Here is a 41,997-nt window from a genome sequence, read left to right on the forward strand (position 1 = left end):
TTTTTTGTGGTGATGAAGGTGCAATTGAGACTGACAATCGAGGATTCTTTCAAGAATACGAGAAAAATAAGCGAGCCTCCTCAGACAAAGGAGCGGTTTAACGGAAGATATGAGAGGCCTGGCAGAAGATACGAGTGGTTACAAAGGTATTCGAGAGGTTACTGGAATAAACGAGCGGTTTGGAAGCACAATCGAGCGGTCACAGCGATATGCGAGTGGTTCGGGCCAATAAACGAGAGGTCACGAATTCGTGTTATCCCTGGACCTCATGATATGCCTGCCATTCCAAAGGCTTTATTCACAAGCAGGTATGCTCGTTACGGCAAAAATAAAAAACCGGCACATGCCGGTTTTCCATTTTAAGCTTCCAAATGCGCTAATGCTCTCGCTACTTGTACTGTTCGTTTGGCTTGATGTTTGACTGCCGCTTGAACATCTTCGATCATTTTGCCATCTTGGCCGACCGTGACGCTTGTTCCATATGGATTGCCCCCCGCACCGAAAATGACTGGATCTGTATATCCCGGTGCTACTACAATGGCACCCCAGTGATACATGGTTGTATAAAGAGAAAGGATAGTCGCTTCCTGGCCGCCATGAGGATTTTGAGCGGATGACATGGCACTGACCGCTTTGTTGGCCAGTTTTCCCTTTGCCCAGAGACCGCCTGTCGTATCCAAGAAATTCTTCATCTGGCCTGGCATATTGCCGAAACGTGTGGGAACGCTGAAAATAATGGCATCTGCCCATTCAAGGTCATCCGGCTTTACTTCCGGTACATCCTTCGTTGCTTCCACATTCGCTTTCCATGCCGGATTTGATTCGATGGCTGCTTGTGGAGCTGTTTCGGCCGCCTTTAGAATCCGAACTTCCGAACCGGCTTCCTTCGCCGCTTCTGCCGCCCATTTTGCCAGTTGATAATTCGTACCGCCTGAACTGTAATACACGATTGCTGTTTTCACCATTTCACAACACCTCTATATTATATTTTTTTCATACCATTTTGCCGCTGCCGCTACTTCCGTCTGCGTCAGCGAATGTCCGTTCATTTCCCAATGAACCTCTGTTTGGGCGCCAGCTTCAGTGAGCAAGCTGTCCAAGTCCATCGTTTCTTGCGCAGGACAGATGGGGTCATTTTTTCCAGCTGTAATGAATACCGGAACACCCGTTAAATCAGGCAATCCGATGCCACGCCGGGGGACCATTGGATGATGCAATATCGCACCTTTCAATGACTTGGCATAATGAAACAACAAGCTTGCAGCGATGTTCGCACCATTCGAATAACCAATCGCTACGATATTTGATCTGTCAAAATGATATTCCGCCGCTGCCTCATCTAAAAAAGCATCAAGTTCCTTTGTCCGGAAAATCAAATCTTCTTCATCAAACACACCTTCTGCAAGCCGTTTGAAAAAACGCGGCATTCCGTTTTCCAACACATTTCCTCTGACACTTAACACCGAGGCTTCCTCGTCAATCATTCGCCCAAGTGGCAACAAGTCCTGTTCCGTTCCGCCAGTGCCATGCAATAACAATAGCGTCGGATGCTGCGGATTCCCCGCTTGAAAAATATGCTTCATTCATTTCCCCGCCTTTCACGGACTGTAAAGGGGATTAAGGCTGAGTTGAGCCGATCCCGGTATTGCTCATATTGTGGTGGCAGCATTAATGACGATCCCATAGTTCCAAGTGACTCATCGACAGCAAAGCCCGGGGGATCCGTTGCAATTTCAAATAAAATCTCACCCGACTCCTGAAAATAAATGGAATTAAAATAGTTCCGATCTTGAACAGGTGTCACATGGAAACCTTTCTGCCGTAATAGCTTGCTCCATTCTTGCTGATCATAATCATCGATGGCACGAAAAGCAATATGATGGACAACCCCAACTCCCATACTGCCGCGCCCTGTTGGTTTTAATTTCAGATCGACTTGATTCCCAATAGAGGCTTCGGATTGAAAACGGACCATATCATCCTCCTTGCCAATTTGCTCGAATCCCATTTCCAAAAGAAGTCCTGCTGTTTCCTCCGGGTTGGATGAAAGCAGAGTCGCGACCGCAAATCCATTGATCGCCTCTTTTGGAGATATGCCAGAGAATGACCATGAATTCACGGGGACATTTCCCCGTTCTACAAGCTCCAGTTGCAAGCCGTGCGGATCTGAAAATGACAAATACCGTTCGTTAAAGCGGCTCTTAATGGTAAACGGGATGTTTAAACTCTGTAATCGCTCTTCCCAAAATGAAAAGGATCCCTTTGGTATGGCGAATGCGGTTACTCCGACCTGCCCATCCCCGATTTTCCCTTGATACGCGCCCGCCCAGTTGAAGAACGTCATAATCGTACCGGGTTCACCGGCTTCATTGCCAAAATATAAATGGTACGTTCCTGGATCATCAAAGTTCACCGTCTTTTTCACAAGTCGCAGGCCTAACACGCCCGCATAAAAATCAGTGTTTTCCTGAGGATGGCCGACGATTGCCGTTATATGATGAATTCCTGCTGTTTTCTTCATGCTTTACACCTCGGATTTATCTCGAAATAAAATATCTTGAATTCGAGATAATAGTATCAAATTGAAAACTTCCTGTCAAAAAAGAAGTTTTCAATCATCCGCTCACTCAAAGTTCGAGCAACGCCAATAATGATAAGCGATAATATCGGACATGAAGGCAAGCCCTTTACTTTCCACTTGCAAAACCGGCTCCCATTCTCCATCGTGCCCACGGGATAAGTAAATCTCATGTTCTGGCGCAGGATCAAAATAGCCGGATATGTCAAACGTGCCATGGCGCCGTAGGACAGCCTTCACTTCATAATCGATGTTCGGGGCGGTCGTTAAAGGATTGCCGACCGAGTGCTCCAAAAGGAAACCAGATTCCTCCTTCTGATGATCTAACCTTTTTAATGTAATGCCGTCTGGTGAGGCGGTCTTCTTTTCCTTAAATTGTTTCAAGTAATCGTATGCAATCGAAGGGCCGACTTCCTTCGTAAACGTCATTGGATGTTTTTCCAGATCATAAGCCAGTTCGATATCAACCCGTGTACGAAACGATTCTCCTTGCGGATCAAAACCACGTCCGTCCCCATGAAAATAATGATTTGGCGACAGCATATTCGGATTTTTTATCCATTCCTCCCGCAGGAAAGTAGTGTAACGGAATTTCCAATGGTTAACCGGCTTCAACATTCGTTCTCTTTGATTAACGGGAAGAAGCAAGTCGTTCGGCTTTCCAATCCATTTAATCATCGTAAACGTTTCGGATGCTGTCTCCTTCTGGCTTGTCGACGGGTTCAATGCCCCATAAATCGTGGAAAACATGGATTTCACCGTAGTCAATTTTTCTTCAGATTCTACCAATGGCCGTTTTGCCCGAATGGCATATGCGTAAGACTGATCCAACGAAATATTCCGGTCGATATATCGGTTGGATTTGACCGTGTCCACCAGCTCGCCGTTTCTGAATACCTCGTATTCTTCTATATTCTTGATTCGTTCCCACGAAAGGGCGATTTGTGTTTTAGCCACAATGGTTGTCATGACTAGCGATTGTAACGGATTCTCGATATTTTTCTTTTCTGCGAAAGCAGAAGTTTGCATCGCAATAACATCTACAACTCCATTATTGACAACTCGTTCAATCGTATAATGATACAGTTTTCCATGTTTGAAGTCGCCGTCCTGAAATTCCGGCACGTTTCCTTCATATAAATGTTCGCCATCTTTGTATACATTGTAGAAGCCCCCGACATCATTCCATGTGAAGGAAATCAAATCATGTTCATGTTTTACATGCTTAACCTCAAAATTCATGGCTCATCCCTCCTTCTTACCATTGTGTTGTACTTTTCATGCCATTAAACATGAGAGCCGATCTAGTACGTCAATCCCCTTCTTCCCACCCTGCCAAACGTTATAACAGAGCCCCACAATGGGGTTACGCGTCCGATTTTCATATCCAAATGGACAAAGTACAGGCGCATGACATCTACATCATGCGCCAAAAATCATCTATTCAATTCTCTTAATTTCCTGCTCACCTCATGAAAGGCCGCATCCAATTCCTTATAGCGGTCACTTCCTGGCATCTCCATGCTTAATTGTCCTAAAACGGCTTGCAGCTCGGTTTCAAGACGCAGTCGATCCTCCGGTGTCTTCCTTTCCTCGGGAGCGTCTTTCCGATCCACCCATTCTTGAAACGTCACGGGCCGTTTCTGTACCGTGCCCTTCTCAAATAGCAGAAGGCCCTTCGCCAGTTTTTCGATGAAATACCGGTCATGGGAGGCAATAAGCAACGTGCCGGGAAAGGCTTCCAAAGTCTTTTCCAACTGCTCTCGTGAGGGCAAATCGAGATGATTTGTCGGCTCATCCAGCAACAACACATCGGTCCCTTGCAAGATAAACTGCATCAGCTTCACTTTAACCCGTTCGCCTTGGCTTAATTCGCCTAACTTCAACCCCCAATGGATCTCTGTCAAACCGAGATTTGCCAGCTGTGTCCGCAGCTTCCCCTGTTCTGCAAATGAATTCCGATGAAAATGCTCCGCCATCGTAATATCCTGCGGCAAATCTAGGACGGCCTGGCTCATATACCCGATAGATAATCCGTTAGATAGCCAGACCTCACCTTCACATACAGCGTTCCCGGTCAAAATGGAAAAAAGGGTAGATTTCCCGCTTCCATTTGGTCCAATCAGTGCCAGTCTCTCGCCCGCTTGCACAGTGAAGGAGACATTCGAAAAGAGCTGTTGATTACCGTAAGATTTTTGGACATTTTGCAGCTCCATGACGCGGTGCCCTTTTTTACGCTCTCCTTTGACATCAAACCATACGGTCGTCTCTTCGGCCGGTTTCTCCACCCGCTCTTTTGCAAGTTTCGCCCCCAGTCTTTTTTGCATCGATCGAATTTGGACATCTTTCTTCTTCGCTTTTACTCGATAATATTCTTTCGCTCCGCCCTTTTTGGTCGATTCGGCATGCGCCTTGGCGGACCATTCTTTCAGCTGGGCGATTTGTTCCTGCACTTGTTTAATTTCCCGTTGCTGTTTTTCATAGTGATGTACCTGAATGGCGTGCGCCTGCTCTTTTTTCTCACGGTAGCTCGTATAGTTCCCTGTATATACGGTCATCTTTCCATCTTCCAGCTCCAGCACATAATCCGCTGTCTGGTCAATGAAGTGGCGGTCATGGGACACAATGAGATAGGTCGCCTGCTTTTGATTGATCACACGAACGAGCTCCTCCAAACTTTCCGCATCCATATGATTTGTCGGTTCATCGAGCAATACGAGCTGGCTGTTTCGCGATAGAGCGGCCGACAAACGAATTTTCATCCGTTCGCCCCCACTTGCGGTCGCGTAGCGGACATGATCCGGAAGATGCCACTTGGAACGGTAAACATACATTTCCCCGGTGTTTTCCTGATCTCCTTCCTCCCGTTGCTCCTGTTTAAAATAAGTCAGGCTTGGGCGCGGCCCAACCCAATGCAGGGAACCGGAAGTAGGAGCCAGTTCCCCTGCCAAAATAGACAGCAGCGTAGATTTACCGGCTCCATTTGCCCCGACAATCGCAACGCATGCGTCTTGCGGAATCTCGGCTGAAACAGCATCCAATATCGTTGTTTCACCAATTTTATAGCTTATTTCTTTAATCTTTCCCAGTAGCATACACATTCCTCCTATTTGGAGGGACAAAAAAATCCCTCCGTATTGGAACGGAAGGATTAGTCAGGAAAAACACAAAGAAACCCCGTACAATAGGGCTGCTTTACGTATAAGTAAAAATGGACAGACTAATCCCGTTTTCCGTTCGGATTCAAATAAAATTTCGTCGGAAATTGAGATTAGTTAATCACTGTCCACCCTCAGCCCTTTCAATAAATAGTCTACATAGTTTACCATACTGGACGTGTAAAGTCATTATAATTTTCAGATATCAAAAACGAATGAGCTTACTTGTCCGCCGTACGGAAAAGCACTAGAGGACAACCAATTTTTTGGTACAGCATCCGTTCGATAGGCTTATATTGCATCATCCTGCCGGCTTCTCCTTGTATTAACTATAAAAAGTTGATAGGATAGCTTGCATCGGTGACCATACGAATAGGTAACCTACATCAGCCTGCACGGAACGCGACATGGAAGCCTGCGTTTTGGAATGCCATCGATGCATTCCACTCAGCAAAGGTTCCTTCTGGCTGAAACAAGTTAAGCCTTCGGTCGATGTTGTGACTCTAGTACATCGATGCGATACACTAAATAACCACGTTATTTCTAATGACGCCTCCCCTGTGACATAGAAATGGAACGGACTTTTCGTATTCTCACCGATGCAGAGCCTCTTTTTCAAGGGAGGCTCTTTTTAATTGGACTCCTCTGTCCAAATTCGCTTCATCTCTACTTGTCCATCTTTCTGCGTGACCTGATAGACATCCGGATTCGTTAACGCCTGCCATTCCTTAAACCCGATCCTTTCATCAAAGCAGCGAAGCAGTAATGTCATCAAGTTTCCATGTGTCACGATTACACTATGGGAACCATCCGGCAATTCGTCGACAACATCACATACCCGGCTCATCGCTTCGTTAGAAGACTCCCCTCCTTCATACGTAAGATTCAAATCAAGGAAAGTGTCCTCCAGTTTGATAAGCCAGTCTTCAAAATCATGTTCACTCAATGTTCTTTCCGCCAAACGGCTATCTTCTTCGTAATAAATTCCTTTTTGATCGGACAATGGCTGGGCAGTCATTCTGGCACGAAGAAAGGGACTCGTAATAATCCGATCCACTAGTTTATCTTCAAAAAAATCAGCCAGTTTGCTAGCTTGCATTACGCCATTTGCGGTCAGGTCAGCATGTGCAGACTGACCTTCCGCCTCGCAATGCCGTACAATATATATCGTTTTCTCCATGAGAAACGCCTCCTTTCTCATTATTTTCCCTTCTCTATTTCAGTAGAAACCTGTCAGGCTAATCTCGCGTGAATCAAGCTTAGACAAATACATTGCATAGACCTTTCTGTTCCAACCATCCTACGGAAAAGGAGGTTGGCTAAATCCATGGATAACGAAACGAATCGAACGGTTGCCGGCACGGATATTAACGAGGTCAAACGGCAAAATGCCAATTCCGGCCTGACCTATAACGAAGTGAAAGCATTGATTGCTAAAACCGGAGGAAAAGGGACGGGCGTCTACAGTGACACAAGCCCAGAGATGGTCAAAAAGCAAATCGAGCGAGATCAGTCATGAAAAAAGGGTTTCCAATATGACTTGGAAACCCTACTTATTATTTAGAAACCCTATCCTTATCCGTCACATACCGGTTGAGGAACTGGTTCATCTTTTGCTTGTAAGCATCCCCTGCAAGAGCAAACGACTCGCCATGATTCGCTTTCGCCACTAGGAAAATATCCTTTTCACTTGCCGTATTGCGATAAAGATCCTCTGCCATTTCAGTTGGCACGAACGTATCGCTTTTACCGTGGATATATAGGATCGGAATGCGCGTCCGTTTCACTTCCTTTAAGGCACTCGCCTCTCGGAATGAATAGCCGGCTCTGAATTTCGTTACCATGCTCGTTCCATCCAGCAACGGAAATGCAGGAAGATGGAACATCCTGTTCATTTGGTAAGTAAATAACGAATAGACCGACTCATACGGGCTATCCGCGATGATCGCCTTTACTTGGCGGGGAAGCTCTTCCTCTCCACTAGCCATTAATACCGTCGCGGCTCCCATCGAAAGCCCATGATAGGCAACTTCCGTGTCGGGCCCTAATTTCTTGACCAACTGATCCGTCCAATCTATTAAATCCAACCGGTCCGGCCAGCCAAAACCGTAATAATCTCCTTCGCTTTTGCCATGCCCTCTCGCATCCGGCATGAAGATGTTATACCCTAATTCATTATGATAATACTGTCCGAACAGCCCCATCTGTTTCGCATTGCCAAGATACCCATGTGTCAAAATGACCAGCTTTTTGGTAGGCTTGGCAGCTGGCAAATAGTATCCGGACAGTTGTAATCCATCACGCGACGTCAGGCTCATGCGTTCAAATTTCTGATCAGCGACCCACTGTCTCCAGTCACCTTTCAAATAAAGCTCAAGTGTTTGATCCGCTACTTCCAAGTCCGCATTTTTCTCTAAATACTCTTTCGGACCTCGCTTGATTGCCAGATCATAGAAGAAAAAACTACCTGCCACTTGAACTGCAAGAAACCCGATTGCCAATAGAATCAATATCTTTCTCCAATTGATTCGTATCGTACTCATTCCCCTTCACTCTGTCTTGTGACATTCTCGATGTCTAGCATTAATATACAATAAAAGTCAGCCGGAATAAATAAGATATTTGAAAATACACAAATTTGCCATGGAGAATTCAGGCGTATAAGATTCGTAACCACACGAACACTAAGGCAAGTAAAGGAGGAATCTGAGGATGGAGTATATATGGAAAACGCTTCTCATCTTTATTGTCGCTACTGTGCTTTTACGAATTAGCGGCAGAAAATCCATTTCCGAAATGACAGTCCCTCAAGTCGTCGTCTTGTTTTCACTTGGTACGTTAATCATCCAACCTGTCACAGGCCATGGTCTCTGGACTACATTCGGGCTTGCTGCCATACTCATCGCCTGCCTAATTATCACTGAATGGCTACAATTAAAGTTCGATAAATCAGAATCAATCATAACCTCTAAAGGCAAACCTATTATCATCAACGGTAAACTGCAAACAAAAAATATGAAAAAAATGAGATTGACGGTGGATCAGCTAGAAGCCCGACTACGCCAAGTCGGCATATCCGCCACTCAAGATGTCAAACATGCAACGCTTGAACCAAACGGACAACTGGGATATGAATTACAGGATGCCAAAAAACCCGCCACAAAAGAAGACATTCAAACGCTCATTCATTTAATACAGACCGGGGAACTCAAGCTACCGAGCGAAACACCATCAAACAATATCTTCGTTGAAACAATAACCAAACAATCCAGTAATGAGAGTGATTTCTTAAAATAAAAGTGAGCTCGTAGTATCTAACCGGCCAAAGATCGAACGCCAGGCAACGGCGTTCGATCTTGGATGCTAGATGACTGAATATCGGGTTGAACGCCAGTAAATCCAGATGAACGCCAGATTATTGAGCTCAACGCCAGTAATTCCAGATGAACGCCAGATTATTGAGCTGAACGCCAGTAAGTCCGGGTGAACGCCAGATTATTGAGCTGAACGCCAGTAAATCCGGGTGAACGCCAGATTATTGAGATGAACGCCAGTAAATCCAGACGAACGCCAGATTATTGAGATGAACGCCAGTAATTCCGGGTGAACGCCAGATTATTGAGCTGAACGCCAGTAATTCCGGACGAACGCCAGATTATCGAGCCGAACGCCAGTAAATCCAGATGAACGCCAGATTATTGAGCTGAACGCCAGTAATTCCGGGTGAACGCCAGTAATTCCGGGTGAACGCCAGATTATCGAGCTGAACGCCAGTAATTCCGGGTGAACGCCAGATAACTAGGACAAACGCCGTTGTCAGTTCTCTTGAAGCTACAGTATGGTTCGAGACGCCATATGATTACTGTCTTGCCCAAATTAATGGATACAAGAGCCATATTGGCAGCGGCTAGTGCCAGCTATTTTATCCGGCGCCTGAGCTGCTGCCTCTTCTCCAAATATATCCCTAACTATAGTTGCCTGCGCAACCGCCACTTTAACAATGCGGTGTGCAAAATGCACGCCATCCCAACCATTCATCACTCATTCTCTAATTCCTTTTTCCATTTTTCTTGCCATGCTTGCACGGCATCGTCAATTTCTTTCATTGCTTTTTCTGCTTCTTCGCCCTTTTGGTCTTTCAAGCCCACAAAATGTGCATCGCGCAGTTCACCCATCTGTTTTGCCAGTTCAATTACTTTACTTCCTTCTTCTTCATCGATTAACTTTTGATTCTTCAAGTAGTAAGCAGCATCCACAATCCGAATCCTTTCGCGGGTTGATAAATTAGAGAGTGGATCGTAGATGGCGTACAAATCTTCCCATTGGTGAACCATTTCATGCAGTTTCACGCCTTGTTGACTCAGGACTTGCATCATGCTTGGTTTCCATTTTTTAATTAACACGCCTTCGAATTCTGATTGGTTCCGAACAGTTGCATATTGCCCGCCGCCTGCTTCCGCAACTTGCTTCAATTGGGCTTGCCCTTCGTCGTCGACATCGAATCCAATAATATTTACTTTTGCTTCAATATCACTTACGTTCAATTGCTTTGCGGCTTCGACGGGATCTCCGCCGCACGTTTCTATCCCATCGCTGACAATGTAGACAATATTTCGGTATTCCTCCCTGTCGTAAGATGCCAGATAGACGGCCGCTTTTTCAATTGCACCGGCCAGTGGCGTCCAGCCGCTTGCTCCAAACGATTCCATTGCGTCATGAAACGAGTTTTTGTCATATGAGGAAAGCGGGTACACTTCATCTATAGCTCCGCAAGATAACCCCTTGTCCGCTTGCGTGCCTGCTCCTTTATGTCCATACGCAAAGAGCGCCACGTTCACTTCATTATCGAGCTGGCTCGTGAAGTTCTCGATAGCCTCCTTGGCCAGGTCCATCTTCACCCGGCCATCGACCTCTCCCTTCATGCTGCCGCTCGCATCCATAAGGATGACAACATTTGTCTTTTGCCTCTTGGCAATTTCGATTTCATCTTCGCCATCCGGCAGCTCCGGCATGACGTATCCGTGCTCATAAGAAGCCAGCTGTTCATAAAGTCCTTTATATTGCCCTGACCCGAGTTGAAAAACTAGGTAGTCATAAATTTCATCCGCCTCTGCCTCTGGATGGTCCTTGAAGTAAGAAGACAATTGTTCTTTCATCATGTCGCTAAACTCATCCTCGTAATACCGGAAATATTTCACATAATCTACCGTTCGGGCCGCCTCGATTTTCGGATCCATATTTTCCTCAATCAGTTTCCCTGCTGGTTGCTCGATCATTTCTTCAACTGTTCGAGCTGCTGTTGGGATCACTTCCTCCGCCACTTCAGCCACAGTGGATTCTGGCGCCGCTTCCACCTTTTTCGTTTCCTTCTGATCCGAACAAGCAATCAATCCTAAACAGCATATAATAAGCCACCCAACATGCCATTTCTTTGATTTCATGTAAACTCCTCCCCTATGAACATCTACACTTCACTACGGTTTATTGAAGAGATAAGTTCCTATGAGCAAGGACCCGAATTTACTAGTGGGCATTTCCGCCTCCCCTCAAAACCAAGTCTTCCACCTAACCTTTCTACAAAGAAATGTGAGAAAATAAGCCTGTTACCACATTACCAAACTGGGAGGGTATGTATATGACCAATCATTTGCAAGGAACTACAACATTGCATAACGGAGTGGAAATGCCTTGGTTAGGGCTTGGCGTGTTTAAAGTGCAAGAGGGACCGGAAGTAGTCGATGCAGTAAAAACGGCTATTCGCCATGGATATCGGAGCATCGATACGGCAGCCGTTTATAAGAATGAAGAAGGGGTGGGCCAGGCAATCCGCGAGGCCATTGAAGAAAACGGCTTGAAGCGCGAGGATTTGTTCATCACTTCTAAGGTCTGGAATTCGGATCAAGGGTACGACTCGACAGTTGAGGCTTATGAGATCAGTTTACAGAAACTCGGTTTGGATTATTTGGATTTGTATCTTGTTCATTGGCCTGTTAAAGGGAAATATAAAGAAACGTGGCGCGCGTTGGAAACACTCTACAAAGAAGAGAAAGTTCGCACGATTGGCGTCAGCAATTTCAAAGTTCATCATCTTGAAGATTTACTAGAAGATGCGACAATCATTCCGATGGTCAATCAAGTGGAATATCATCCGCAATTGACGCAAACGGAAGTGAAAGCATTTTGTGAAACGCATAATATCCGGCTTGAAGCGTGGTCACCGCTCGCTCAGGGTCAATTGCTCGACAATCCGGTCCTATCGGAGATTGCCAATACCTATAGCAAATCGGTCGCACAAATCATTATCCGCTGGGACTTGCAGAACGGCGTGGTGACGATTCCAAAATCGATTAACGAAAGCCGAATTGTAGAGAATGCCAATGTATTTGATTTCCAATTGACAGACGAAGAAATGGAACGGATCAACCAGTTGAACGAGGACAAGCGCGTTGGTCCCGACCCAGATCATATCGACTTTTAAGTATGGAAGACACCTTTGACGAGGTGTCTTTTTTCGTCTCACATTGAAATCCTTGTCATATGGCACGTCCTAAAATGATACGATGAAAGGCAAGGGGGAATGGCAATGAAACGCAAAATTGGCATCGCGATCGGGAGTCTGGCTGCTATCCTAGTGGTTGTCCTGGTCATTGCGGGCAATTATTTTTACAATCAAGGCGTGAAGCGCGGTACGGAAGTGGAGCTGCATACTGAGTCTGAGGCTGTGAATGCGGTGGCAAGTGATGCGGATCAACAGCTACTGCTTGAAGCAAAAGAGTGGTTTGATTCACAGGAACGCCTGCCGATAGAGATGAAATCATTTGATGGACTGCGGTTGCATGCGCAGTATATCCAACATGGGGATCGCTCAGATAAAGCGGTCATCCTGGCACATGGTTTCCGTAACTCAGGGGATAATATGGGCAAATTAGCGAAGATGTATTACGACCTCGGTTTCGACGTGTTACTGCCCGATGCACGGGGACACGGAAATAGTGAAGGCGAGTATATTGGCTATGGCTGGCACGACCGGCTTGATTATAAAGACTGGATCGATAACCTGATGGAAGAGCATGGAACGAAACAAATCATTTTGCATGGCAATTCCATGGGAGCCGCCACAGTACTGATGACGAGTGGCGAAAAGCTTCCTCCCGAAGTGAAAGGGATTGTCGCGGACAGTGCGTATAGCACCGTGAAAGAGGAACTGACCCATCAACTGAAATCCATTTACAATCTTCCATCGTTTCCGTTGCTGCAAGTGACAAGCATTGTAACCAAAATACGCGCCGGCTACACGTTTGAAGAGGCGTCTGCTCTTGACCAGGTGAAGAAGAATCAAGTTCCACTCCTGCTCATTCATGGCGACTCGGACGATTTGGTGCCGACAGAAATGGCCTATGAGCTGTACGACGCAGCAGGTGGCGAAAAGGAATTATGGATTGTGCCGAACGCCGGCCATACGAAGGCATTCGATAATGGAACAGCGGAATATGCTGAACGGATCCAAAGGTTTGTCGAGCATGTGTTAGCGCAATAAAAACCTAGACCTCTTCTGTACATTATATAAAAAGGAAAGCCACAAATCGACCGAGCCTGGTCCATTTGTGGCTTTTCCAAATCACTTCTTCTCGTTTTTCTTCAGTGCGTTATCTGCACGTTTAAAATCCTTGGCATATAGCACTTCCTGGGTGTCTCTCAATCCATTGTTCTTTTCGGTTAACCGTTCGTGAGGCTGCTTCTTTTCGTTCATGGCAAACCCTCCTTTCTGGCGACCTTCTTTATCGTTTTTCCGTTTTACCGCATGGCTAAACTTGTCCAGCTTCATCCTTTTAATGGAACAACCCGGACTCTCTTGATTTCCGCAGCAATTGATGCGTCTTCCGGTTAATCATTTCCTTTAAGAAGTAGCCGATGAAAAAGATGGCCATGCCTGTTAGAAGCAAGAAGGTAAAATCGGTCAACACCCGTTTCCAAACAATCCCGCCGACTGCTTCCCGCATCAGGTCGATGGCATAGGTGAAGGGCAGTCCCGGATTGATCCATTGGAAGAATTCCGGCAGCAGCATGACGGGATACGTGCCGCCCGAGCCGGCAATTTGAAGGACGAGCAAAATGATGGCAAGCGCCTTCCCGACATCGCCGAACAACGTGACGAGCGTGTATACGAGCGTCATGAAAATGACACTGATAAAGAGACCGAAGACAATAAACCATGCCGGGTTATTCGCTTTTACCCCTAACAGCGTCAGGTCTCCGACGGTGACAATTATCGTTTGAAGAAATCCGATTGTTAGGAAGGTCATCAGCTTGCCGACATAGACTTGGCGTGCACTCATTTCCTCGTGATTTTCCGCGTCCGTCGATAAGAGGGAAATTAATAATAGGCAGCCGACCCAGATGGAAAGCACCGTATAAAACGGCGTCATCCCGGTGCCGTAATTCTTGATTGGAAATAGCTTATTCTCATTCAATACGATGGGCTCTTCGAAAAAGCTCCTTTCTGCCTGTGGGTCATTTTGCAGCAGCTGAATGATTTCATTAATATCCGTTTCGCCTTTTAATTCCCTGATCCTGTTCGCCAAGCTTTTCACCTTTTCCGAGACATAGGGATATTCCGCCATCACTTGATCAAGCATGCCCTGTCCGTCCTTTAGATGGGTAGATGTGCTGGCTAGGACGCGTTCCACTACCGGAATCGTCGTTTGAATTTCAACGAGCATGGACCGTCCTTGCTGCAATGTGGCTTTCGCCCGTTTCACTTCGCTTCGTACGGTCGGTTCAATCGTCTGCTCATATTCGGCAATGAACTGATCGAGGCTAACGGAAACACGGCCTGAGATGTCTTGCAGGTCAGCAAGCGTTTGTTTCATTTGTTGCTCCTTGCCTTCCACGAGCCCATTCAATGTGCGTGCGTTCGTTTGGGCTTCTGTCATGAGAGCTTTAATTTCCCCTGTCCGGTCAATGGCATCCTGCAATCGTTTATCGCGTTCTGGATTTGCCGGAACGCTCTCCCCTTCCTCAGTTGGTTTTGACTCAGCCGCCATATCACGGAGCCATATAAGATCTGCCTGAATGGCATCTACTTTCCCAATAGCATTTGTCATTCGGGTGTCCACTCGTTCTTTTGCTTGGTCTAATTCGGTGAAATCGATTTGGGCATTCCCGACTTTTGTCAGAAAATCATTTGTTTCCTTCGATATTCGGGATGCTGTATTTAAATCTTGTTGAATAGTCGGGGCCATCTCGTTTAGTCTGGCTTCTGCTTGATTTAAAAAACCGAGAGTCCGGTCGATGGTGCCCAGCCCTTCTGAAACTGTCTGCTTCGCAACGGGCACTTTATTTTGCGCCTGGCGAATCAACTGGCGTGCCGACTTTGCATCATTCCGTGTGCCGACCAGTGTTTCATGAATGGCGGGCAGCTTCTGCTCTATATCAAAAATGTAATTTTCAAATCGCTCGATGTCCGGCAAGTCTTTCTGAATTTCGACTCCGAGTTGATTAAACAGGTCAAAAATAACCTCGTTCACTGTGGCAATAAACTGGCTGCTCACCTTCTCCACAATGACGCTGGCCCCTTTTTCTGTAATTTTCGGGGCAATGGAGTTCAATTTCTCATTTACGTAATAGTCGATTTGAGATTTTTCAGGCTCACCGGAAATAACCGTTCCAAGACGTTCCGAAAAATCTTCCGGTATGATTAAAACCGCAAAATAATCACCATATTCAATTCCATCCATTGCCTGCTCACGTGTCGTGAAGTTCCAGTCCATATCCCGATTGTGCTTCAAGGTGTCGACGAGCTGTCCTCCCACATCAATCGGTTCATCCCGTATGGTCGCCCCTTTGTCTTCATTGACAACCGCTACCGGCAACTGGTCTGTGTTCGCATACGGATCCCACGAAGCATATATATTCAGCCACGCATACAAAGAAGGGAGAATGATCAGCCCCCCGATAATGACCGCAGCGACCCAGTTGCGGCTCAAATTTTTTAAATCCGACATATAGATGGACCAGCTTTTGCGCACGTTGCCACCCTCCCCGTTTCCACTTTTCGCCCAAAGTATACCCTTCCTCCAGGCTGCCGAATCATGCACTGTTCCATGCCTGCAATTTGTATGGTACAATCGTCTAGTTGAATAAATAGTTGAAAGAGTCATAGAAACCTATGTGAATGGGGAATCCGGTTAAAATCCGGAACTGTTTCCGCAACTGTACGTGTGGACGAAGTGAGAATATGCCACTGTTCGTAAAGAATGGGAAGGCTCTCGCCGAGAATGAAGCACAAGTCAGGATACCCGCTTTTTCAATGTGTATTTTGCTCCTTCGGAAAAAAGGGAAGATACGACATATTGGATTAGTAGGCATTTGTTGCTATAGATCTGTTTGTCGCCACCCATCTCCCTGGGTGGTTTTTTTCATTGGCGCCAGAAGCGGAATACATCATTTATTCGAAAGAAAAGGAGGAAGAGATATCTTGAAACAGGACAAACGGTACATCTGTTACCCGTTCATGCGGGAATCGGCTTCGACCGTCGATTTTGAAATCCGGACCGATTCGTTGACGACACGGATCGGCGAAGCGCTGGCACTGACAGAAGATGTGGAGAAAGTCCATGCAGATCTTCGTTATTTACAGCCGCTCGCCTACCATTTGAATGGATCTGTGCGCGGAAAACTGGCGATTACAGAGGAGGATTTAAAGCGTCTGAGCGATCTGTATGATTCCTATGTGGAAGAGGTCGGGGAGTTGATCGAGCAGTTCGTTTTGCCACAAGGGTCGCATGCGGCCTGTGTGCTGCATGTTTGCCGAAGTGAAGCGAAGAAATCAGTTCGGGCTCTGCACAAAGTCTCTTTGGAGCGTGAAGTGCCGGTTATTTTATTCGACTATGCGAATTTGCTGGCGAACGTCTTATTTGTGATGGCTGTCTATACGAACAAAGTGAGCGGCGTTGATGAAATTCCTTTCATCAGCAAGTCGTATCCCGTCCGAAAGATGAAAAAACAAGTGGAGGTCAATTGAGATGAATAAACGGATTTGGTTAAATGGACTTCTTGCCCTTCTAGTCGTTCTAATGCTGGGTGCATGCGGATCGGACAAGAAGAATGAGGGAGCAGATCCAGGTAAGAAAGAAACACCGCAAGAAGAAGTTACTTCCTACACGGTAACAGATGATCGTGGAAAAGACATCACCTTTGAGAAGGCACCAAAAACCATCGTCTCCTTGCAGCCAAGCAACACAGAAATTCTTTTCGCATTGGGCGTCGGTGACCAAATTATTGGGGCTACGGATTATGATACATATCCGGAGGAAGCATTGGACATTGAACGGGTTTCCGATTCTGTTAAATTTAACGGTGAACGGATCATTGAAATGAAACCCGACGTTGTAATCGCCTATACGACGGGCGGAGAAGTAGAAGGACTCAACACATTGGAGGAAGCCGGCATTCCGGTGTTCGTTATTCAATCCGCAAGCTCTTTTGATGATGTATACGGTGATATAGCACAAATTGCAGACGTCTTGAAGCTTCAAGAAAAGGGAGATTCCGTTATCGAGGACATCAAAACCACAATCAGCTCTGTTACAGATAAACTGGGCGATTTAGACAATCCGAAACAGATGTATTTTGAAATCAGCCCGGCTCCGGATATTTACACGACCGGTAAAGGCACATTCCAACAGGAAATCTTTAATCATGCAAACGTGACAAATGTTTTCGGCGAACAGGAAGGCTGGATTAAAGTATCCGAGGAAGATATCCTTACGAAACAGCCTGATGTCATTGTCACAACCGTGTCCTACATTCCGGATCCTGTCAGCGAAATCAAAAGCCGTGAAGGTTGGGATACGTTACAGGCGGTAAAAGAAGACCGCGTCATCCAATTGGACAGCGATATTATGTCACGGCCTGGGCCACGTATCGGAGAAGCAGTTGAACTTCTAGCGAAAGCAATCTATCCTGAGAAATTTGAATGAAACAGACAAGCCAGGCGCGAGTGAGGGCCTGGCTTTCTTATGGCTTTATTAGAAAAAATCATACAATCCATCCGCAAAGTACACATACTCTTCCCTGCTGATGCGAGACCCATACCCCTCAAAGAAAAATTCACGGTCCTCTGCTTTTTCAAACATCCCTGGTTTCGGACGAATCGCGAGAGCCATATCATAGCGGGGATCGCCGAATCCCCCTCCACTCCAATCGATCAAGCCTGTCACTTTACCGTTTGCAACCAGTACATTGTCAACCGTGCAATCGCCATGAATTAATGTCTGTTCCACCGCTTGGGGCCTGGATGCCTTTAACTGTTCCAGCAACTCAGCCGTTCCATCGGTTTGATAATGAAGTAAATTGTACGCACTTGTTTCAAGCTGCCGTTCCAGCCAATCCCCATCTTCTTTAAGACCCCTTGGACATGGAGTCGCATGCAAACGCGCAAGCAGCTGGCCGAACTGAACCAACAAGGAACGGCGCTGCATGTCATCCGTCTCCCGAGAGAGCGCTGAACGGATCGGTTCTCCCTCCAACACTTCTAGTACGAGCCATTGCCCGTCGGGTGTCGTCGTGCTTCCAAAGACTATAGGCACAGGCAGCCCCGAACCCATTAAGTTTCGCAGCACATACTCCTCCCGCAAGAGCCAAAACCGAAACAGCTCCTCTTTTGCCCGCTTTATAATATATGGACCTTTCTCTCCATCGACAATCCCTACATCGGAAGTATGTCCTTGTTTGGGAAACCGAATTTCGTCAATTGCTCCTGTTAAGTAAATTAATTCTTGTGGTATCTCCTCTATGGTTAACGGCGTTGTCATGTAGTTCCTCCTACTGGCTGTTTGTTTTACTGGCGTTTGGATGAGGGTTCTGGGGTTCATTTTATTTTTCTGGTGTTCATTTTGTTTTTCTGGCGTTCATTTTATTTTTCTGGCGTTCAGACCGGGGTTCTGGCGTTCATTTCGTTTTTCTGGCGTTCAAACCGGGGTTCTGGCGTTCATTTCATTTTTCTGGCGTTCGGACCGGGATTCTGGCGTTCATTTTGTTTTACTGGCGTTCGAACCGGGGTTCTGGCGTTCATTTCATTTTTCTGGCGTTCGGACCGCGATTCTGGCGTTCATTTTATTTTTCTGGCGTTCAGACCGGGGTTCTGGCGTTCATTTTATTTTTCTGGCGTTCGGACCGCGATTCTGGCGTTCATTTTATTTTTCTGGCGTTCAGACCGGGGTTCTGGCGTTCATTTTGTTTTTCTGGCGTTCAGACCGGGGTTCTGGCGTTCATTTCATTTTTCTGGCGTTCGGACCGCGATTCTGGCGTTCATTTCGTTTTTCTGGCGTTCAGACCGGGGTTCTGGCGTTCATTTTGTTTTTCTGGCGTTTGTCCCGATATTCTGGCGTTCAAACCGATATACCGATTCCTTTCAAGCCGCCCGCTATCCCTTGGTGCATGTGAAGCAAGTCCTTTTAAATGCTCCTCTCTTCTTCTCTATGCGCCTTCCTTTTTCCTTCTAGGTGACGTGACAAGGGACTGTTGAATTCCAGTACTGCCGAAATTTAAATGGACATACACTTGCCATAGGAATAAGAGGAGGTTTTGTATGGCTTCGTTGCCGATCATCAGTATTTTCATTTCATCATTCTGCACACTGCTCGGAGCCCTGCCGACCTTATTTATTGCCAACCTATCGCACGGAAAAAAGGACAATCTGCTCGCTTTTACGGCTGGCGTCATGGTCGCCGCCTCTACTTATAGCCTCATACCTTCTGCTCTCAAGCTTTCCAATATGATGGTGCTTTGTGTGGGCATTCTGTTAGGGGCGCTCGTCCTAACCTTACTTGAACAAACCTTGCCGCATAGCGACTTGGAGCATTCCGACTCGATGCCTGCGGGTGCGTTTCTGCTTTTTATCACCATGGCGCTGCATAATGTACCGGAAGGATTGTCTGTCGGCGTGAGCTTTGCCAGTCAGGTGGACGACTTGGGGCCACTGGTCGCTTTGGCGATTGGCTTGCAAAATATTCCTGAAGGCTTCTTGCTCGCCCTCTTTCTCATCACACAAGGGACCGGCCGGTGGAAGGCTTTTAGCTATACTTTTTTAGCAGGGTTTACCGAATTCGCTTCCGCATGGGCCGGCCTGCTTTTCGGGGAACAGCTTTTTATAATAGTGCCGTATGGACTGGCTTTTGCTGCTGGCGCCATGCTGTTCATTGTCTATAAAGAATTAATTCCGGAGAGCCACGGGCATGGTCATGAACGTTCTGCGACCTTCTCCTTCATTTTCGGTTTGCTGATGATGGTTATTTTGACGGGTTATCTAGGTGAATAAAAGAAAAAAGGACCTTCTCTTAACCACGGGAAGGTCCTTGCATTTACTGGTCATTTGAATATTGTTGGTGGCGTTTTACTTCGTCCTGCGCTTCTTTGCGTATCTCGTCAACGCGTTGCTCCGCCTTTTTAGCCGCATCATTCGCAACGGAGGAAGAATCTCCTTGATTGACAGTCGGATTGTGATCTTTATCTCCTGCATAGCTCTTTGTCAATCCAATCACTCCTTGTCTCGTTTCCCACTAGCATTCCCGATTGGACTCATTTGAAACATAAGACTGTGGAATTTTAAAATTAAAATATAGTTTCTTCTCCTCTTATAAAAGACGTCTATTTACCGATATATTCGGTATCATCCTAATCTAGAGGTGTTATTGTGGATCAGTCAATCACTTCCATGTCGGAACATCATCATATTCCTTACCTTGTTGTGCTGTCTTATTTAATTGCGACGATGTCCGCATACGCCTCCATTGTCTTGGCCCGGCGTGTAACATTCACTCGCCAATCAGCCAAGCGCATTTGGCTTATACTCGGAGCGGGAACGCTGGGCATTGGCATCTGGTCGATGCATTTCATCGCCATGCTCTCCTATCAGTTCCCTGTCGCTGTCTATTACAACACCCTGCTTGTCGCAATCTCAGTAGTAATTGCGATTGTCGGATGTTATTTCGGCTATTTCATCATATCCGTGAATCATAAAAGCAAAACCCGTTTTTTTCTATCTGGAATTATTATGGGCTCCGGTATTGCTTCCATGCATTACGTCGGCATGGCAGCACTTGAGGCAGTCGTCATCGTCTACAATCCAGTTCTATTTGCGATTTCCCTAGTGATCGCTATTGCGGCGTCTTGGGTTGCCATCTGGATCGGCTTCCTCTCCCCTTATGCCCGCCGAGCCATGTCATGGAAATTAAAAATAATTTTTTCCCTCATTATGGCTGTCGCAATCACTGGCATGCATTATACCGGCATGGCAGCGGCGACATTTTCCAGCATAACAAACTCCGGCCCGTTTCAAGATGGTTTGGATACGACACGTCTTGCCTGGTTCGTGGCTGGCGTGACGCTGTTCATTTTTGCCCTCTTTTTCGGTTCCATCATTTTGGATCGTCTTTGGCAGAAACGGGAACTGGTCCAAAATACGTTATTAGATTCTATAGCAGACGGCATTGTCATTACGGATCAAACAGGTACTATTTTGCACGCCAATCCTTCATTCCGTCAATTAATGGGAGAGGTAGATTCCGGCCAACGATTCGAGAAATTGCAGCATTACCACCCGGAATTAACGGAACAGATTAGGAGTAATCAAAACTTTCATGTGGCGATTCATTCATTGATTCTAGAAGTGAAGCGGCGACCGATTCAGGAAGAAGCCCTTCACCATTCCCTCTGGTTCCTGAGGGATATGACTGAACAAATCGAAAACGAAAAACAAATTACTTATATGGCGTATCATGATTCGCTCACTAGGCTACCGAACCGCCACAAACTTGATGCCACACTGGCCAATTGGTTTGAAACCAAGAAAACGATCGGTTGCATTTTCTTAAACGTTGATCGGATGAAATTTGCGAACGACACACTTGGCCACCAAGCAGGAGATCAGCTTCTCCGCCAGATTGCCGGCCGGCTGGAAACGATCATTTCAGACAAAGGCTTTCTGGCTCGGGTCGGCGGAGATGAATTTGTCGTCCTGTTAGCGGATGGCCATGCGGCAGATTGTTATCACCTGGCAGAGGCTTGTGTATCTGCGATGAATGAACCTCTTGCCATTCATGGTTCCCAGCTGGCCGTCTCCATCAGTGCCGGCACTTGTGTCTTCCCGGAAGACGCTGCCAATCCAAATGAATTGCTTCAGTTTGCAGATTTGGCTATGTCCGAGTCTAAACGGAATGGGAAAAACCAAGTGACCGCCTTCACTTTGGAGCTAAACGACCAATATCGCAGAACGCTTCAAATTGAAGAGGCCTTGTCCATAGCGATCGACCAAGATGAACTTCACCTCGTATATCAGCCAAAAGTGGCAGTGGGCACGGGGAAGGTGAAAGGCGTCGAAGCATTGTTGCGATGGATTCATCCGGTGCATGGCTTCATCTCGCCTGCAGAGTTCATTCCCATAGCGGAGGAGAAGGGGTTAATTCATAAAATCGGAGACTGGGTCTTGCGGGAAGCCTGCCTGCAATGGGGCAAGTGGCAGCGAGAATTGGAGGAGCCGCCGATGATGGCGGTAAACATTTCACCTCTCCAACTCGCAAGGGAGGACTTTCTTCCAGGTTTGCTACGTATTTTAGAGGAAACGAAGATGGATCCGAGCTTTTTAGAGTTGGAGCTGACGGAATCCGCCTCGCTCGGCCTTGCTGAAAAGACGAATGGCCGCCTTAGTCACTTGCATGATTTGGGCATCCAAATCTCACTTGACGACTTCGGCACCGGTTACTCCTCCTTTAGCAATTTAAAGGAACTGCCGATTGATGTGCTGAAAATCGACCGCTCCTTTTTGCATAATCTGATTGGCAATCCTGGACAGGAAGCCATCGTTCGCTCCATCATCCAGCTTGGCCATAACTTAAACTTGCAAGTGCTCATGGAAGGCGTGGAGGAGAAGGAACAAGCGGAATGGCTTGAAAAAGAGGGATGCAATCTGATTCAAGGCTATTATTTCGCCAAACCGCAAGTGGCTGCGGACCTCGAGAGGATGCTGCAAGGAAACGCCATTTAACATTTAAACCCGGCATGCGTCATGCGCATTCGGGTTTTTTCTATTATTTTTTGAATCTGCTGCAAGTTGCATGCTACAGTGTGAATAACAAAAGATTACGGGAGGATTTATGGATAACAGAATACAAGCAATCGCAGATCAAGCCCAAGCTGAATTCGGCCTTGAAACCTATCGGCTGGGTCGCCATGCGATTTTTCAAAAACAGAACGTCTTAGGAGAACCGTATTGTCAGCTTTCCATGGAGTGGTTTCCGCTTTCCGCAGGCGAAGTAAAAGAAGATGAGAATCCTGAAGGTACTGCTGTCATTGATTATCATCTTCAGGAGGAACGTTTTGAAGGTGTTATTTTTGTGATGGAGCAAACTGATTCGACACACCGGCCATTCGAGAAAAGAACTGTGGAGGAAATGGCTTCCTTTGTGGAACGAATGACAGGATTCCAATTCGGCCGTGACTTCTTTGTCCAGGATTTCTATGGAACAGGAGCGTTATTTCATTCAGAAGTAAATGGTGTCCGTCTATCACCCTCCTTCCAGGCAGAAGTGAATTGCGACGGACAAGGTAGACTGCTGTCCTTTACAACATATGGTAAGGTGCCGGATCAGGATGCAATCGCTCAACAAGACTTCGAGATGACGCTCGAGGAAATCGAGCCACTTGTTCAACAGCACGTCAAACTGTTTGAATTCCCTTCCGAAATGAAAGGGAAATTCATTTCGGCATATACGGTGGATGAAGTGTTCATTACAGCTGATGGCTCGACCTGTCTTCCATTTTTTACGGATGAACGAATGGCGGTACAGGCGGGGGACTTATTGGAGTGGAACGAACCATTGAGTAACTCCATTAGCAGGAGCCCCTTGCGGTCATTAGAGGCGATAGATGTGAATAAAGCCTTCCAAGAAAGTCCGGGGAAAACCTTCTGCCTCTCTGACGAACAGGTGGCACAGTGCAAATCAGCGGTGCTGAACGCATTACGCATGGAATATCCCGAAGAGAGCGGAAAATGGCGATTAAAGATGTTGCAGCCCGAGCAACGATATATCCATGCATTCTGTCATGCTGCCGAAAGCACAGCAAGCGATGTTTTGCGTCCGAAGCTGGTCCTCTTTATCGACAGGGAAACGATGAATGTCGTCAATTTAATGGACAATCGGCCAATGCTGCAAGACATGTTTAATGCATTCAAGCCAGCAGAGCCAGCTAAGATTGATCACGAGACAGCCTACGAAACGCTCGTGCCTTATATCACCATGGAACCTGTCTACGTATATGATTTTCATTCCAAAACATATGTATTATGCGGATTAATTGATTCAGATGTAGCTGTAGATGCTGTCAGCGGGGAAATTATTGCGCTCGAGGATTTATGAAAATGAGGCCGCTTCTTAATTGAAGCGGCCACAGAGTGTAGACAAAGTCGATTTTAACTTTGTCTACACTTTTGTAATTGCTTTTTCGACTAATTAGCACACACCTCAGCCTGGCTTGAAAACGCTTGTCAGACTAGGCGCGAAGGCGAGCGAAGACTCGAATAGAACTAAAGTTCATGAGAGGACGAGCGAGCCGAGCAACAACGTATGAAAGCGTTTGTCAACAGGCTGAGGCCGCTTCTTAATTGAAGCGGCCACTTTAGATGATAGAGACTGTCCAGCCATGCGGAAAAACAGCCTCCATTAATGCTTTGCCAAGTTATATTTCTTATTGCTCCACTGCAATGATAAACGCTTCAAAACCAGCCCGCTGTAGATCTGCCACTTGCTTGTCCGCATTGGCTTTATCTGCAAAGGAACCCGTGATGACTCGATAATACGTAACCCCGCTTTGCGTAAAGATATCGATGAAGCTGTCGAATCCTTTCGCTTTGAGCTCGGCAACACGTTGATCAGCGTTCGCGCGGGATGTAAACGAACCGGTTACCACACGATATACCACACTGCCGGATGGCGGCGGTGTGCTTGACTTGATCAGCCCTAGCGCTTTCGCCAGTCCATTGGCATGGCCGCGTGCCGCTTTGTCCAGCCATGCGGACGTTTTCATTTTTGCTGCATCCGTAGCATTATCAATAAAGCCATTCTCCGTCAACATCGCATGCATGTTGGACTCTCGCAGGACGTGGAAGTTTTCCTTCTTCTTGCCTCGGTTCGTCATATCGATCAATTTTACGATTTCTGCATGGATCGTGTTACGCAATTGGGCAGTAGTAGAGGAATCGGACAGATTGCTGTGAATATAATCCTCGTAGCCCGTGCCACCCCCTGCGTTAATGTGGATGCTCAAATAGAAGTCCGCTCCCCATGCGTTGGCGTCATTCGTCCGTTGTGTCAAACTGACTGTTTGATCTCCTGTTCGGCTCATCCGAACTGAAGCATTCGTGTACTCATTCACCAAAATATTTCGTACGCGAGTCGCAATTGCGAGCGTCACGTCTTTCTCCTTTAACCCATTTGCTGAAGCGCCACCGTCAGTCCCACCATGTCCCGGATCTAGATAAATTTTAACCATTTTACTTCCTCCTCTAATTTTCATTTTTTAATGGATTCCCATGACCTTTGCAACGAACGACACATTTCCTTTTACATTCGAACCACCCCCTTTCAGGTAATAAAAAAAGCGATGCCTATTTGGGTGGCAATCGCTCCTTCACTTCACGTATTTCATTAGAGATGTCATCATATTTATCCGCCAGCGCTTGTAATAGCTCCTGGTACCGACGCTCCCTTGATTCACTGCTTTTCACCTGATACCAAAACAGCCAAACGAACAACACAGCAAATGGCCCCTGTGTCAAAAAATAACCAATCAATTCCTTGGCATCCATCCCATCCCTCCTTTTTGGAATAAAAAAAGAACGCCCTTTTGGACGCTCATCTCCACACTGTATTTCCCCGATCCCTCTTACTCTTTTTTGGCTTGTCCCCATTGTAACCGAAAAAAATCCTTCCCGTCATATTCCCGACGTATGCGGCAACTGCGACATTTGCGACCTGACGAATAGATAGACAGTTCCTCGTTATGAATGAACTCTCCCACCTGCTGAAACGCCGCCGGAAAATCGCTACCTCCGTACATCGCCCCATTTTCCACCCATCTTAACCAGATGCTGTCGCTGACATAAAACGATTCACCACTGTTCAACTAGGTTCACATGCACCAATACGGATCACAATTTCAAACTCGGCCAGCCCTGCACCCACATACGCCTTCCATTCAATTTAAGACAACCGGAGCTTCTTGGATAAGCTGCTGGATGACCGCGTCTTTGATTCGGCCGACATGCCGATCCGATAGCTGCATATGGCGGCCGATCCAGCGAAGGCTTTTCCCCTCCAGCATCCAATGAAGGACTTCTAATTCCCTATCGTCTTCAATAAACGCCATCCGTTCTTGAACAAGTTCAATTTTCCTTTCATATTCGTACACTTTTTTCAAGCGGCGTTCCCGTCTTGTTGCTTCCCGATAAATCGGATCGCTGTGCCCCCCTTTTCGTTTTGGCATCGCCGCCTCTACGCCATATTGCGCTGTCAATCCTCCCATATCTCCCATTCCTTCCCGAATGACCTTTACGCTGTTGATCATCCAGTGATAATCCCTCACCATTTGTTCCATTTCCATAAATGTCATCTTGCTCACCCCTTCTTGTTTCATTTATGAAACAAAAACCCCCAATCGTTTCAAAAGTGAAACTATATTATTACATAAGGTAACATATGTTCCGTTTCACTTTCAATAACTTTTTGATAAAGAGTTGTCATTATTGAAACCACAGACTATACTGGAAGTAATAAGTAGGAGGGAAAGATATGCAATCTTTGGGCCACGCATTGAAAAATATCCGGTTAGATAACAAATTATCGCAAGAGGAATTTGCCGAACGCATTAATAAGCATCAAGGACTCTCCATCACGAAGGGAATGGTCTCGAAGTGGGAATCGGGGACCATCGAGCCGAAAACGAGGATGATGAAGGCGATAGCGGAAACGTTTCACGTATCCATTGATGGCCTTCTCGGCTTGCAAGTTCCCGAGAAGGAGTCTATTGAAACGATTGCCACACATATTGACGATGATTTGACGCAAGAAGAGATGGAGGAAATTAAAAAGTATATCCAATTTATTAAATCTCAACGAAAGTGAGGTGGTTGCATGACCTATGAATCCCTCATCGCCCAATATCCCCATCTCGTGATCAAAGAGGTAAAGACCATGCCAACTGGGCTGGCAGGCCTCTATATGGATAATATGATATTGATCGACCAGCGGCGCAGCAACTATGAGAAGCACTGCATCTTAGCAGAAGAACTGGGCCATTATGAAACAACGTATGGGGATATTACGAACCTACAATCTCTGCGCAATTGGAAATTGGAACTTCTTGCGAGAAGATGGGGCTATGAGAAAATCGTATCGCTCGATAAATTAATTGAATGCCACGAATTGAATTATCGATCCATTGAGGAAGTTTGCGCCCATCTTGAAGTGACAGCCGAGTATTTGGAGCTGTCCATTGCCCATTACCACGCTCGATTTGGTTTGTCTGTGTACCATAACGGCTACGATATTCATTTTGATCCCCTGTCGGTGAAGAGACGATGACTGTTTTCCCTTTACAACGGGAGCCGAGTCGTAAGATATAAAACAAGTTTTAAACGGAGTAACACTATGTAAAAACTCTAAAGTTAAACTATAGAAAACGACCGCCACACCGATGTGACGGTCGCTCTTCGTTATGTTCCGCAATAAGTCCGATACGGGACATTGGAGGCCTGCGGGGTTGTGTATTCCACCTGATCCTCCGTATACGCATACGGCTTTCCAAGTACGTTCATGAGCCGGTCCATGACCGTGAAATCACCACGCTCCACAGCCGCTTCCAATGCTTCTTCTACGCGATGATTTCGCGGAATGACGGCAGGATTGCTTGCCCGCATTAATTCAACGGACTCCTCCTTTGTCTCGCTTTGCCGCGCACGACGCGATTCCCATTTCGCAAGCCAATCCTTAAACGCACTCGTCTCACGCATGGGGACGCCCGACCATTCATCCATCGTCAGCGCACGGAACGTATTCGTATAATCTGCAGCTTGGTTTTTCATGACGGCCAGCAATTCCTCAACAAGCTCCGCATCCTGCGGTTGTTCAGTAAACAGACCGAGCTTTCGCCTCATCCCCTCCAGCCAATGTTCGTGATAAAGCTCCCTGAAGGAGGACAGCTTCCCTTCTGCTATTTGAATAGCAGTGTCGATATCGGCATCAAATAACGGCAGCATTGCTTCGGCTAATCTTGCCAAGTTCCAATCCCCGATGCCAGGCTGGTTTCCATAAGCATACCGCCCTTGCCGATCAATTGAACTAAACACCGTAGCAGGATCGTAGATGTCCATAAACGCACACGGCCCGTAATCGATCGTTTCACCGCTGATCGTCATATTATCCGTATTCATGACCCCATGGATAAATCCAACAAGTTGCCACTGGGCAATTAATGCAGCCTGGCGCTCGACTACTTTTTCAAACAAAGCCACATACGGATGCTGTGCTTCTTGAACTTCCGGATAATGCCGTTCAATCGCATAATCTGCAAGCGCCTGAAGGTCTTCCACCACATTTCGGGCAGCCGCATATTGGAAAGTGCCGACACGCAAATGGCTTGCAGCTATACGGGTAAGAATTGCTCCTTCCAATGTCTCCTCCCGGTAAACAGGTTCACCTGTCGTAACAACTGCCAAACTGCGTGTGGTCGGGATGCCGAGAGCGTGAATTGCTTCACTGATGATAAATTCACGCAGCATTGGACCAAGTGCCGCACGGCCATCACCCCCGCGGGAAAACGGCGTTCGGCCGGAACCTTTCAGCTGGATGTCCACACGCTTTCCCTCCGGTGTGATGTGTTCTCCCAAAAGTACGGCACGCCCGTCGCCAAGCATCGTAAAATGACCGAACTGATGGCCTGCATACGTCTGGGAAATTGGCTCCGCCCCTTCCGGCATGTGGTTCCCCGCCAGCTCATCGATCCCCTGCTTCTCCTCAAGTTCACTTGCGTTCAAACCGAGAGAAGCCGCCAACGGATAATTCAAAACGATCAATTCCGGAGAGGGAGACGGCTCCGGTTCCGTTTTTGCGTAAAACACTTCAGGCAGTGCAACATAACTGTTTTTCATCCGCCAACCGATTGTATTGTTTTCTTCCATCGTCTTCCCTTCTTTCTCCTTTTACTATACCCGTTCCTCTCGAAAACATCAGGCATGCTGTTTCCTTGTTTCATTCATAAAACAGGCGATATGGGGAATTGTATAGATGTGTGAACGAAAGAGATGAAAGGAGGGTGCAGACTAATGCGAATTGCAGTGGAACAACCGTATGAAGATGTGATGGCGGCACTACAGTCAAAAGGATATGAAGCGAAAATGTTTAACACGGACGAAGATGTAACTGGTTATGATATCGGCATTGTCCGTGCATTAAATGAAGGAAATACGCATGAATTCAACTTCCCTGTCATCACCATGAAAGGCAGGTCCATCGACGAAGTCATCCAAGCCGTCGAAGAAAAGGCAAACCTTCTACAATAATTTTAAGACAGAATCTTAGGCAGCTGCCTGGATTCTGTCTGTTTGTCTTTCTGCTAGTTGTCCATTTCCAGCTTCATAATGTGCTCACCATTTACATCGAGCTCATCGATAAATTGAAATCCCAGCTTTTCATATAAATGAACGGCTCCTGCGTTCTCCTGATAGACACTTAAATAGATGGGCTGTTTGCCGTATTCATCTTCAAGCTTGCCGATCAAAGCTCGCATAAATAACGTTCCAAATCCTTTTCCTTGATGGGCTTCATCAATCAACACCCGATCGATCCATAATCGCCCCGTTACAGCCTCGCCTGGGAAAAATCCATACATTGCAAACCCGACAAGCAGCCCGTCTGCATATAAGCCGACCGGCCGGTACTCCTTCCAAATTTCCGCATCCCGGAGACATTGTTGAGGCGTCTCGATGAAATGAAGCTGAGCAGGCGTCACATGTAAACAAAGCATATCCCGGTAATTTTGAACTGTTACGTCATGAATGCCAATATCCACGACCATTCTATCCCTTTCCTTTCATTGTAAATCCAGTCTATTCGTAGACGGTGGAATGTTTTCATCTAGCTAGCCGTCTACTCTTACGAAAAGTATGTCGCATTCCGACTGTCCTCATACCTATTTCTTGCTGAATTCTAGCAGATGGCATCATCTCTGACAAAGCGACAAAAGAACTGACAGTGCTGCTCAAAGCTACAGCTAAAGTAGCAATTGATCGCTTATATGAATCTATCTCTCTCGTCATCCGTAGTATCGTTATCAATGAAACTGGAGGCAGATGAATGAAAAAGATTTTGATGATACTTTTGTCAATTTGCATAGTAAGCGCATGTTCTGTGGATAAAGAAAAGGAGGAAGAAGGAGCGTCTGATATGGCTGAAGCTACAGAGACAGAGCAAAGCCAAGCACAAAAGGAGAAAACGAAGGAAGAGGAGGATATCGATGAAGCACAGCAGGAGAATCCGATGGAAACCGTGGACGAGAAAAATTTCTCCATTCCTACAGTAGAAATTCCTTCTCCCTATAATGATGAAGGAAACATGGCAAAGGAACATACAATGCAGGAATATATTGAGATGATCGAAAAGAATGGCGGCCTCCTGCGTTTTGAGATGGATGATTATCCGGTACGCGCGATTGACAATGAAAACATCCGGAATATTACCAATCTGGGAGATGCCTATATTGATATATCCGAATTCACTGCATACCAAGTGCCGTCTAACGAGATTCCTACCATCTATAATTGGTTCCTTTCGTCCCGGCCTGATGACTTAAAGGATACACCCGTTTCTGAATATCGAACCTGGGAACAAGCGACCAACTTAGAACGTGGTATCATGCAAATGGTCTATCTCACAGCTCCTTCATTAAACGACTTAGGTTATATCATCGAAAATGATGAATTTGACCATCCGGCATTTCGGGTTATTCAACAAGATTTCTTTCAGCTCGGCTCCCCGTCGGTCTTGATTCCTGCCCCGCAAACAGCGACCGACATGACGATGTACGACATCATGACAAAAATCAAATACCAATGGGAACAAGTCGGCAAATTTGAAAATCCAGCTGAAAACAAAGAGGAATTTGAGAAAGTATATAAAGAACTGCGCAGCGAAACGAACAACCTTCTTGTACGGATCAATTTTGTTCTCACCCAAAAATAAATGAACGCCCATTCCCTACATCTATCAGACTCGAGACCGATATAAAATCAAACCGGCGTCTAGTATGAATTGTGAGAATTTCAACGTATGATGAATACAAAGAAGTTCACGCGTGAAAAGGAGAATGGGAAAATGAAAAAAATATTGTGGTTCGGACTGATCGGAGGTTTTTTGCTTATCCTCGGCATGTACGGATATAATCGGATATTTGCAAGTTCGCTTAGTAAAGAGCAGACCATCAAAAAGGACAATGCCAGCGCATTGAATGTCGATATTGACTTTGGTGTTGGAGAACTGTATATTTCAGGCGGTGCTGACGACTGGATGGAAGGCACATTTGATTATACAGCGAAACGGTATGCCCCTGATATTTCGTACAAAAAGAAAAATGATACTGGGATACTGAAATTAAAACAACAGCCTCGCATGACGATCGGGTTTTTAAAGAATAAAATGAAGAGTGATTGGAATATTCAACTGTCCGACGACGTGCCGATCGATTTAAATGTTGACATGGGGGTCTCCGATACATCACTGGACTTAAAAGGGTTGCAATTGAAAAATCTCAAAATTGACAGCGGCGTGAGTGACTCGACGATTGATTTAAGTGGCAGCTGGCCGAAAAGCTTTAAAACGCAAATTGCCATGGGTGTTGGGGATGTCACACTGCTATTGCCAAAACAAACGGGCGTGAAATTGTCCGTCAGCAAGGGTATCGGCACAGTAAGCATGGATGGTTTTATTTCACAAGGCAACCGAATCTTTGTCAATGAAGCATATGATCCATCAGATGTCTTCCTCGATATTTCATTGGATATCGGTGTGGGTGATGTAAAGATCAAACTGATAGACTAATCTATCCCTCTTTCTCTTTAGGAAAGAGGGTTTTTTATTGCAAAGCAACTTGAATGGAAGTTTAACGGTTATCTCTGAGGAAAGTAGGCTATAGAAAGAAAGGGAGCAAATACTGCTCTTATTCGAGAGGAGGAATAGGAGAATTGATTACATACACATTCGAGAAAGCGGGCTTGACGAAAGAAGGCATTGAACGCCTTTTTCATTCCGTTGATTGGGAATCCGCTTCCTATCCAGAAGATCTATACCTGGCCATTATGAACTCTCATTCGGTGGCGACTGCATGGGATGGCGATCAACTTGTCGGCCTGGCGAACGCGCTATCTGATGATTCCATGGCCGTCTATTTCCACTATGTGCTGACAGACCCGGCGTATCAGGGAAGCGGGATCGGTAAAACGATTATGAATATGATGCTTGACCGGTACGAGGAGATGCATACGAAAGTGCTCGTCTCTTATCCGAAAGCTGTCGGTTTTTACGAAAGCCTCGGATTTGAACCCGAACAAACGAGTACGCCTATGTATGTATTTTCACGATGACTGCGCTAAATTCATGAACGTCAGGGTAAACTGCAAATAAAAAGGGTGTTCCAATACTATGAAATACGATTGCGCCATTATCGGCGGCGGGCCTGCCGGCTTGAATGCCGCACTCGTCCTCGGCCGGGCCAGGCGACGCGTCCTGTTGCTTGACGATGACAAAGCGAGAAACCGGGTAACTCGGGAAGCTCACGGATTCATCACACGAGATGGCATCAAGCCTGCAGATTTCAGGAAGCTGGCCCATGCCGAAATAGCACAGTATCCGACTGTGGAAATAATAAACAAAACAGCTATCTCTATAACTCGGCAATCTAAAAACGAGTTTTCGATCACCACGTTGGAAGGAATTACATTTACCAGCACTAAAATCCTGCTAGCCACCGGCTTAAAAGATGAACAGCCGAACATTCCTGATATCGAGAAATTTTACGGCACAAGCCTGTTCAGTTGCCCCTATTGCGATGGATGGGAATTACGAGACAAGCCGCTCGCTGTCATCGCGGACAAAAATGTTTACAAGCTGGCAAAAGAAGCATACATCTGGAGTGAAGATCTGGCAGTCTTTACAAACGGAGAAGGCCGGCTGGAATGGGAGGAGCGTAACCGGCTGCTCGCCAAAGGGATAAAGGTCTATGAGGATATGATTTCAGGATTAGAAGGAGAAAACGGGCAGCTTCAAAGTGTCCGGCTGGAGGATGGAACTTTAATCGATCGGTCAGGTGGATTTGTCACACCGGTTTGGAGCCTTCCTCATACATTTGCAGAGGGACTCGGCTGTGAGATGAATGAGTTTGGCGGTATCCAGACGGATAGATACGGCAGAACTAACGTCTGGAACGTTTATGCCGCGGGAGATACCGCCCACATCGTTCCCGCCCAGCTCGTCATCGCGGCTGGGACCGGAAGTGCAGCGGCCATTGGCATCAATGGCGATCTAACCAATGCACTATTCGATGGAGAATAAGCCCACCCGAAGCAGGTCCACTCTTATTTGCCAGTGGACCTGCTTTTCATATTACTCGGGTCTCTGCAGCAGACGCTTCATCCGAGCATCCCGCTCTTTGCGCTCCTGTTCCACCGCCAGCCAATGCTTTCGCAACTGGCCATTCATGCGAGGGTCCTGCGCTGTCATTTCACGCATTCCCGAAGGACCCACCTTCTTTCTCACTTTTTGAATCTCATCTTCAAAAAACAACATGTCCGACTCACCTCCCGCCAGTTGAACCTTACCGAACCTCTCGATTTCCCCTCACTTTACCATACGCAGCCATCGGGTGAGGACAAGGGGTATATGCACAGACTAAGAAGAAAATTGCGGAAGGGTCACCGGAGGAATAAACGAAAACGGAGCCGCCTCTTGCCAGGCAGCTCCATTCTAAAAACCATTTTCCATTAATACCGTCACGACAATCCCCAAAATTGTCCCAATGACAATTGTTGTCCCAAACAAAAGCGCTCGTTTCATTCTCCTCATCCTCCCAGTTTCTCTTATTTGAATATACGAGAGGAAGAGGCGGAATATTCTATCGCCTTAGGTATGAAGACATAAATCCAACTTGAACAATCCAACTGAAATCGTTATACTATATATAGATAATGAATACATTGAAAAGAGACCGTCCAATGGCTGCACATTGAACGGCCTTTGTAATAGCTGGTTCCCGCAGGGGATCGGCAATGATAGGACTGTAACCCATCCGAGCGCTCAACTCAAGGATGGGTTATTTGTTGTTATGAAACGACAGCATTGCAATGAGTAACGTCGCGAACGTGAAGACAAGCATCAGCGCTTCGAATACTGTCAAACGCACCACCCCCTTTCCACGAGGGAATAGAGATGGCCAACCACCCTTGAGTCACCTTGCTAATACTCTTCTATTTTACCACACATATGTTCGTATCTAAAGTGCCATCCGGTCTATTTCTTCTGTTTTTTCAAAAACTCCACAGGAAATAAAGCGTATTCTTTCTTTATGAATAAATAAAAAATCGGGGTCTCCATAATTAGGAAACCCCACCCTTCTATTATCCTACGAACAATTTTATTGACGAGCTATCAAACTGGCAATCCATTCGCTTAACGTTTTTTTATCAATAAACGGAGCGAGACGAGCAAGCGTATCAGGATCCAGCAGGGTAAGCCCTTTTTCATTCACAAGCCTAGTCAAGTTTTCCCGTCCTAAGAAAGGCGCGAGCTGCATAATATCCCGATCACTAAACTTACCAAATCCCACTTCATCCACCAAGCGGCCCAGCATGTCCTTGCTAATGAATGGGGCCAAGCGTACAACAACTTTCCACTCCAATTCCCCTTCCAGTGACTGTTCCACTAGCCGGTCCATCCGTTCTTTGGATAAAAACGGAGCGAGGCGGGAAAGCTGCTCGCCATCCAGTCGATCAAAAGAAGTCTGCTCTACGATTTGATCCAACACATGCCGACTGACAAATGGGGCAAGCGAAGAAACTAATTTCCAATCAAACGACTGCTCCCCTGCCTGCAACACGAGCTTATCCAAAAGTTCCGTTTCCACAAAAGGCGCTAGCCTCTTGATAATCTCCATATCAAACAGTTTCGGATCGACACGCTCCGCCACATCCGCAAGCTCACTCGCCTTCAATAACGGCGCCACCTCAATTAATCCGTTCACGTCTACTTCCGCAGCATTGATCATCTCAGCCACCTCTTCTCGACGGTTTTGGGAAAAGCCTGTCACCATCCGTCCCATATTGCTTCCATACCGATTCATATCCCCTGCATTCATCAAATCGTCGACGGATGTATCAAACACATCTGCCAGTTGAGGCAGCATCATAATATCAGGCAACGAATCCCCTCGTTCCCATTTGGACACTGCCTGATGGCTCACATGAAGCCGATCTGCCAGCTCCACCTGCGTCCAATCCCGCGCTTTCCGCAGCTTTGAAATATAACTTCCGATCCGAATTGCATCTAACATGCCAACCATCTCCTCGATTTCTTTTCAGCGCGCACTGTTGTATTGAGCGTACCATATCCCTTGCAAGGAGCCTATCAACGGCTGGTTGAAACGGAGTTCTACTGGCGGTTGAACGAAGATAAACCCGCAAATCATCTTCATTCACTCGAGCAATTGTATTTTCAGTTTTTCTATAATTTTCTTATCGATTTGGCATGCTTTACACAAGTATTCCTCAATGGAATGGTACTCCTTCAAGATGCCTTTATATATTTCATTCAGATGCTCTGGCTTCGCCTCCATAATATATTTCACTCTTTCCGGCGAAACGCGGAAGAGGCTCAACCACCCCATGACACGACTCAATTTTCCAAGCCGATGTGCATAGAACTGATTCGTAAGAAGATAATTTTCTTCCACCTTTTCATACGGCACGCCAACCAACAACTGAATGATCGCGGAGATGATACCCGTACGATCTTTTCCAGCCGTACAATGAATGACGGCAGGCAAGTTCTTTTCTTCCGCAATCAAATTAAGAATTTCTTTTACATGCGAAGCCCGTTCAAAGGTAATCTTGTAATAATACTCTCTAATAAATTGATCAAATTCTGCTTCCCCCTGCTTTCCAAAGAGAAAACGCAAAAGTTTCATTCGATTCCCGTCTTGGGTTTCGTATTGGTGAAGCGGAACGTTTACAATATTCACTGTAGTGTTTTCCAATAGGTTCGCTGGCTTAGCCTTGAACTCTTCTTGTGTTCGTAAATCACAAACCAGCTTAATGTCTAATTGCTCGAACTGTTTTATATCATTCTTTGTTAATTTCGATAGTGCTCCAGAGCGAAATAAAACCCCAGTTTTCATTTTAGAGCCATCTGTCGTTCGATATCCTCCGATGTCTCTAAAGTTTGCTGCCTTCTCAAATTGACTCAATATGTTTCTCCAACCTTTGTTTTGTTAGTCATTCGATTGATAAAGTGAAAGACTTTTCATCAAACTGCCCTGCCAATTCTCCCACATCTTTTATCAGTATACCTTGTTCTACAATTTCCGGCGGCTCGTTCAAAATAACCTTCAATTGATGGCAATCAAATAAATGGTTTGTATACTTTGCGATGACAGGGTGTTGAATCAGGTATTCCTGTTCCCTGATCAAAACACGCAAGAAGTTACGATGCAATGCCATTTGATCACCACCAGTAATATTCATCGGATCAATGCCCGTTACCCGAATTGTGCCGTTAATGGTCACAACAACAGGTGCCTCCTGTTCTACTGTTGCAAATGCCGCGGCCCTTTCCTCTTGAACTCTTTCGAGGATATTCACAGTTTCCTCCGTAACTGGGACGGCATCCAAGTTGCTTTCCTCCACATCGACAAACTGCCGGAAAAACGAATAAAGCGATTGATCTGTTTCCTGAAATTGTTTTTTCCAATCCGCACAAAGCCGATCCAGCAATAAACAGATGAACAAACCGGAACTATAACAGCTACGCCGTAGATGGCGTACAGACTCCTCTGGATCGAGCAAAGCTTCCCCGTATTGAAGGATCACATCTGTTAACGTTATACCACTCTGATCGGCAAACGCCTTTAACTCCACATACCACGCCGGACCTTCCACGGTCTCTGTCAACAATTCGTATGCAATGAAATCCGCCATACTGGCAGCCCCGGCTTCACGTTGAAGAATGAATTGGCGAAGATGCTCCTCCCTCGATATGTGGTCCGTCTCCATGACCGCATGGTATAAATGCCACCGCTCACGATTACGCCTCTCTGCATTATCTGCGAGGAGCGGATAGGTGACCCCTTTAATTTCATCAGGGAAACGAGACTCGCCCATGAGATACTGGTGGCCATGGAACAATTCATGAATCAACACGGCATATAAACTCGCCTCATCCGGGCAGCTGTCCTTTTGAACGATGGCCGTAGGATGGCCTTGAAAAAGAATAAGTGTATTCCCAACAAACGCCTCACTCCAAGGAAGACAAATAGAAGAGGCCTCTGGGTACGCTGGATGGTTGAATAAACAAACCGATTCACCATCATAGATGGCATACGCCACCAGTTGAAAATCCGGCCAATATCGGGATAGATCATAAGTGATGATAGATTGGAACATTGCTGGAACCATATAACGACCCCCATTTGATAGATAGTGATACAAACTATACGGTTCACAAGTTAAAGAGTTTCCATAACAAAAAAAATGCCAGCTCCTTTACATAGGAACCAGCCATCCTCACTTGATTGATTGCACTCAAATCGCCGACCTGTTTTGCAAGACTTAAATATATCTCAATTTCTCTGGATTTCTAATGAAATACAAGTTACGCACGGCGCCCTGGTGAATATGCAACAATGCCACAGTATCGACTTTATTTCCCGTACGATAAACAAGCCCAGTTTGACCATTTATTTTTGTAATATCCACCGCACTATCTCCTGGTGTCATGTTTTTCGCGATTCCTAATAGGAAGCGGGCGACATGATTACTCGAATGAATCGGATGAATAGCTGCAAATGCCTTTCCTCCCCCATCAGAAATTAAGGTGACATCTTCCGCTAATATAGAAATAACTCGATTCAAATCGCCTTGTTCAAGAGCCGTAAGAAACCCTTCAATCCATTTTCCTTCAATGTCCGCTTCACGGAGTGGCGCTTCGGTACTCATGCCTATCTTTCCTCTTGCCCGGCTGACCAGCTTACGGCAATTCGTTTCACTTTTTCCGATGATCTTGGCGATTACGGAGTATTTAAAGGAAAGAGCTTCATAAAGCACGAATGCAGCCCGTTCCACAGGAGTTAGTTTCTCCAGCAACACGAGCATTGCATAGGATATCAGTTCTTTTTGTATAACGGATTCAACCAATTCATTACCGAAAGTTAGAATCGGTTCAGGCAGCCATTGACCAACATACTGCTCCCGTTTTCTACGAGCAGTTTTTAAGACATCCAGACACCGGTTCGTTGCCATTTTACAAAGGTAGGCCTTCGGTTCAACAATTCGATCAAGTTCGATGTCATGTAGTTTCATAAAAACATCATGCACAACATCCTCCGCATCGGCAGCAGAGCCGGTTAGTTGGTAAGCTAACGTAAAGAGGAGCCTTTTATACTGAACATAATATTCTTCAATTTTTTCTTGCTCCATTCATGCTCACTACCTGTCTATTTTTTAATTAAACTTGCTATGTCCCATGTCCACTTTCTAATGAACCAGCCTAATCTCCCTGATATTGTCACGTTCATTCCCCATCTTCGAAGCCACACAATACCTTGTTCCGGACCAAGAGCAATACAGAAGAACTCCATATGACTTTTGTGTGAAGGTGCCCGCCCACCTTTCCTATCTGCCAATATAATCCGTCCGAGTCTAGCTGCTTGAGCTGAAGCTTCCTTACACGTCTTCCCATCCGGCTTCCCGCTAGTTGGATCAATTATTAGGGCACAATCTCCAATACAATATACGTCTTGAAGTCCCTTCACCCGATAACATGAATCGACGATTACGCCTCCTTCATTCGTGAAAGGAACTCCTAAATTTTTGATAAACGGATTAGGGAAGAGGCCCAATGTCCAGATGCAAAGACCAACCGACAGCGTTTCACCAGTTGAAAGGGTGACTCTTCCCCCTTCTTCCTTTAACGCCTTGTTCTCGTGCTTAACTGTTACGCCTCTTTGTACAAGCGCTTGTTCCAATGCCCTTCCCACTTTAGCTGGACCTTCTTGAAAAAGTCTTGGATGGGAATTCAAAAGTACGATCTTCACATCACTTGGATCGATTCCTATTGTTTTTGCATCGCTACGAATGTAATGTGCCAATTCAGCAGATGTTTCCATGCCACTAATACCAGCACCAGCTACTGCAATTGTCAAGAGTTCGGACCGTAACGCCATATCTTTTTCACTCTTCGCCTTATAGAGATTGGCACGCCACTTCGTTCGGATCTCTCTGGCGGACTCTATATCGCTTAACGCAATACCTCCTTGCGCCTGATCCGGTTTGCGAATACTGCTTCCTACAGCAAGGACGAGGATATCATAACCCAGACAATGCTCCTTACTCAAATTGTCCTGAAAATGAATTCTTTTATTTTCCGCCTCAATGCTTGTCACTGTCGCTTGAACAATTTCAACCCCTTCAGGAAACAATTTATTCAGCGGAATGGTAATTTCCTCTTCGCCAATCGCCGGCTTAAATAATAAAACCTTTCGTAAATGATATGGATTTTTATCAATTAAAATAATTCGAAGCGCCTGTTTAGTCAATTTAGTACCGACATACTTTCGAATGGATGTCACAGCATGGATACCTGCATATCCGCCTCCTACAATGACACAAGTCATTATCGTCACATTGATCACTCCTTATCTCGTTTACCATATAACGAGATAGGAAGCTGCTTTGTGACACCTTTAAAAGAAAAATGCCAGCTCCTTTGCATAGGAACCAGCCATACTCACTTTATTTTATTTCAATCAAATCGCCGACATGCCTTCCAGCAACACCTTTGCATCTGCGTTTAAATAATGATGGATATCTTCCCGCAAGAGCACCTCCGGATTTTCTGCCACCGATAACTTCAGGCCGCGGACATTAAACGTAGACGCATACATATTAATATGGTGAATTTGATTCATCTCCTGCCTATTTAACGGCCGGAATCCCATTTCCACCATAGATGCCAGTACATCCACAAGCTCGCGGACACTCCGGTTCAGGATATGCCGGTTCTCCTGCAGCTCCCCCATATTTTCTTCTATCAACCGCCTAGCCGAAACCAAATCTGAATGCTCCAAACACCCTTGAATCATATGCATTATTTTCTCTAGATGCAAGCCGACCCCTCCTCCACTTCCCCTATATGGAATGACCATACTTTACACCATAAATATACCAATAATTCAGGTGATTGGGAAGGGGCTTAGAGAGGAAGGAAGCCAGGAATTGATTCACAACGTGTATTATTTTATTATGACTACTTCTATTTAGGATCTTAATGGACGAAAAGTTTGGTCTTCCTCTTTTGATCGTTTGCTCGCTTTTTGACCCATTGAAGGACAAACAGAAACAGCGTGAACAGGATGACCAGCCCTAGATGCAAAACGGGCGCCATTTGCACCTGCAGAAGAGCCGGGTCATAGCTAGCGTGCAGCATACGGCGATCGAAGACCTGAATATTAAACAAGAAAACTGCGGTAAAAAGCAAGAGTGCCACTCCGTATCCCACCCGGCTCGGAATCAAAAGTACACCACCCATTAGTAAGAACGTCGACACAAAGTACAGAATCTGGATAACGAGTGCTTCTGTTGCCGTGAATGAAACGGGAATGTCAGAAAGCACCACTGTCTGAAGCATGAATGTGACGAACCCCACAAAACTGCCGAGAAGGAATGCGATTCCTACGGACAATTGCCTTGTAATTCCCATGCGGATCACTCCTCTACTTATTTTATTATAGACGCAAAATTCCACATATTGGTTTCCTTTCCTATTGAATAACCTGGTCCAACCAGTCCATGCTATTACTACTTCAGAAAGGGTGTGCTATGAATGAAAGAAAATTGGATGCCGGAGGAGACGCCTCTTGCGGAGCTGACAGATGTCCAGCTTAAAGCGCTTGATGCGATGGAGAAGGAACTCGGAGTTACGCTGGTAGCATATGAAAATACGAACGACGGAAAGACAAATATCTTTGAAGGCTAAGGGCTGCGAAGGCGGTCCTTTTTTGTTCAAATAAAGTGGCTCCGAATCGGTTCATCCGAAACCACATGAGTGGATTGGCACTTATCTTTCCACGAGTTCTTGCGACTGCCGGATAATGTCAAAATCACTCTCATCGGCCGGCACGTAGCCTGCATGGCCAAATAACTTCTGGATAAGCTGGCGGCCTTCTTTTGATTCATCCAACGAAAGAAATGCCTGCCGGATGTACTCTTGCCATTCATCCGTCATATCAGAACGTACAGCGATGGCGTCATTCGGAATTCGATTCTCGGTTTCCAGTTGGCCGAGACCCTTCGCAGACGTGGTCTCCAGAGTAATTACGGCATCCGCCTTCCTTTTTTTCACTGCTTTGATCCCTTCCTCATCACTCGTAACATAAAAAAACGTTAGGTCCTTTTGAACATCGATTCCCGCCTTAGCCAAATCTCCTAGCTGGACAACAGCCTTGCCTTCCTGCACAGCTATTGTTTTTCCAGCAAGGTCTTTAAGTGAAGTAAAACCGCTTGTTTTATCGAATAAAATCCGACCCTTTACAGACGTCACCTTCTCTTTCGAATTACCAGTGACTAGCTGTGGCTGCAACAAGGCGATCGCTTCCCTCGACTGATTCGCTTCGACATAATCAGCTGGCTGCATCATCACTAGATCCGATTTCTTCGAACGAATGTCTTTGCCCGTCTTTTCATAATCGGATGTAAGCTTCAGCTCCACAGGAATGCCCAGCTCCTTTGCCAGCAGATCCGCAAACGCATTCACCTGCTCCCCCTCCTCCTCGGCAGACACAAATTGAATGTGCAACGTGTCCGGCTCATACGGCGGGGTACTCGACTGATCATGAACCGTTTTAATAAACCCACATGCCGGCAGAAAAACTATCATCACAGCAGCCAGACAA

At 46.1% G+C, this 41,997-nt stretch carries 46 protein-coding genes and 1 riboswitch; of the genes, 18 read left to right on the forward strand and 28 right to left on the reverse strand.

Annotation, left to right across the window (positions count from 1 at the left end):
* Positions 1–359: 359 nt before the first annotated feature.
* The 6 genes from wrbA to NCCP2222_RS05800 form a co-directional block, all read right to left on the reverse strand.
* Positions 360–965 (reverse strand): NAD(P)H:quinone oxidoreductase, encoded by a 606-nt coding sequence (gene wrbA / locus NCCP2222_RS05775; RefSeq protein ID WP_248510434.1) that lies wholly within the window; start codon positions 963–965, stop codon positions 360–362.
* A gap of 12 nt (positions 966–977) precedes the next feature.
* Positions 978–1,583: an alpha/beta hydrolase gene (locus NCCP2222_RS05780; protein WP_248510436.1), complete on the reverse strand. Its 606-nt coding sequence runs from the start codon at positions 1,581–1,583 to the stop codon at positions 978–980.
* Positions 1,580–2,521: a ring-cleaving dioxygenase gene (locus NCCP2222_RS05785; RefSeq protein ID WP_248510438.1), complete on the reverse strand. Its 942-nt coding sequence runs from the start codon at positions 2,519–2,521 to the stop codon at positions 1,580–1,582. The genes NCCP2222_RS05780 and NCCP2222_RS05785 overlap by 4 nt, the downstream gene beginning before the upstream one ends.
* Before the next feature lie 102 nt (positions 2,522–2,623).
* Entirely contained in the window at positions 2,624–3,820 is a 1,197-nt protein-coding gene (locus tag NCCP2222_RS05790; protein WP_248510440.1) for a DUF3238 domain-containing protein, read from the reverse strand.
* A gap of 194 nt (positions 3,821–4,014) precedes the next feature.
* A complete protein-coding gene (gene abc-f / locus NCCP2222_RS05795) occupies positions 4,015–5,673 on the reverse strand; it encodes a ribosomal protection-like ABC-F family protein (protein WP_248510449.1) in 1,659 nt (552 codons plus the stop codon).
* A 694-nt stretch (positions 5,674–6,367) separates the two neighbouring features.
* Positions 6,368–6,916 carry a histidine phosphatase family protein gene (locus NCCP2222_RS05800; protein ID WP_248510451.1) on the reverse strand — a complete coding sequence of 183 codons (549 nt, stop codon included), beginning with the start codon at positions 6,914–6,916 and terminating at the stop codon, positions 6,368–6,370.
* 147 nt (positions 6,917–7,063) lie between these two features.
* On the opposite strand from NCCP2222_RS05800, the gene NCCP2222_RS05805 reads away from it, so the two are divergent.
* Entirely contained in the window at positions 7,064–7,255 is a 192-nt protein-coding gene (locus NCCP2222_RS05805; RefSeq protein WP_248510454.1) for a gamma-type small acid-soluble spore protein, read from the forward strand.
* A 37-nt stretch (positions 7,256–7,292) separates the two neighbouring features.
* On the opposite strand, the gene NCCP2222_RS05810 is transcribed toward NCCP2222_RS05805, so the two are convergent.
* The gene (locus tag NCCP2222_RS05810) at positions 7,293–8,279 is read right to left on the reverse strand and encodes an alpha/beta hydrolase (protein ID WP_248510456.1); all 987 of its coding nucleotides are present in this window, start codon (positions 8,277–8,279) and stop codon (positions 7,293–7,295) included.
* Between the two features lie 169 nt (positions 8,280–8,448).
* Between NCCP2222_RS05810 and NCCP2222_RS05815 the strand changes: the two genes are divergently transcribed.
* Positions 8,449–9,033, forward strand: a complete 585-nt coding sequence (locus NCCP2222_RS05815) for a DUF421 domain-containing protein (RefSeq protein ID WP_248510458.1) — start codon at positions 8,449–8,451, stop codon at positions 9,031–9,033.
* A 579-nt stretch (positions 9,034–9,612) separates the two neighbouring features.
* On the opposite strand, the gene NCCP2222_RS05820 is transcribed toward NCCP2222_RS05815, so the two are convergent.
* Positions 9,613–9,774: a hypothetical protein gene (locus NCCP2222_RS05820; RefSeq protein WP_248510460.1), complete on the reverse strand. Its 162-nt coding sequence runs from the start codon at positions 9,772–9,774 to the stop codon at positions 9,613–9,615.
* Entirely contained in the window at positions 9,774–11,177 is a 1,404-nt protein-coding gene (locus NCCP2222_RS05825; protein WP_248510462.1) for a vWA domain-containing protein, read from the reverse strand. Before NCCP2222_RS05825 ends, NCCP2222_RS05820 begins: the two co-directional genes overlap by 1 nt.
* 194 nt (positions 11,178–11,371) lie before the next feature.
* On the opposite strand from NCCP2222_RS05825, the gene NCCP2222_RS05830 reads away from it, so the two are divergent.
* Both NCCP2222_RS05830 and NCCP2222_RS05835 read left to right on the forward strand, forming a co-directional pair.
* A complete protein-coding gene (locus NCCP2222_RS05830) occupies positions 11,372–12,214 on the forward strand; it encodes an aldo/keto reductase (protein WP_248510464.1) in 843 nt (280 codons plus the stop codon).
* A 105-nt stretch (positions 12,215–12,319) separates the two neighbouring features.
* Complete coding sequence (locus NCCP2222_RS05835) at positions 12,320–13,273, forward strand: alpha/beta hydrolase (RefSeq protein ID WP_248510466.1); 954 nt, start codon at positions 12,320–12,322, stop codon at positions 13,271–13,273.
* An 81-nt stretch (positions 13,274–13,354) separates the two neighbouring features.
* Here the strand turns inward: NCCP2222_RS05835 and NCCP2222_RS05840 are convergent, their stop codons facing one another.
* Positions 13,355–13,486, reverse strand: a complete 132-nt coding sequence (locus NCCP2222_RS05840) for a YfhE family protein (RefSeq protein ID WP_248510468.1) — start codon at positions 13,484–13,486, stop codon at positions 13,355–13,357.
* 79 nt (positions 13,487–13,565) lie between these two features.
* Positions 13,566–15,764: a YhgE/Pip domain-containing protein gene (locus NCCP2222_RS05845; RefSeq protein ID WP_248510470.1), complete on the reverse strand. Its 2,199-nt coding sequence runs from the start codon at positions 15,762–15,764 to the stop codon at positions 13,566–13,568.
* Positions 15,765–15,872: 108 nt separating this feature from the next.
* Positions 15,873–16,056: riboswitch (cobalamin riboswitch) on the forward strand.
* 157 nt (positions 16,057–16,213) lie between these two features.
* On the opposite strand from NCCP2222_RS05845, the gene NCCP2222_RS05850 reads away from it, so the two are divergent.
* Both NCCP2222_RS05850 and NCCP2222_RS05855 read left to right on the forward strand, forming a co-directional pair.
* On the forward strand, positions 16,214–16,759 hold the full coding sequence (locus NCCP2222_RS05850; RefSeq protein ID WP_248510472.1) for a hypothetical protein: 546 nt from the start codon (positions 16,214–16,216) through the stop codon (positions 16,757–16,759).
* 1 nt (position 16,760) lies between these two features.
* Positions 16,761–17,717, forward strand: coding sequence for an ABC transporter substrate-binding protein (locus tag NCCP2222_RS05855; protein WP_248510474.1), 957 nt, complete (start codon positions 16,761–16,763; stop codon positions 17,715–17,717).
* A gap of 48 nt (positions 17,718–17,765) precedes the next feature.
* Here NCCP2222_RS05855 and NCCP2222_RS05860 read toward each other — a convergent pair whose 3' ends face one another.
* Positions 17,766–18,551 (reverse strand): phosphotransferase family protein, encoded by a 786-nt coding sequence (locus NCCP2222_RS05860; protein WP_248510475.1) that lies wholly within the window; start codon positions 18,549–18,551, stop codon positions 17,766–17,768.
* A 40-nt stretch (positions 18,552–18,591) separates the two neighbouring features.
* On the opposite strand from NCCP2222_RS05860, the gene NCCP2222_RS05865 reads away from it, so the two are divergent.
* Together NCCP2222_RS05865 and NCCP2222_RS05870 are read left to right on the forward strand one after the other, a co-directional pair.
* On the forward strand, positions 18,592–19,182 hold the full coding sequence (locus NCCP2222_RS05865; RefSeq protein WP_248510476.1) for a hypothetical protein: 591 nt from the start codon (positions 18,592–18,594) through the stop codon (positions 19,180–19,182).
* A 145-nt stretch (positions 19,183–19,327) separates the two neighbouring features.
* Positions 19,328–20,056: a ZIP family metal transporter gene (locus NCCP2222_RS05870; protein ID WP_248510477.1), complete on the forward strand. Its 729-nt coding sequence runs from the start codon at positions 19,328–19,330 to the stop codon at positions 20,054–20,056.
* A gap of 43 nt (positions 20,057–20,099) precedes the next feature.
* Here NCCP2222_RS05870 and NCCP2222_RS05875 read toward each other — a convergent pair whose 3' ends face one another.
* On the reverse strand, positions 20,100–20,270 hold the full coding sequence (locus NCCP2222_RS05875; RefSeq protein WP_248510478.1) for a hypothetical protein: 171 nt from the start codon (positions 20,268–20,270) through the stop codon (positions 20,100–20,102).
* Between the two features lie 161 nt (positions 20,271–20,431).
* Here NCCP2222_RS05875 and NCCP2222_RS05880 point away from each other — a divergent pair, with 161 nt between their 5' ends.
* Positions 20,432–22,780: a bifunctional diguanylate cyclase/phosphodiesterase gene (locus tag NCCP2222_RS05880; protein WP_248510479.1), complete on the forward strand. Its 2,349-nt coding sequence runs from the start codon at positions 20,432–20,434 to the stop codon at positions 22,778–22,780.
* Positions 22,781–22,889: 109 nt separating this feature from the next.
* Positions 22,890–24,152, forward strand: coding sequence for a hypothetical protein (locus NCCP2222_RS05885; RefSeq protein ID WP_248510480.1), 1,263 nt, complete (start codon positions 22,890–22,892; stop codon positions 24,150–24,152).
* 328 nt (positions 24,153–24,480) lie between these two features.
* Here the strand turns inward: NCCP2222_RS05885 and NCCP2222_RS05890 are convergent, their stop codons facing one another.
* From NCCP2222_RS05890 to NCCP2222_RS05900, 3 genes are all read right to left on the reverse strand, one after another.
* Positions 24,481–25,284, reverse strand: coding sequence for an N-acetylmuramoyl-L-alanine amidase (locus tag NCCP2222_RS05890; protein WP_248510481.1), 804 nt, complete (start codon positions 25,282–25,284; stop codon positions 24,481–24,483).
* A gap of 115 nt (positions 25,285–25,399) precedes the next feature.
* Positions 25,400–25,600, reverse strand: a complete 201-nt coding sequence (locus NCCP2222_RS05895) for a BhlA/UviB family holin-like peptide (RefSeq protein WP_248510488.1) — start codon at positions 25,598–25,600, stop codon at positions 25,400–25,402.
* Positions 25,601–25,989: 389 nt separating this feature from the next.
* Complete coding sequence (locus NCCP2222_RS05900) at positions 25,990–26,403, reverse strand: helix-turn-helix domain-containing protein (RefSeq protein ID WP_248510489.1); 414 nt, start codon at positions 26,401–26,403, stop codon at positions 25,990–25,992.
* 179 nt (positions 26,404–26,582) lie between these two features.
* Between NCCP2222_RS05900 and NCCP2222_RS05905 the strand changes: the two genes are divergently transcribed.
* Together NCCP2222_RS05905 and NCCP2222_RS05910 are read left to right on the forward strand one after the other, a co-directional pair.
* Complete coding sequence (locus tag NCCP2222_RS05905; protein ID WP_248510490.1) at positions 26,583–26,915, forward strand: helix-turn-helix domain-containing protein; 333 nt, start codon at positions 26,583–26,585, stop codon at positions 26,913–26,915.
* Between the two features lie 9 nt (positions 26,916–26,924).
* Entirely contained in the window at positions 26,925–27,374 is a 450-nt protein-coding gene (locus NCCP2222_RS05910) for an ImmA/IrrE family metallo-endopeptidase (RefSeq protein ID WP_248510492.1), read from the forward strand.
* Between the two features lie 131 nt (positions 27,375–27,505).
* Here the strand turns inward: NCCP2222_RS05910 and NCCP2222_RS05915 are convergent, their stop codons facing one another.
* On the reverse strand, positions 27,506–28,969 hold the full coding sequence (locus NCCP2222_RS05915; RefSeq protein ID WP_248510495.1) for a protein adenylyltransferase SelO: 1,464 nt from the start codon (positions 28,967–28,969) through the stop codon (positions 27,506–27,508).
* 144 nt (positions 28,970–29,113) lie between these two features.
* Between NCCP2222_RS05915 and NCCP2222_RS05920 the strand changes: the two genes are divergently transcribed.
* Complete coding sequence (locus tag NCCP2222_RS05920; protein WP_248510500.1) at positions 29,114–29,350, forward strand: YkuS family protein; 237 nt, start codon at positions 29,114–29,116, stop codon at positions 29,348–29,350.
* A gap of 53 nt (positions 29,351–29,403) precedes the next feature.
* Here NCCP2222_RS05920 and NCCP2222_RS05925 read toward each other — a convergent pair whose 3' ends face one another.
* Complete coding sequence (locus NCCP2222_RS05925; RefSeq protein ID WP_248510501.1) at positions 29,404–29,865, reverse strand: GNAT family N-acetyltransferase; 462 nt, start codon at positions 29,863–29,865, stop codon at positions 29,404–29,406.
* Between the two features lie 278 nt (positions 29,866–30,143).
* Here NCCP2222_RS05925 and NCCP2222_RS05930 point away from each other — a divergent pair, with 278 nt between their 5' ends.
* From NCCP2222_RS05930 to NCCP2222_RS05945, 4 genes are all read left to right on the forward strand, one after another.
* Entirely contained in the window at positions 30,144–31,028 is an 885-nt protein-coding gene (locus NCCP2222_RS05930) for a hypothetical protein (RefSeq protein ID WP_248510502.1), read from the forward strand.
* A gap of 132 nt (positions 31,029–31,160) precedes the next feature.
* A complete protein-coding gene (locus tag NCCP2222_RS05935; RefSeq protein ID WP_248510503.1) occupies positions 31,161–31,883 on the forward strand; it encodes a toast rack family protein in 723 nt (240 codons plus the stop codon).
* A 143-nt stretch (positions 31,884–32,026) separates the two neighbouring features.
* Positions 32,027–32,425, forward strand: coding sequence for a GNAT family N-acetyltransferase (locus NCCP2222_RS05940; RefSeq protein ID WP_248510505.1), 399 nt, complete (start codon positions 32,027–32,029; stop codon positions 32,423–32,425).
* A gap of 58 nt (positions 32,426–32,483) precedes the next feature.
* Positions 32,484–33,392: an NAD(P)/FAD-dependent oxidoreductase gene (locus NCCP2222_RS05945; protein WP_248510507.1), complete on the forward strand. Its 909-nt coding sequence runs from the start codon at positions 32,484–32,486 to the stop codon at positions 33,390–33,392.
* A gap of 51 nt (positions 33,393–33,443) precedes the next feature.
* On the opposite strand, the gene NCCP2222_RS05950 is transcribed toward NCCP2222_RS05945, so the two are convergent.
* From NCCP2222_RS05950 to NCCP2222_RS05990, 9 genes are all read right to left on the reverse strand, one after another.
* Positions 33,444–33,626, reverse strand: coding sequence for a hypothetical protein (locus tag NCCP2222_RS05950; RefSeq protein WP_248510509.1), 183 nt, complete (start codon positions 33,624–33,626; stop codon positions 33,444–33,446).
* Between the two features lie 523 nt (positions 33,627–34,149).
* On the reverse strand, positions 34,150–34,239 hold the full coding sequence (locus NCCP2222_RS05955; RefSeq protein WP_238080376.1) for a putative holin-like toxin: 90 nt from the start codon (positions 34,237–34,239) through the stop codon (positions 34,150–34,152).
* A 231-nt stretch (positions 34,240–34,470) separates the two neighbouring features.
* On the reverse strand, positions 34,471–35,385 hold the full coding sequence (locus NCCP2222_RS05960; RefSeq protein ID WP_248510511.1) for a helix-turn-helix domain-containing protein: 915 nt from the start codon (positions 35,383–35,385) through the stop codon (positions 34,471–34,473).
* A gap of 141 nt (positions 35,386–35,526) precedes the next feature.
* Positions 35,527–36,297: a tyrosine-protein phosphatase gene (locus NCCP2222_RS05965; protein ID WP_248510512.1), complete on the reverse strand. Its 771-nt coding sequence runs from the start codon at positions 36,295–36,297 to the stop codon at positions 35,527–35,529.
* A gap of 28 nt (positions 36,298–36,325) precedes the next feature.
* Positions 36,326–37,504, reverse strand: a complete 1,179-nt coding sequence (locus NCCP2222_RS05970; RefSeq protein WP_248510513.1) for a hypothetical protein — start codon at positions 37,502–37,504, stop codon at positions 36,326–36,328.
* Between the two features lie 153 nt (positions 37,505–37,657).
* Entirely contained in the window at positions 37,658–38,524 is an 867-nt protein-coding gene (gene sigJ / locus NCCP2222_RS05975) for an RNA polymerase sigma factor SigJ (protein WP_248510515.1), read from the reverse strand.
* Between the two features lie 17 nt (positions 38,525–38,541).
* Complete coding sequence (locus NCCP2222_RS05980; protein ID WP_248510857.1) at positions 38,542–39,720, reverse strand: NAD(P)/FAD-dependent oxidoreductase; 1,179 nt, start codon at positions 39,718–39,720, stop codon at positions 38,542–38,544.
* 132 nt (positions 39,721–39,852) lie between these two features.
* Positions 39,853–40,212 carry a hypothetical protein gene (locus tag NCCP2222_RS05985; RefSeq protein ID WP_248510517.1) on the reverse strand — a complete coding sequence of 120 codons (360 nt, stop codon included), beginning with the start codon at positions 40,210–40,212 and terminating at the stop codon, positions 39,853–39,855.
* Positions 40,213–40,370: 158 nt separating this feature from the next.
* Positions 40,371–40,805 carry a hypothetical protein gene (locus tag NCCP2222_RS05990; protein WP_248510519.1) on the reverse strand — a complete coding sequence of 145 codons (435 nt, stop codon included), beginning with the start codon at positions 40,803–40,805 and terminating at the stop codon, positions 40,371–40,373.
* A 123-nt stretch (positions 40,806–40,928) separates the two neighbouring features.
* Between NCCP2222_RS05990 and NCCP2222_RS05995 the strand changes: the two genes are divergently transcribed.
* Entirely contained in the window at positions 40,929–41,081 is a 153-nt protein-coding gene (locus NCCP2222_RS05995) for a hypothetical protein (protein WP_248510521.1), read from the forward strand.
* Between the two features lie 81 nt (positions 41,082–41,162).
* Here NCCP2222_RS05995 and NCCP2222_RS06000 read toward each other — a convergent pair.
* The coding region (locus tag NCCP2222_RS06000; protein ID WP_248510525.1) for a phosphate/phosphite/phosphonate ABC transporter substrate-binding protein at positions 41,163–41,997 on the reverse strand (835 nt) is incomplete at its 5' end.

Origin of the sequence: Sporosarcina sp. NCCP-2222 (genome assembly GCF_023168145.1) — a bacterium.
Classification (GTDB): domain Bacteria; phylum Bacillota; class Bacilli; order Bacillales_A; family Planococcaceae; genus Sporosarcina.

Bases quoted from the DNA above. Each gene is read 5' to 3' on its own strand.
- wrbA (WP_248510434.1), bottom strand. From the start codon at position 965: ATGGTGAAAACAGCAATCGTGTATTACAGTTCAGGCGGTACGAATTAT.
- NCCP2222_RS05780 (WP_248510436.1), bottom strand. From the start codon at position 1,583: ATGAAGCATATTTTTCAAGCGGGGAATCCGCAGCATCCGACGCTATTG.
- NCCP2222_RS05785 (WP_248510438.1), bottom strand. From the start codon at position 2,521: ATGAAGAAAACAGCAGGAATTCATCATATAACGGCAATCGTCGGCCAT.
- NCCP2222_RS05790 (WP_248510440.1), bottom strand. From the start codon at position 3,820: ATGAATTTTGAGGTTAAGCATGTAAAACATGAACATGATTTGATTTCC.
- abc-f (WP_248510449.1), bottom strand. From the start codon at position 5,673: ATGCTACTGGGAAAGATTAAAGAAATAAGCTATAAAATTGGTGAAACA.
- NCCP2222_RS05800 (WP_248510451.1), bottom strand. From the start codon at position 6,916: ATGGAGAAAACGATATATATTGTACGGCATTGCGAGGCGGAAGGTCAG.
- NCCP2222_RS05805 (WP_248510454.1), top strand. From the start codon at position 7,064: ATGGATAACGAAACGAATCGAACGGTTGCCGGCACGGATATTAACGAG.
- NCCP2222_RS05810 (WP_248510456.1), bottom strand. From the start codon at position 8,279: ATGAGTACGATACGAATCAATTGGAGAAAGATATTGATTCTATTGGCA.
- NCCP2222_RS05815 (WP_248510458.1), top strand. From the start codon at position 8,449: ATGGAGTATATATGGAAAACGCTTCTCATCTTTATTGTCGCTACTGTG.
- NCCP2222_RS05820 (WP_248510460.1), bottom strand. From the start codon at position 9,774: ATGAATGGTTGGGATGGCGTGCATTTTGCACACCGCATTGTTAAAGTG.
- NCCP2222_RS05825 (WP_248510462.1), bottom strand. From the start codon at position 11,177: ATGAAATCAAAGAAATGGCATGTTGGGTGGCTTATTATATGCTGTTTA.
- NCCP2222_RS05830 (WP_248510464.1), top strand. From the start codon at position 11,372: ATGACCAATCATTTGCAAGGAACTACAACATTGCATAACGGAGTGGAA.
- NCCP2222_RS05835 (WP_248510466.1), top strand. From the start codon at position 12,320: ATGAAACGCAAAATTGGCATCGCGATCGGGAGTCTGGCTGCTATCCTA.
- NCCP2222_RS05840 (WP_248510468.1), bottom strand. From the start codon at position 13,486: ATGAACGAAAAGAAGCAGCCTCACGAACGGTTAACCGAAAAGAACAAT.
- NCCP2222_RS05855 (WP_248510474.1), top strand. From the start codon at position 16,761: ATGAATAAACGGATTTGGTTAAATGGACTTCTTGCCCTTCTAGTCGTT.
- NCCP2222_RS05860 (WP_248510475.1), bottom strand. From the start codon at position 18,551: ATGACAACGCCGTTAACCATAGAGGAGATACCACAAGAATTAATTTAC.
- NCCP2222_RS05865 (WP_248510476.1), top strand. From the start codon at position 18,592: ATGAGGGTTCTGGGGTTCATTTTATTTTTCTGGTGTTCATTTTGTTTT.
- NCCP2222_RS05870 (WP_248510477.1), top strand. From the start codon at position 19,328: ATGGCTTCGTTGCCGATCATCAGTATTTTCATTTCATCATTCTGCACA.
- NCCP2222_RS05885 (WP_248510480.1), top strand. From the start codon at position 22,890: ATGGATAACAGAATACAAGCAATCGCAGATCAAGCCCAAGCTGAATTC.
- NCCP2222_RS05890 (WP_248510481.1), bottom strand. From the start codon at position 25,284: ATGGTTAAAATTTATCTAGATCCGGGACATGGTGGGACTGACGGTGGC.
- NCCP2222_RS05895 (WP_248510488.1), bottom strand. From the start codon at position 25,600: ATGGATGCCAAGGAATTGATTGGTTATTTTTTGACACAGGGGCCATTT.
- NCCP2222_RS05900 (WP_248510489.1), bottom strand. From the start codon at position 26,403: ATGACATTTATGGAAATGGAACAAATGGTGAGGGATTATCACTGGATG.
- NCCP2222_RS05905 (WP_248510490.1), top strand. From the start codon at position 26,583: ATGCAATCTTTGGGCCACGCATTGAAAAATATCCGGTTAGATAACAAA.
- NCCP2222_RS05910 (WP_248510492.1), top strand. From the start codon at position 26,925: ATGACCTATGAATCCCTCATCGCCCAATATCCCCATCTCGTGATCAAA.
- NCCP2222_RS05915 (WP_248510495.1), bottom strand. From the start codon at position 28,969: ATGGAAGAAAACAATACAATCGGTTGGCGGATGAAAAACAGTTATGTT.
- NCCP2222_RS05920 (WP_248510500.1), top strand. From the start codon at position 29,114: ATGCGAATTGCAGTGGAACAACCGTATGAAGATGTGATGGCGGCACTA.
- NCCP2222_RS05925 (WP_248510501.1), bottom strand. From the start codon at position 29,865: ATGGTCGTGGATATTGGCATTCATGACGTAACAGTTCAAAATTACCGG.
- NCCP2222_RS05930 (WP_248510502.1), top strand. From the start codon at position 30,144: ATGAAAAAGATTTTGATGATACTTTTGTCAATTTGCATAGTAAGCGCA.
- NCCP2222_RS05935 (WP_248510503.1), top strand. From the start codon at position 31,161: ATGAAAAAAATATTGTGGTTCGGACTGATCGGAGGTTTTTTGCTTATC.
- NCCP2222_RS05945 (WP_248510507.1), top strand. From the start codon at position 32,484: ATGAAATACGATTGCGCCATTATCGGCGGCGGGCCTGCCGGCTTGAAT.
- NCCP2222_RS05950 (WP_248510509.1), bottom strand. From the start codon at position 33,626: ATGTTGTTTTTTGAAGATGAGATTCAAAAAGTGAGAAAGAAGGTGGGT.
- NCCP2222_RS05960 (WP_248510511.1), bottom strand. From the start codon at position 35,385: ATGTTAGATGCAATTCGGATCGGAAGTTATATTTCAAAGCTGCGGAAA.
- NCCP2222_RS05970 (WP_248510513.1), bottom strand. From the start codon at position 37,504: ATGGTTCCAGCAATGTTCCAATCTATCATCACTTATGATCTATCCCGA.
- sigJ (WP_248510515.1), bottom strand. From the start codon at position 38,524: ATGGAGCAAGAAAAAATTGAAGAATATTATGTTCAGTATAAAAGGCTC.
- NCCP2222_RS05980 (WP_248510857.1), bottom strand. From the start codon at position 39,720: ATGACTTGTGTCATTGTAGGAGGCGGATATGCAGGTATCCATGCTGTG.
- NCCP2222_RS05990 (WP_248510519.1), bottom strand. From the start codon at position 40,805: ATGGGAATTACAAGGCAATTGTCCGTAGGAATCGCATTCCTTCTCGGC.
- NCCP2222_RS05995 (WP_248510521.1), top strand. From the start codon at position 40,929: ATGAAAGAAAATTGGATGCCGGAGGAGACGCCTCTTGCGGAGCTGACA.